This is a genomic window from Paenibacillus ihumii (assembly GCF_001403875.1).
Lineage (GTDB): Bacteria > Bacillota > Bacilli > Paenibacillales > Paenibacillaceae > Fontibacillus > Fontibacillus ihumii.
In genome coordinates, this window is sequence record NZ_LN884299.1 from 3,668,359 (window position 1) to 3,726,029 (window position 57,671).

Below are 57,671 nucleotides of genomic sequence, written 5' to 3' on the forward strand. Positions count from 1 at the left end.
GCATAGTATCGAGTTAACGCACGTTGATGTCGTTCATCCAGCTGTCGATTCTCATCCAAAGCTAGAGGATGTGCTGGTATGACAAGCCCTTCATGCAGCGCTTCCAACAATTCGGCGGAAAGTGTAGCAGCAGTCATTTAATATTTCCCCTTTCTCTCTTGGAAATGAGTCGGTTTATTCCATGTTGCTCCGTCAGCTTGGATCCATTCAACCAGCCAATCAATCATTTGAAGTAATGACACAGACGGGTATCCAAAGCGCTGATGTGACTTCGATGCGTTATTCAACAGCGCAATCTCTGATTCTGTACCTTCAAACAGGGCCTCTTTGCCCATACGCTTCGCAAATTCTTCAGCAGCCCAACGAATAGACATCGTTTCTGGCCCGGTAATATTCATAATAGTTGGTGGATTCGAACACTCTGTTAAGCAACGCAACGCCATCTTATTGGCATCTCCCTGCCAAATCACATTGGCGTGCCCCATAGTCAAGTCAATCACCCGTTGTTCATTCACAGCCTTCGCGATTTCCAATAGCACACCATAACGCATATCAATCGCATAATTCAAACGATAGAACAGCATTGGCGTCCCGTTTTTATGGGAATGATATTCAAAAATACGCTCGCGGCCTAAAGTGGATTGGGCGTACTCTCCTAACGGCTCAGGCGATACCGACTCATTTGCCCCACCACTACCAATAGGCATGAAGGGATAAATATTACCTGATGAAAATACAACAATTCGGGAATCCTTAAATTTCTCCGCCACTCTGCCTGGCAAATAAGTATTCATCCCCCATGTGAAATGCTCTCTGCCCGTTGTTCCAAATTTATTACCCGCCATATAAATGATATTGTCTGCATGAGGCAGTTGATTAAGCTCATCATCATTCAATAAGTTACAGGAAATCGTCTCGACCCCTGCATCCTCTAGCTCGCGTCTTGCTGCTTCGTCAGAAAAACGTGATACACCGATAACACGCTTATTTAATCCGCCCTCACGGATCGCATTTTTAGCAAGCCTAGCCAAGCTCGGCCCCATCTTTCCGCCTACTCCAAGAATCATGATATCTCCGTCTACTGAAGCTAAATCCCTTACTAAATCCTCAGAGGGCTCAGCTAATTTCGCTTCCAGCTCTTCAAGTGTTTTCAATGCGATTTTCCCCTTTCTAGTATGAATCTAACTCCATCATACCTATAAGGGTGATATAAAGACAAATCTTTAAATTGTCTTTAAATCGATAAATGAATTAATTTATCGTTTTATCCTTCAAAAAAGAAAATCGGTAAATTTGCCGCGGCCTTCCTTTAGGAACCTTCTCCACACCCGAAATATCAACGAGTCCATTATCGATCCAGAGTAACAGCAGCCGATGAGCACTACGTACCGTGATATCAAGCAAAGCAGCAAGCTCATGAACCATATATTCATATTTGCCGTACTTTGCTGTGTAAGATAGCAGTTTGCTTAAATAAGCGCTTGTCATACCAGCCTCTTCTGCCCTTTTGATAAGTTCCGCATGCGTTGGCGTCAATACGTTCTGGATGGGATCTGCCATTTCGAGAGGGCCGATCAGCGTCTGATCCTCACGAATAATAAAGCAAATGTTTCCCCCAGCTTCAACGGATTTGCGAAGGGCGATCCTGGCATTTGTCCCCGCTTCATTAGCCGAGGTTCCAAACCCTACTCCCAAGCTTAATGAAATCCCTAATGAATGATTGGCGTCTTTGGCTAATGGAATCGTTTTGTAGCCACCCGTCTCCCTCTCAAAAATCCCCCTAGTGGTAAAGAATAAATATTCATCTCCACCTAGCGGTGTCAAGTAGCCATCAAGCGATTCAACATAGTCCAAGACCATACGATGAATATCCAGCTTTAGCTTTTGAACCTCATGCTCATTATTCCGTTTCATCACCAACTTGCCAAAATCATCGACCTTAATCATCCCAACGACAATTTGCGATTCTTTATTGCGTCGGGATTCCGTTGATAGAAGCGCACGCTCCAACGTCACGCTCATGTCCTGATCCGAAGGAATTAGCCATTCGTTCGCAGCCTGAAGATCAGACAATTTCCGTGCTACCGATTCCACCCCTGTAATGGCGAATGAGCATACACCTGTGCTCAACAGGTTATGGTGAAATTCAAACAGCTTGTCCGGTGAAGCATGAGCAGGACCGCTATAAACAACCACCTTTGTCTGCTCAATCCCAAGGTCTTTGAGCGTACCCATAACCATGGATTTCGTAAGCGAATCTACGGATATGCCGCCGCTGAGGTGACCTGTCTGTAATGCGCGAAATAACGTCTTGTACAGCCCTGCTCCCGTTAGTGGAACATAATGCACCGGAACCGTTACATTGATGTTTTCTTTCACTTTACGATGCGATTGCGCTCCGAATAATAGAAGCACCTCTACCTCCAGCATCAACGTTTCAACGGCCGACGGGACTTTCTCCTCATCATTCACGATCCGTACAAGCGGAGTAAATGTAGGAAATGCCTTTATAACCTTTAACAGCTTATCTACGACAAGCTGCGCGCCAACGATTCCAATCTTAATTTGCATATGTATGGGTCATTCCTTTCAATATTTTGCAGGCCTCTTGTGATGATTTTTGTTTTATAACGAGATCTCTTGTCTCCGAAACTCCAACTAAATTGGTCATATTGTCATTTAGCTTAACAACCCTTATACTTGCTCGCACACCGTTTTTCCTCATACTTAGTTCATACTTCAGCTCGTGTCCACGCAGAACTATCTTATCATTTTTTGAGTAAATTCGTAATTTTAACACTCACTCCCGAAATAATCTATCCTGCGATAGGTATTATCCTTATAACCTTATCATCCGTATAATCATTCGTATATATCACAGAAGTTCAGGGTATGTGTCCAGTTCAAAAAGAAACCTTGAAAGGCATGTGCCACTCAAGGTCTACTCTATTTCACCTTAAATTATTTGTTTTAGCCCAACTTCCATCTATTACCTGAAGGCAGCGATCGTGGGTTCCAAATACCACCATTCTTCAGAAAAAATTTAAACAATACTCTTCGAGGACTTGTCAGCTATTATTAAACCGCGATACTCTGATTTTCCCCATTCCTATTTTAATGAGGAACACTTATTCATTCACCAGTATAGTAACTGCTCAAATACTCCAGTAAATCCACGCTTGCACGATTAGGAGTTATTGTATTCAGAACAGCGATCAGAGAATCATAGGAGTTCACCAACTGTTCTTTAGCTTCATCTACTAGCGCCTGGTCCTCTTCGTTCAATGCCTCAACGAAGTTCTGCTGGTAATAGTCCCGGTATTCGGATAGCTGCTGCAATCGCTTGTCAAACTCTATGCTTTGAGAGACGTGCCCCTTCTTCTCCGAGCTCTGCTGTCTTAAATAGCCATAAATAGCCGCGTCAATTGTGCTGCCTTGCCTGATGGACAGATGCGACCACATGGTTCCTCCCCCATCCGCATAATAATGCAGCTCGAACCAATACGTATTAACGTCTGAAATGCTTGTTCTCAATTCATTTGCCAGCTTCTTCAATGCGTTGTTTTCCGCTAGGAAATCGTTCAGCTTTTCCGTGTAGCATTGCCCTAATTCCTCATAAGCCACATCCATTCCAGCCTCAGAGTTATCCCCTTCACGCTCTAACAAATAAGCTTCAAAAACAGCGCCAACTTCCCCTACTTCCGTGATATCTGCGGCTTGGCAAGCCGTGGATGGCGTTCTTTCAACATTAGCCGCTTGCAAGTCCCATTTAAATGTATCCAGCATCTTATCCACCTCAGACCTCATAACACGATATTGTTCTGCTTCCTTCTTGTCAGCAGGCTCGTTAGACCCTAGTTTGGCAGTAATCAGCACATCCTCATTTTTCCAAACAACCTGAACGTCATCTGGCCGGCTCTCTGTATCACTTGGATGGAAATATTCGATTTGAACCAGGGGGTAAGCTCCCTTCTGACCCAAAAATGAAATCAGCTGCATATCGACGCTATTCTCTAATGAGATATGTCCTACCCAGTTCTCCGGAAGCTTAAACGACCCGTAATAGGATTGAACCTCCCGCGCGCTAAGCAATTTGGGCTCTTCGTCATAGTAGCCCCAGGAGCTCACCATCATCTTGGCTGATTTCTCGAAGACCTGTTCGGTTGAAAAAACCACACTTGCCTCCTTCACTGGATAGATCAAGCTGAATTCTTTGTCATCCCCTTCGCCGGAAGGTGAGGACATGATCATCGTTTCACCCGCTCGGTTCATAATCTCCACAAATGACATGCCGGCCTTAGTCTCGCCGAAGTGAATCGGGCTAAGTTCAGCAATATCCACATGACTAACGGGAATGCCCTCTTCCTCCGTCAAATGAAATACCAATCCGGCCTTCTCCAGCTTGAGCCATGCTGCTCCTTCATCATCTGCTCCCTCTACAGGCGCTTCTTGAAAATCCTGCTGCAGTGTATCGATCAGAGATGCTTTATCCAAATTCATATAATGAATAAAGCGCTCGTAGAAGTTCTGATTTTTCAAGTCATATGCGGCATCGAAATGGACTGCAGGATCAGGATTGGCCCTTGACTTTCCCTCATCTCCGCCTGACTTTAGTACTTTCCCTCCGCAAGCCGTTAACATAATGACCAGTACTGAGATAAATGCCCAGAATAATAGTTTTCTCTTCACTTGATACTTCCCACCTTTTTACCATTTTGGCTGTAGACATTGGCATCATCTTCAATACAATCTCCTTCTGTCTTGTCGCATATTGATCTGCTACATATTTCTGCTGTTCGCGGTAAATAGAGGAAATCATTCTCAATAATCACTTCTTCAATTGCGGACTGATAGGCATTCAGAAGCATTTCTAGAACGTAGTATCATCAGATTGTGCAGACAGCAAGAAATGTAAATATGACGCAAAATTTCAATCGTAAATATTCGAAATCCTAACCTCATCTATGTCCTCTAACATACGCATAACCTCTTCCGTCTCTTCACTCGTGCTGCTAGAATATGGTTGTTCGGCAATTTGAGTAGATACGATGATCAGATCACCTTTTTCTCCTACTTTCTTGAGCGGGTATCCATCATCCATTTCTATTAAATATTCTTCCCATTCCTTAAGGCTAAGTATATGAAAAGATAACAAGTTAGCTGCTTTCTCAAGCGGTAAAGTAGTATTGTGATAAATGCCGACCCAATCTTCTTGCTGCTTTACAAAGTATTTATCCTTCCATGACGAAGGTGTTTCGACAGAAAAGCTAATTTCTGTATTGTCGTATTTTAATGTGAATACATCCTGATCTGTATAATCGTTCTCGATCGCTGCCCCTTCCTCTAAGCTGATTTGTACAGGAGTTTCTCGACTTTCTGTGGTGCCGTCCCCTAATTGACCGTATGTGTTATCACCCCACGACCATAGGTTCCCTTCGGCATCAACAACAATTGTATAATCCTTTCCACCTGCAATGGATACAATATCCGACAAACCCGGAATCCTTCTGGGCTTTTCATTGCCTGTCCAGATCCACACAATACCATCTTGATCAATTGCATAACTCCATGTAATTCCTTGTTTTATAGCATTAATATTTGTTAACTCTTCCACCATGATTGGCGGACCGCCACTCCCCCAGCTCCAAACTGTGCCATCTTTCTTTAAAGCTAAGATATCCGCCCCTATTGCTGATATATCTACGACATCATTTATTCCTTCTACCTTGGCAGGTATGTCCTGCCCCACTCCTTCTACATTTAAATCCAACTGAGGACCATATCCCCATGCCCACACCGTTCCGTCTTCTTGAAGTGCAAGGCTTCCTAAATTTCCTGCAGTTACAGATACAATATCCTGTAATCCTGGCACTTGGGCAGGAACTTCTCCATTGTCACGATCAACTCCTAGTTGACCAAACATATTATCTCCCCACGTCCATACGGTCCCATCCTTCTTTAGGGCAATGGCACTAGTTACACGGGCATCGATTGCTTGAATGTCCTCTAAGCCAATAATTTGTACTGGTTTTAAACGACTAATATATGTACCATCTCCAAGCTGACCATCACGATTGTCTCCCCATCCCCAGACGGAACCATCCCTTTTTAGCACTAAGGTATATGCCCAATTGCCGACCACTGAAGAAACATCTGATATTCCACTTATTCTTCTCGGCTTAAGTTGCAAATCTGAATTAGTATCACTAGTTACCTTTCCCCATATCCATAGAATACCTTGATGGTCGACTGCCAAGGAATGGCTATTTACAGCAGCTATAGAAGGTGATTCTACTAGATTTGAATATGTTTGACCCGTATCTTCGTTCTCGTTATTAATATTAGAATTAGATTCTATTAAATGATTCTTATTGTCTACTGTTCTCCATTCCTCTGCAAAACAACCTGATATAAGAATGGAAAATATAACCAATAAACTAATCATATATTTTGTTTTTTTCAACTAGAGATCCTCCTTTGTCTCTACAACTTCGACTGTGCTGAGTTCGGCTCTTTTGAAATTTGTGATGGCATGCTGTTGTAAACAGGTATCCTAAAAACCATGGGAGCTTTTACATCTTTTAGCCCCTTAGCAAAATTTGAAGACTTAATGAATGCATCTTTAATATGTGTGGCATATTGATGGGAAATAGAACCGTTCTTCTCAAATCCTTCAACATTCCATTTCATTTTGTACAAAGTATCTTGACCCTTACTAACATATTCATCATAAATCCATTTACCTCCGCCTACGATTGCTTTATCTTGTGTACTCCAACCCATTTGTTTAGCTTTCTTTGCCCCTGCTAAACCAGCATTCCCATCAAAAGCCCCAATACCATACATGTTAAACCAACCCTCATACCCATTAACTTTACCTTTAGATAGAGGTGAATCTCCACTTCCCGTTTCGACAGTAGATTTTGCTGCAAGAAAAACGGCACTTACCTTATCTCCTCCTGCCTCCAAAAATGATGTTCCTTTATTCTTTAGATCATCCTTAAGAACACTGTTCACTGCATTTATATTCTGTGTGTTAGCATCATATTTCGCAGATAGAAATTGAAAGACCTGATTCTCATTTATAAAATTTCTAGGATCTATGAAATATGACACCGCTTCTTTAGAAGCAGCAAAGTATCCCTTGTCGTATTTAAATTTAGGATCCTTCCATTTATCACTATAACCGTACTTAATCTCTGATGTGCAAACATGACCTGATTTCATTTCTGCATCAATCAGTTTATTAAAGTCGACGTTAATATGATCTGCATAAAAACGCCACTCTGGATGCGCCGCATGTAACTTCTCCAACATCGGCCTGTAAGATTCCGGGAACTTTGCCAATTCTTTTTCAAATACATAGTCTCCCGATTTTGAAGTATCCACTTGATCAGGAACAATTTCAATTTCTTTTACAGGTAATGGAGTTTTTTTGGATGGTTGGTTTACAATAGTGTTATCATCCTGAATAATTCTTCTAAATGATATAATACGTGGATTCCAGTGTGTATTAGTTAATTTATCAATCTTCACGTTTTGTTTCTTATCGGATAAGTTCTTCGGATTCGTGTTACTCCCTGCCTCGTGTATAAACTCTCCATTTCCAATATAAATACCAACATGGCTAGGTGTGCCTTTCTTTTTACCAAAAAGAATCAGATCACCTGGCTTCAAATCTTTTAGATCTACCTCTGTTCCTCTTAAAATTTGGTCTTTTGTTGTTGGACCTATGTTAATATTTAGTACAGTTTTATATACAGAAGAAGTAAAGTCCGAGCAATCCATATAGGGTGGTGGATTATTCTTATCTAAAACTTGGGTTGTAATTTTTGTGTCCAAACAATAAGGTATTTTTCCTACCCAATATTTGGCTTCCTCAATGATTGCTTTTCTAAATTCATCTGCATTAGTAAGACTAGCAGTATGGCTATCGTCCGCCGTCTCCTGCACCCTCAAATAATTCCCCGCAGGCCCGGTTCCCGTCCACAAATGCATATAACCCACACCATCAACCATCGCTGAAGACAATCCATACTTGTCCTTCAATATCCCTCGAACCTTCTCCGCATAAGTGTGGGCCCCGCCCATTTCTTTCGTCATGCCCTTGGCCTTGTACTCATGCCACGCGACTTGGGCGCGGCCGATTTCACCTAGCTGCTTATGTATTTCATCCAATTGCTTTTGAGCCCATGCGCCTTGAGCTCCGCCCTTCATAACCAAGCCAAGCAAATATTGATACTGGTTATCTTGCGGCATAAGCACCTGCACGAACTTTCCATCCTTCACGATCTGCATCGAAGGGTCATAGGAGCATGCATCAAGTGCGCTTCCCTTATAGTATTCGCTTATGTTAACTTTCTCCCCGTAAAGCTCCTCATTGATGCCGTACCCCTTCAAAATCCCCCGCTGCTTCATCGCTTCCTTATGTGCTTGTTCCATCAAATATGTATTGCCAAACGCTTTGTATACGGAATAGGCCACCTGGGCACGAGCAATGGTGTTTCTTGCCTTGAAAATCGCATCCAGCTTCTCCTTGGCTTCCTTCTTCTCTGCTTCCGTGCCATGGAGTGCCAACTGATGCAGCTTTTGAACCACTGGATCCTGAAATAATGCATCCTGTAGATAGCTGTTGAGGTCTTTGCCCGAAAGTCCGCCATTTGCAGAATAATATGTGGATGGGGGGACAGGCTCATACTTCTTCTTGGTGCTAGTTTTAACCGCTTCCTCATCCTTGCGATAACGCGCTGCCGCGTCTGTAAGTACTTTCGCTTTATCGCGAAGATCTCCTGTAATACCCTCCGCTTGCTTCCGAATCTCCCTTAGAAGGCGCTCTATCTCATTCAGCTCACTCCTGCCGTACAGCTCCGGATACTGGCTCTGCGTCTCTCGAACGAGTTGGGAAATGGATTCATTGACATTCCACTCCACATTTCCAATGAAAGCGCCGAATCGTTTCGTTTGCGAGGATAACTCATCTACCTTTTTAGGATCGACCTTAATGCTCATCAACGGCTTCCTTTCTATAAAAATAATAATTATTGATGAATTTATTAATTGCCATGAAATCCTTCTTTACATTACAACAATACTCTCTGCCATCCTACATCCTACGTAATGTAAGGAATATCCTCATCGGTTCCCATGCCCCAATCTGGATCAGGATCTACCAGCAATTCTTCTTCATAGTTGTACAACTGATCATTATATTCCTGAGATATGTCGGTGATTAAGAAGCCGCCGTTACTTTGCCTTACAAAAGTATAGGTACCCGTGGTATCAGGAAACTCATTATTTTCGTTTATTCCTTCAAAGGTAAATGGAACTTGAATTACAGCACGTTGCTCTGTCTGCTCAAGCATTTCAAAGTTCCCCTCAGTATTAACTACATATTGACCTTCACTATCTCCATAGTTTCCGCATTCCGTTTCTGTACATACGATTTCATGAGTAATAAGAACATACTTCATTAGTTCCTGGCTAAAATATTTGGAGAGAGCATTCTCCAGCTCTTGCCTGCTGGGGGAAGCAAGACTGTACACTGGCGAAACGCCAAAATGGCCAATAAGATGACTATCACCTTCCTGCTCCTTGAGCAGCGTGAGATCTTGTTCAGCTTGAAGTATTATTCTTTTGGCCTCTTCTAGACTTAAGAGCTTATCTAATTCCGGAGCTTGTTGATTCGCATTCACAGGCTGAATTCCTTCATGTTTTGAAGAACATCCTGCTGCAAGTAAGATGAGGATTACGCCTAGCAAAACAACAAATCCGAGCTTGTACTTTGTTTTTTTAAATTACAATCTCCTTCTGTTTTTCGCTTAATCTCAAGCAAGTCATCTTTCATTGGCACTAGAATCCACCAAATGATTCGGTAGATCTGTAATTCGAGTTTCTAGCTTTAGGCAACCTGTTAGCATTACAAGCAGGACTAGAAATATCAGAATTACATATTTAGATTTTCTCACTAAGAGAGCCTCCTTCTTGTCTTTCGCATGGCCTCATGTGAGTTATCTTTTGTAGGTTAAAACACAGAATCATGGTGTCTTCCATACGATATTTTATTGATTTATAAACTCTACCTTCTCACCGCTCTTATTCCATAACCTTCACTAAATCCGCACTCATCATAATTTGTCGATAACCAATAGAATAATTAGTTATGACAAATGTTGCATTGCCGCTGGATGAAGAAAGTAATTTCTTCGCTTCTTCTGTATTACTAAGAAACAAAGTTCTTTCATCGGGAAAGTCCTCGAATAAGGGAATTCTCTGTATCGCTTCTTCATCAACAGTAATGATATAGCCAAATCCATCCCCTGTATCCTCCCATTCATACGTTCCTGTGACCGTTATTTCTCCAGAAAAGGTAATATCATTAATTTGTAGGTCTTCTCCTTTTCCTAAAGCATCTATCTCCGAAACAGTTAATTCACCTATGCTTTGACCTATTTCCACTGTAGCAGGATTTATGATTGTTCTACTCAAATTATTGCCTATTACACGATCCATTTGAAAAAAGTCTCCTTCTATACTAATTATCAAGTGCGAATTGATGATATAGAAACTACTAACGTATTCTTGCCATGGCTGCGTTTGAGTTTTATCCTGATATACTTCTACTCTTGTAATGTATTCCTCCTCAATATTCCAATCTTCATTAGATAATTTATACCCCTCAATGAATTCAGAGGTTGGTAATTGTTCATATTTGTAGTGAGGATGATGTAGGGTCTGTCCGTCATACTCGCAATATGATGGCATATATGTGACCTGCCTACCAATGTAAGCATCTGCCTCTTCTTGGGTTAATCCACTAATGTATCCTGGTAATACTTTTGTGATTTTCCAAATCCCGAAAAAGTCATTTTCTTGGATTTCAGTATTTGTGTCTCCCCCACTTCCTTCTTTGTTAGTTTCTGTTGGTTTTATTACCTCTGTTCCTTGATTTATTGCGTTGTTATCTACTGTTACAGGAGTATTCCCCTCGTTTGCAATTGTTCCAGTATTATCTTTACAGCCAGAAATCATAACCAACATGATTAACAGTATAATAAGCTTATTATTTTGGAAGAGGTCTGGCTGTATCCCTTTTGTACTCCGCATATAAAAAAACCTCCGCTTCATCAATTCGTCTATTATATAAGCCTCTTGAAGCTTTCTTTACACCATTCTCTGTAACTTTATGATACATACCGAATGCTTTCTTAAGCTCCTCATTTGAATACTTGCCTGATATTAATAATTTCTTTAACGTTGAGTCTCCTTTCCAAAAATTCTCACCAAGATTATAAGTAAAGCTTACTAGTGCATCAAATTGATTCTGAGTAAGATTTAAAGAATATTTAGTATCAAATTCATTTACCGCATCAATGAATTTTTTTATGTCTTTATTGTAAAGAGCCCTTGCTTCCTCTTCACTCATAGGCTCCTTGAACTTTTCCCCAGGTTTGATTAAATGTCCATATCCAATCGTATCTTTTCCCGCTTGATCTTTATACACATAGGCAGAAAAACCTTCAGAACCATGAAGAAATTTAACCGCATTATTACTTAGTTCCTTAATTGGGGTTCCTGATTTCTTCACATTAGTCTCTGGTATTGCAGATATCGGACTACTGCCATCTTTAACCTTAATAGGATTCGGATTTGTAAAGATCCAATACTGCTTAGCTTCTGATTTTATAACACTTTCAATCGCTTTAACTTTTCCATCATCTTTAGTGCCGACTATAATTTTCCCATCTTTTCCATAGCTAGTATTCTTACTATTAGGATCTAAGATACTAAACCATATATCATCTCCCTTTGACTCCATCCCATTTATTACAATAAAATGTCCGCCTTTAGTAAAGTGTCCTTTACCCATGGAGGAAACTACCATACTATCTCCAGTACCTAATGCTTTTTTAACTTCACTTATGCTGCTAGTTTGTATACACTCTAATCCATATTCTTTAGCGACAGCTTTGTAAAACCCCCAGCTAGTACCAGAATCCAATGTCCTATAACCATGTTTCAAAGCAAAGTCACACAACTCTACCGGTGTTATTTCTCTGCCAAGTAGAGTGGAAAGAATCATTGCCATAGAAGTAGGGCCGCAACCGGAAGTTCCTATCGTCTGACTCTTATCATTTTTCTTAGAATACATCTTATTAGCCCATCGTGAATCCACCTGACTGAAGTATGCAGGGTTAAGTAAGATATCAAGTACGGTACTTTCATAAGGTGTTTCCTTGGGTTCAAAAACCACCGTCTCCTGCACCCTCAAATAATTCCCCGCAGGCCCCGCTCCCGTCCACAAATGCTTATAAATTACGCCATCAACCATCGCCGATGACAATCCATACTTGTCCTTCAATATCCCGCGAACCTTCTCCGCATAAGTGTGGGCCCCGTCCATTTCTTTCGTCATGCCCTTGGCCTTGTACTCATGCCATGCGACTTGGGCGCGGCCGATTTCACCTAGCTGCTTATGTATTTCATCCAATTGCTTTTGAGCCCATGCGCCTTGAGCTCCGCCCTTCATAACCAAGCCAAGCAAATATTGATACTGGTTATCTTGCGGCATAAGCACCTGCACGAACTTTCCATCCTTCACGATCTGCATCGAAGGGTCATAAGAGCATGCCTCAAGTGGGCTTCCTTTATAGTATTCGCTTATGTTAACTTTCTCCCCGTAAAGTTCCTCATTGATGCCGTACCCCTTCAAAATCCCCCGCTGCTTCATCGCTTCCTTATGTGCTTGTTCCATCAAATATGTATTGCCAAACGTCTTATATACGGTATAGGCCACCTGGGCACGAGCAATGGTGTTTCTCGCCTTGAAAATCGCATCCAGCTTCTCCTTGGCTTCCTTCTTCTCTGCTTCCGTGCCATGGAGTGCCAGCTGATGCAGCTTTTGAACCACTGGATCCTGAAATAATGCATCCTGTAAATAGCTGGTGAGGTCTTTGCCGGAAAGTCCGCCATTTGCAGAATAATACGCGGATGGGGGGACAGGCTCGTACTTCTTCTTGGTGCTAGTTTTAACCGCTTCCTCGTCCTTGCGATAACGCGCAGCCGCGTCTGTAAGTACTTTCGCTTTATCGCGAAGATCTCCTGTAATACCCTCCGCTTGCTTCCGAATCTCATTGAGCAGGCGCTCTACCTCATTCAGCTCACTCCTGCCGTACAGCTCCGGATACTGATTCTGCGTATCTCGAACGAGTTGGGAAATGGATTCATTGACATTCCACTCCACATTTTCAATGAAAGCGCCGAATTTTTTCGTTTGTGCAGATAACTCATCTACTTTTTGGGGATCAACCTTAATGCTCATCCATAGCATCCTTTCAATAGAATTTTATGGCATCTGGCAATCTAGATGTACTCCCACGGGGCGGTATCCAGCTTCCACTTATCATCGATAGCCTCATATACGGCATCTATAGTAATAACTTCTGTCTCTCCATCGACATCAGGCACTTCAAACCTAATTTCACTCTTTTCCTCAAAATCCATAATGCCAATCACCCTGGCCTTTTCCCATTCACGCAAGGAACCGACTTCATACGGCAAGTACACAAGCTTGTCGTTGATAACCTTGATCGGGTAGTTATCCAGCATCTCTCTGACTACAGATTCCGTATAGCTCGTCCTAAGATAGGCCGTGATCTTCTCCCTCGTATCCAGATCACTGCAGAAGTGATAATAATACTCCTCTGCATCAGCCAACCTCTCTTCGAACGAAGAGGTACATTGTTCCCCACCCTCTGCTAGAGCCGTGTATAATTTCGTAATAGCCTCATTTCGCAGTTGAATAGCCATTTGATTATTTAATGAAATCGGTTCAATCTCTTTCGCACCCGTTACAGGCTTGCTAGAATTACAACCTGACAAAAATAGGACCAAGGTCAACCCAATTATGTATAAAAGATTAAAAAGACCCCTCACGCCATCCCTTCCTTTACCTTTCACTTTTGAGTTGGTGTATATCGAAAACAGCCTGCCATTCTCCTTACTCTAACTGGAACCTACCTTAATTATTGTAAAATATATCATATATTCCTGAGGGTGATTACTATTATTTTCATTAGCATATCCTTAGTCCTAAGCCTATTTGGTCATTTAGGAACAAGGGCTTTTTTAATTGAGTGGCAGCTTTTTCACAAATAAGAAAAAAGTCGCAATTCAGACACCTCTCGCTTATATTTTTGCACACTGCACAAATTTATTGTATTTCCATTTTTTATTTCTTTTAGAAGTATTTACTTTTATTAAATTAAATAATAGAATGTAGTTGATTGCTTATTTTGTAATAATAAAACAAAATGGAGGTGTTTATGATGGTCCTTGAGAAAAAAAGGTTATGTATTCTAACGCTATCAGTATCATTGCTAGTTATGGGTAGTAGTGTTTTTGCGGGAACAAGTTGGAGTTCAGAAGAATCCAAGTCCTTGCCTGGTTGGAATGGAAGTGCTTATTCAAGTACACAAACAAAGGCTGATATAGGACAGGCAGGGTTACAGATGAATGCAACAGAAGGTTATGAAATTGACGTTCGCACAGAGGGGACTTCTGGAAATTCAAATGGAGTAAACGGCTCATGGGTGAGAGATGTTAAAGGTGGTAATACTTATAACTTAAGCGCCCCACAATCAAAAGGAGATAACTTACGTCTTCATTTTAGTTCTAATTTAACAACTACAAAAAGCACTAACATTGTTTATAAGTGGAGAAGTAATTAAAGATTTTATTTCTGGAAGAGTATGATTATACAAATCATACTCTCCCTTTTATGTTTGATTACATATTTTATCATTTGATTGAAAGGGTGCAGGGCGATATATACCTATCGGATTGTTGACGAATTGAGGAGCGTACTTAATTTAAAGTGGATTATCAGGTGTTTAATTCTTATGGCGGTGCCAATGTTCTATTTTTTGCTCCGTTATCAGGGTTATACTTTTACAAGCGAATATGATGTGTTCACCTTCTTTTTTGATAGTTTTGTACCTATTTTATTTGTAGTATTCTCTATACTTGTGTACACAGGAGCATTTGCCCAAGAAATTAGTCATCGTTTTATAGTTTATACTAGGTTACGAATTTCTATTAAAAAAATACTAGCTATAAAGTTCACAACAAATTTTATCCTTACATTTAGTGTCTTTTTTATTTTTATCTTTAGCTACTTCGCTTTTGCCTATTATGTTGAACCTTCTATTGGTTTAGTAAAGTTTGACCAAAACTTTTTCAGTTTGAACCATACCACGGTTGAAGAATATACTTTAACCCAAAATACCTTTGGTCAGCTTTTTAAATATGGTACTTTAGTGTACGGCCTTACCTATTCTTTATGGGTGGCATTTAATGCTGCTCTTTTTGCATCATTGGCATTTTTGCTGGTATTGCTTATCGATAACAAGCTCTTAGCACTATCGATTCCTTTTGGATTATACGTAATTCAAAGCTTTTTTATGGGCATGCTTGGCATGATTCAATATCAATTTTATCAGACTCTTTTTCCTTTTAATTATATGCAGCTTCCCATATGGACTTCATTTATACCTTCTGTTTTCTTGATTTTTTTATGCTTGATATTGTTGGTCTATCTCAATATATCTAAAAGACTGGATCGCTTTCAATGAGAATCATCAAATTATTACTCGATCAATTTTTTTCATGGAAATGGATTGTTCTTATTGTTTGTTTATTTCCCTATATAGCCTCCATAAAAATGCAATTAGAGCAGTCAGCCATTCGATTGGGATTGAAAATAAATCAGTGGGATGTGATCTTTCAATCGTTCAATGACCCCATTTTCATTTTTTATTTTTTATTTCCTGTTTGGCTATTATACTGCTGCTATATATTGTATAGGGAATGGGATCAATTCGTACTATATCGAACAGGTGGCTTTAATCAGTGGGTAACATATACGACAGTCAAAGTGTTCATAACTCTCTTTTTGTTTCAAGGTCTATGGCTTATCATTATTTTATTGGTATCCTGGGGGTTACCATATGAGTTCAGTTGGAGCGAATATGCTTATAATAAAGAAACACTCGGAAATTACAGCCAAGTTTTTCAGGAAAGCGGACTGTTTCCATTATTTTTACTTATCCTTCAGCCCGCCTTACTTCATTTGTTTTTACTGGGCATTCATACTAGCATGGCTGTTTTTTACGTTTTAGTACCACGCTCGCTAAATTTAATGTTACTTGCGGTTTTCTATTTTATAGGAGGATTAGTATCATTTCGTATGGTAGCTCCATGGAACATTTGGTTTAGAATTGATAATTATATGATTCTTGCCTCTGCTATTTATGCTTGGCCGACTCTTCTAATTGCCTTTACTGTTCCCATCGGGACGATATTTTTCTTTCAATGGATTATATGGCTCATAAAAAAAGGCTATCTAAAAAAAATCTTTGGTATGATTAGGGAATGGAAGCAAATTTTCGTATACATTCTTATATGTGTTGTTGGAATCTTAGCATCCTCAGTACAGCAAGTGGAGTCGTTTGTAACGATGTGGGATTACTTCTACATACAATTTTTCGGAATATCCGAGAAAGGGTTCAACCTGACTATATATTTGTTCTATTGCCTTATTTTTTATGGATTCGCTTACTTGTTACAGTTGCAACTTTATCATATAACAAGCGGATTAATGTACTATCAGATTCTCCGTTACCGTTCTTACTACCGTTGGTTTTTAAAACTGCTATTGAAAAACATGGCTAGTATTGGGATACTATTGTTTTCTTGGGCTATAATAATTCTGTTTATTGGATTTGCAAAAGGACTATCCATAGACCTTGCACTAAATGTAGTCCCCTCAATCACAATAAACCAACTTATTTATCATTACCTAATAAATGGATTACTTCAAATGATATTCTACTTTCTTGCTGTATTCATCGTTCATTGGGTGTGGAACAATTCTTCTGGTAACCTTATTATACTCGGATTCCTTATTGTTATTGGCATGATGAATAAGAATGGTATTTTGCCATCAGCCTTGAATAGTTTTGGTTTTGTAACGGAGGATTCTATAAATCAGTTTAAAATTAGTTTGAAGTTAATTTCATACATTGCTTTTGAATGGATCATTATTACAGTATTGTTTTGGCGCAACAAAATTATCCACGATGGAGGAGATTGATTTGTCCTTAATTAAAATTGAAAAGGTAAGCAAATCGTTTAAAGGGAATATATTATTTGAACAGGCATCAGCCTCATTTGATAAGAGTAAAATTCATGGTATTATCGGTCATAATGGATCAGGAAAATCAGTATTATTTAAAATGATTTGCGGGTTTGTTAATCCTGATCAAGGAAATATAATTATTGATTCAAAATATAGAAGCAAATCATCAACATTTCCTAAACAGATTGGGTTTATTATTGATCGACCAGGTTATATCCCTGGAAAAACTGGGTTTGATAACCTTAAGAAACTGGCTGATATACAACGTTTGATAACAGATGAAGATATTAAAAATACAATGATTCGTGTTGGTCTGCAACCAGATGCAAGGCAAAAAGTAAAACACTATTCTTTAGGAATGAAGCAAAAACTTGCCCTCGCTCAAGCGATTATGGAAAACCAAGAAGTATTACTGCTTGATGAGCCATTTAACGCATTGGATCAAGAAAGTGTTCAAAATATACGCAACATGCTTATAGACTTCAAGGAGGATGGTAAAACCATCCTCCTAACCAGTCATAATAAAGAGGATATTGACCTGTTATGTGATCATGTTTATCAAATTAATCAACGACGATTAGAGCAAATTCGTTAAATTCCATTCGGACATTAATTAGCTCCCCCTCACGATCCGGCCTTTGCACTAACATGCTATAGACGGGTCGTTTGTTATTTATCGAACCACCCTCTACCTGACAAACGTATTCTTCACGCGTTTAGATTTCAGAAAATAAGGAACCCAAATGGCAAATGGGATTGCCGCTCTGAACACATCCATGATTAATAAACCGTCATCCATTTGAGAGGCTATAGGATTTAGATGGATTAGAACAAAGTCAATGATATTAAAAATTAAATGAGTGCTGTACAGAATAATCATTAAACGAGGCACTATCGACTTTTTTCGATAAAACATAACTAAAGTATATATTAGTAGACCGATGAGAAGGGTATTATACAACAATTCAAAAACGAATGTAATTCCCCACAAAGGGTGATACAGCTCGGAAGCTTTGGAGGTTAGAACTATCCAATCGTCGATTACGTCAAAGTAATATCTAGGTGTCTGAACCAACAGGGCTATTAATGACATGATCAGCCCGAACTGCACTAAAATCAACCAGCCGCCTAGCCCCGAAACGCCTAGTAATCGATCAGGATTAAACGTATGCTGTCTTTTCTTTGAATGATTCGTTGGCAGCAAATTAATCTTCATTAAAAGCACTTCCTTTACCTATTACTAATATGTATTAGCAATTTTAATCAACCCGTTTTATATGTATTTGTATGAACTTATTCATCTTCCCCCTTCAGAATATTTGCTAGTTGACAGCCCCTTCTCGGCTCCTTATCCATTTCCCCCCTTTTTTTCCTTAAATAATTATTATACGACTTTTAAAGAGCAATATCCTGTTCTATTTTGCTTATTTGTAAAAAAAGACCACAGTCACCATTTCGGTGCCATGGCCTTTTCAATTTTACAGCGGAATCGTATAAAAAATACGCTTGCCTTTTTGATCCGCGAACCAAACCAACTTGTCGTCCATAATGATCGGGTCGCATTCGGAAAGTACGAATTTAGAAATACGGTTGATTTCCCCAAGGGGATTACCGCTGCCGTCAACTTCTACATACTTCACGTCAAGCGGCGTATGTTTAGAATCAAACTCCTGCCACAGTATCATAAACCGATTATCGTTTATTTTTACTAACTTGGGGATGGAGCCAATATGATCCGTACCTGATGTATATTTCGCTATAGTTATGTTATTAACTGCACTTTCGCTCAAATTAGAACGAGGCACTACAGCAAGCATGATATCACGAACATCCTTATCCAGCCCGACCATCTCGAAATTGGTATAGGACTGCACCTTAGAATGATCAACCTTGTTATAGGCAGTTATATAATGCGTAGAGGAAATCTCGAATCCCCCGAGAGAAACTCCAGTCGCATTTGCACCAATACTGCCAGGAATAAGAAATAAATCTACTTCCCTATACTGTGATCCGTTTCCTTTATGAAGCACGATCGACCGGGGGTACGCATCCCCATGATCCACCAGGACATGTTCCTTCCCGTCATATTTAACAAACTGGTTAAAGGAATGGCTTACATGGTTCTTCTGAAATTGTCCTAAATAATTAGTTATGCTCATCTTAGACGTGTTAATAATTATAGTAAGCTGAGACTGATGATTCTTGCCATCTGATGTTAAATACCTCAATCGTGACGTATGTAATACAAGCTCATCGCCATGTTCAGCCATTCTAGGGGCTGCGGAGCGAAACGGCTGAATAGTGAAGCTCTCTCCACCCTTAATAGAGGCACTGTCGACCCGGTTGAAGCTTTTATCATAGCGAACAATTCGAATTACTTCCTTACTGTCATTCTGTTCCTCATTTTCTTGTCCATAAGCAATATAATTGTATTTCTCTCCACTATAAAAGGCTCCATAGAGCGGCAATTCAAGAGGAAGCTCTTTGCTTGAAGTTACCTCATAGTCCTTGTTGTATGTCTCGATTCGAACACGTTTCTCATCCGCGGTTATACTGCTGAACGTACCATCGCTATTCTTTATTAAATGGGATCGAATCGGCTCGCCCCTTCTTGGGAAGTAAGACTGAACAATATTATTTTCCCCTACTCCTGTTCCTGCCGCTTGATACGCATTTTCAGGCAGGTATGGATCTACAACAATACTATTGGCCGCAGAGTCAAATGAAACATCAAATTTTAATACTTTGGCCAAATCTCTGAGTTGAAAATAAGTGTTGTTATCAATATTATAAGCCTGTATCGAATGAAGCTTCCCGTCAATCACCATCTTGGCCGTTGATAGCTTGGCTTCATACCCTTTGCCAGAACTATAGTAAGGGATACGGAAAGATTCATTGGCCGAGTAAGCCTTGCCTGTAGTCAATTCAATCGCATTCTGGCTATTGTTCCAGGTAATATTAAATTGACTATTCGTTCCTGATAAATGATTTGCCAAATCACGCAAACGAAAATAATTATAATTCTGAATATTAAATCCGGAGCTGCGAACAACCTCGCCATCAATAATTACCTTACTATCGCTCACCGTTGCTGTTACAACCTCTTCTGCATAACTCGCTGATACCTCTATGAATAAAAAGAGACATAGCGCTAAAAACAAAGTACAAATCCTTCTCATCTTGGCCTCCACTTTTTTAAACGATGATTGCTTATCCCGCTTTAATAACTTCTTCTGTCATATTCGTTAAACCATTCACAAGAATTCTGCTCTCTAAATCTAACCCCCATTCCGTTTCTCCGGCCCCATAGACCTATTCAAGTTAGTTCTATCATATCACTATGCTATGGATAAATCTGCTGATTTTCACAAGAAGGAGTTCCTGATAACCAACTACTCGCTCGGCTTTTCCCTAGTAATATAAGAGGCTTTTTCCTCAGCTACTGCATACTCTCTTTCTTTATATAAAGGATATGTAATATTATGTAGCCTTGAAAGCCTTGATAGTCTTTTAATGAAATACTCCTTCAGCAAAGGATCGACACAGTAAATATAGCAGCCCTTCATCCCTCTTGTTAGAAGCGTGCGGTAAGTATTCTTAATAATTTGATCGGCTATGCGCAGAGCTTTATTCTTGTCCTTTTTGTACAAGCTTTTAAACCCGGACAAAGATTTATCCGTCTTCGCACGCTTGAATGGATCTGTTACAATATTTCCATCCATATATCGAAGATCCTCACCGATAATCACTCCCACATACTCAAACTCCAGCCCTTGAGAAGTGTGAATACAGCCGATTTGCTCCACGGATTCAGGATCAATTGCCCATGTTTGTGTATTATTCAAGTTCCAGCTTGCAGAAAACTGGTATTCCTCTATATAAATATCATGAACTTGTGGATTGTTCTTTCCATCTTTAATCCAGTCCCAACAATAGCCTGCAAGCATCCGGGCTTTATTATTGTGATTTTTCTTAAAAATCTCATGACGTAATTCATTCGGATCATCAAAAACTCTAAAATCATACTGAAAATCAAACCCATCCGAATTGGCCGTCTCTCGAAGACCTAACACATCATCCAACCAAGCTAAATATCCATCCGATCCGTTACAACGAAATTGGGATTCTAGTTCGATCTCTACAACCTCTGCATCGTATAGCTGTGCAAATTGTTTAATTTGTTCTTTATTTCCTGCGTCCTGCATAGAGACCTTTTGATATTCATCAATAAAAAAAATGGAACACTTGGCTGCCCGGATGATCTCCATCATCTGATTCTCGCCCTTGTTCTTAAATAAGCCTGATTTTTCATTTAGCCGATGAGCCTCATCTACAATCAAAACATCGAATTCATTTGGCAATGCTTCATAATAGACTCCCGAGCTTTTAAACAAATTATTAATTACAGTTTTCCTGTAACCCTGCTGAAGCCGCTTAGGAGCGCTATTCTTCGTTACGTATTGACAGACCATTTCCTGTGACGTAAGTTTTACAAGTAAATTGATCGCCAGCACTGATTTGCCTGTGCCTGGCCCGCCCTCCACGATCAGAACCTGCTTACGATCAGTTGATTGCGCTTTTTTAGCCATTAGAAGAGCCTCTTCATAGGCAACCTTCTGCTCTTCGATCATCAAGAACTCCTCATTTCCATCTAGCATCTTGAGAAGTGAATCCTGTAATGATTTAGAAGGCTTTATCTTTCCGTGTTCAATCAGATAAAGGGATTTTTTTCGATCTGATTTTTTAATGTAGGTAGAAATAAACCCCCTCAGCTTTAAAGCATCCCCTTTAGTAAATACCGGGGCCTCAGCTATCCAGCTTTCATATACAGCATCTGTAAGAGGATCATTTTCCTCCCGGATATAATTATGCAAATAAGCACAAGGATAAAGAGAGATCGACTCATTCTGAACCGTTTCATTATAATCTGATATTAATCTGGCATATGTATAAGCTTGGTACGATGGATGTGTATGCTTGCCTAATCTTTTATTTATAACCGTCTCCACAAGCCCATCTAAGCTCTCGATTTTATTTAAGGCCGTCCATTGTTTTAATTCTACTATGACAACGGAATAGCGATCCTGCTTATCCAGTCCCGTTAACATAAAATCTATCCTTCTTGAGGTAGTAGGTACCTTATATTCAATAGCAACCCCTACATCATCAGGAATAATTGGAGTATTCAGAACCTTGTACATATAATTCATGGAATTGTTCCAGGAGTTAATCTCACTGAGCGAAACCTTACCAATTCTCTGTAGAAAGGATTCGTGAATTTTGACAGCAATACTATCGTCTGTAACATCATTCATGAACTCTTCCTTGGTAGCTTCATAAATAATCAATGATGTCTCACCCCGTTACTCTGCTTCTGTATACTTTTTTGAAGTTCCCTTAAATTTCTCTATAGGATACTTCTTTTCATTCTTTTCTAATTTGTTCAAAATCGCAGATTTAATATCAATTTCTAAATCATGCGCAAGCATCAGCGAATAGATCAAAACGTCCGCCAATTCATCTCGAATATTGTCAAAGTTAGCATCGACCGCTTGATCGCTGCTCTTCCATTGAAAATTTTCAAGCAATTCGCCAGCTTCTAATGTTAAAGAAATGACCAAATCTTTGGCGTTATGAAACTGCTTCCAGTCCCTCGCGTCTCGGAATTCAATGATTTTGTTAATAATATCATCCATACAGACACCCCTTAATGGTGTTTATGTGTCTATTATAGGCTTTATATTAAAATAGACAAATACGGCTGCTTATAAATATAGAAGACTAGCACCAACGAATCAAGCCAATATTCAAGTCAATAGTCATAAGCTTTAAAACAAAAAACACAGCACCCTCCCTCAGGAAAATGCTGTGCCTTATGCTCTTTGCCCCTTAAACCAGCTTCACCAAATGGTACTTCTTTTTCCCTTTGCGGACGATGATGAAGCGGCCTTCGATGGCCAGATCGACTGTGATCTCGAACTCCAGCTCATTGACCCGCTCGCCGTTCAGAGAGATTGCACCGCTCGTAATGTCCTCCCGCGCTTGGCGCTTCGAGGGCTCGATGCCTACGTCAACAAGCCAGTCGACGATGTTCTTGGATTCCTTGGCCGCTTCGAAGGTCGGCATTTCTTTGAAGCCTTGTTCGATTTCATCGGCGGTCAGAGACTTAATATCCCCGCTGAACAGAGCGGCCGTGATTCTCTTGGCTTGAGCCAGAGCTTCCTCTCCATGCACGAAACGGGTCATCTCCTCGGCCAGCGTAATTTGCGCTTCGCGCTTATGCGGCTCGCTCTGTACCTTCTCAGCCAGCGCGTCGATCGCCTCTTTATCCAGGAAGGTGAAATACTTCAGGTATTTCACGACATCGCGGTCATCGGTATTCGCCCAGAATTGGTAGAATTCGTACGGCGTCGTTTTCTTCGGATCCAGCCAGATGGCGCCGCCCGCCGTTTTGCCGAACTTTGTACCATCGGCCTTCAGCATCAATGGAATCGTTAAGCCGAACGCCTGAGCTTCTGGGCCTTCTTTTTTGCGAATGAGATCAAGCCCGCTCGTAATATTGCCCCATTGATCGGAGCCCCCGATCTGCAGTTGCACATCCTCTTCCCGATAAAGATGCAGGTAGTCGATCGACTGCAAAATTTGGTACGAGAACTCCGTGAACGAAATTCCGCTCTCCAGCCGGCTCGCTACGACATCCTTGGCCAGCATCGCGTTGATGGTGAAGTTCTTCCCGTAATCCCGCAGAAAATCAATCACATTCAATTTATGCGTCCAGTCGTAGTTGTTCACCAGCCGCAGCTGATTATCCCCATCGGTCATGAACAGCTTTTTCATTTGCGCAGTTAGCGCCTCGACGTTCGCCTGAACCTGCTCCATCGTCTGCAGGCTGCGCTCGGATTGACGCCCGCTCGGGTCGCCGATCGTTCCAGTCGCTCCGCCAATGAGAATGACGGGCTTATGACCTGCCAGCTGAAATCTTTTCAGCATGATAAAAGGAATCAAATGCCCTATATGCATACTGTCTCCCGTCGGGTCCACCCCGCAGTACAAGGAGATCGCCTTCTCCTCGGTCAGCTTGCGGAGCCCCTCCGCATCCGTCTGTTGATTGATTGCTTCACGCCATTCCAGTTCATCGATAATGTTCAACATGCTCAGCTCCCTATATTCCTTCTTAATCTTATATGATGTATGAGTATAAAAATAAAAAATCGCCCCTTAGTCTGTGCAGACTACAGGGACGATTGAATTAACCGTGTTACCACCCAATTTGTACGATGACATGAATAGCCGGCCGACTTCTCATCATACCACTCTCAGCTCTTTATCGTGAGCCAACCCGCTTGGCATTACCCAAGTTACTCCAGAGTGTAATTCGCAAGGGATCAGTAATGCTGCCAGGTTCCATCAACCCCTGGCTTTCTGGTAAGCAGTGACTGCCCGCTACTTTGCTCCTTCATCGTAAATCACATATAAGTTTACAGAAAGTATAGTGAATTGAATTTCAATTGTCAAATGGATTTTGCTGTTTGAAATGAATCATAAATCTTTAGCTTTCATGATATCCAGTTCTTTCTGGCGACGCTTTTGGAGGGATTTTCGGCCTCTTACCCATTCTTCAATCAAAATAATCAATCCGACGAGGAGCAATACAATGTACTTCGTCATACTCTCAATTCTGCTGGTAGTAAACATCCATGTCATCACAGCTGTAAACAGGATAGGTATGATTGCACCAAGAATGATACTGTTTCTAGTAGCCATAAAATACTGAAACGCCGACATCCCAATAATAATGAAGAACACGATGAACTCAGACATCTATCCCCCTCTCCTCTCTGCATTATATTTTTCGATAATCAGCCGTGCATCCTCCAACGATATACGTTCTTCAATGGCAAGCTTCTTAACAAAACAACCAGCGGCTATTCAATAATAATGCCAATTACCTTAGAGTATTCCAAAGCCTGCTCAAACCCGGTTTTCGCGCGTGCAATCCGTATTATTTTCCTTTTTATTCCATTTATCCCCTTTAGGCGCCTGACTGTTTTCCGTCAATCGCACATAACAAGACACTTGCGGCAAGCCCCAAGCGGCGATCGAGTATACGGGCCGGGTCACTGGAGAAATCCACATTGATTTTCGTCACAAACGGGTTGAAATTCTGCGTAAAGGTACTCACCGTGCTGCCATTCATCTCTACATTGTAGGTTTGCGGAATCAAATTGCTGAGGAACCGGCGCAGAAAGGCAAGAAGTCTGCGATCCTCCTTAATCCGTCCGATCTCGGCCTCGCCCGGGTTTAGAATGATCCACTCATCCTTCAAAATAGACTTCAAACCCTTTCTCCGCAGGCTTCCGACATGTTCGCCCGTACTCGGATCATGGACATCATAGGTCGCTGAGAAATCGATCACATTACGCGCCTTAATCGTCAGCAATTCCTCACTCATACTTTCATCGCTGTACAGCCGGATATCCTCTTTTAGCTTAAAGGCCTTCATTTGCGAGAACATGACCAGCTCTTGATTGGGATTATAAATATGAAACTTGGCCCCTAATACGGAAATTATCTTCTGCCTAACCAAATATTGATCATAACCGAATTTATTATCCACTTTTCCGAAATGCCCCCTATGTATTTTAATATTTTTATATTACGGCAAGCTTGGGACACTTGTATATAGAGTCCATCACCAAATGAAAACCATATCCTAAGTTAGCCTTCTAAGTCTGAAAGTGAGTTCCAAAATTGTGTTTTGTAGCGCTATTCTCTGTAGTGTTCTGTTAATGTGTTTGCTGTGCTGTGCTGTTGAGGTGTTCTTCTGTGCTTTTTACTGTTATGCTGTTATGCCGTTATGCTGTTATGCCGTTGAGGTGTTCTACTTGGTGCTATTCTTTATGTGTTATGCTGTTGTGGTTCTACTTGGTTCCATTTTACGTTCTTCCTCGGTGGACTTTTTCGCCAAAATGTCTTTCAAATAGTGGACACTTTTCTGTAAGAGAGATACGGCTTCATCATTTAAAAAAATCTATATACAGTCTTCAAAGATCAGAAAAACACAATATGCAGTTATTTCTGTGTTTTGGTCAATAACCTCGTTGGTGTCCACCTTTAGATGGACATTTCTCAGATTTTGTCCTCGACACACGAACAAGCATCGTGCCAACCCTTCATATTGAACAAGTCTCCATCCCGAACGCTCGTGAATCAGCTCAATCTGCTAATTTTAGCGACAATGCCGTGGTTCTCTGCTGTCCCTGGGAACATTAACTTAAATATCCTCCTTTCGATGACGCTTGGTTACATCACAACTGGCCAAAGATCAAAAAAACTGACTACAACGAGCCGCCGTCCGCCGTTATAGTCAGTTCATATTTGTCTATCATAGGTTCATAACATTAACATATCCGAGCTAATTCAACGCAATATAAATGTGGATTTCTGCATTGTCCATATCCCCGCCGCTTTGGTACTCTTCAAAATCACTAGTAAATTTTCTGTCCAGCTCCATCGACCACAGCTTCGTCCAAAATTCGGCCACCGCATGCTCCACATGACCACGGATAATAAATTTTGCATATTTCCCTGCTGGGATCGTTTCGATCTGGAGCTCTGCGGAACTTTGTGAGACAGGAGTAGAAGCCGCCGCTTGTTCCGTGCCATGCGCTGTCCCTTGCACACTTCCATGTTCTGCTACTTGTTCAGTCACTTGTTCAGTCACTTGTTCAGTCACTTGTTCAGTCACTTGTTCAGTCGCTTGGTCTGTTCTTTGTTCAGTCAGATACTGCCCGGCTGGGGCTGACTGCAGAGAAGACGGCAGTTGCCCAGGACCTTCAATTTCACAGCATACCAACACATCATATGCAACACTATTCCCATCCAGCTCATAGTGGGTGTACAAGCCGATGCTTTTATCATTCCTTTTGCCAGGAATCGACGGGTAGATGCCATCCTGATAAAACCGCTGCCAGAGCCCGCCTATACTGCTGCTCATATTCGGATCACCGTTACTAGTTCTGATCCGCAGTCCTGCGACTGTTTTTTCCTCTACATGCACGATTTCATAATTCATATGCTGTACCTCTTTTCAGTGGGATATTGAGGCCAGTATAGCAGCACTAATTAGACAACAGCATGTCATATTATAAAAGCAAGTTTTATAAATTTATAAATACTTCCGCAAGCTCGCCTCCAGCCTTTCCCGTATGATGTCCCGCACATGCTTGGGCTCTATAATCTCTGCGTCCTGACCATAGGACATGATGTACCCGTACACCCACTCATCCTCGACATAATTCACCTTTACTATAAAGCTTCCGTCTGGATTCTTGGTTATGCCCTCCTGATCGAATTCGTCATAAACCCTGTAAGCCATTCTAGACTCGATCCTTAGAACAAGCTCCACCTTCCTATGGTTCATACTCGAAGGATAGTCCCAAATATCCTTTGGCACCTCTCTTGCAAAGGTCTCTTTGGAGCAAGCTGCGTTCTTAATTCGGCTAACCTTAAACATTCTAAAGTCATTTTTTAACCTGCAAAATCCATAGATGTACCAGCCCTGCCCTTTAAAAATCAGCTTTAAAGGCTCTACGCGCCTCTCGGTTTTTTCACCATTGGAACTATAGTAGTTAAAGGTCACTATATTTCTACTTAAAATCGCTGTTTTCAGCAGGTTGAACCTCTCCTGCTCCGCAGCATCAGAGCCCCATCTGGAGAAATGAACATCTATCCAGCTCGTGGAATTTTTGTTGAAGATCGCAGCGAGCTTATTCAGCACAGGCTCTACGTCTGGCACATTTAAAGCATTCAAGCCTTGGAGCGATGAGAGGATATCTACCTGCTCCTTGTCTGACAGCATCGATTTGCCCAGCACAAACTGATCCAGCAGACGAATGCCGCCCCCTTTTCCCTTATTCGTATACACGGGAATGCCTGCCGCGCTCAGTGTGTCTATATCCCGATAAATCGTCCGCTGAGATACTTCGAACTGCTCCGCTAACTGCTTGGCGGTTACCTGCTTTTTCTCTAATAAAATATACACAATTTCAAGCAGCCTGTTTATTTGCATATGTACTCCCCCTGCTTATTTTAACAAAACGTAAATGGGAATATATTGCTCCTTGTCACGAAGCTGTAACCTCAAAAATAATTTTACGTATAAAGATGTAAACATACTTTGTCAATCAACCATAGAAATTGAGGGAATCCTACGATGAATGAGGTAATTGCGGTTCAAGCCGATACATGGTATCAGAAAGCGGAGCAACTGGCGGCCCGGTATTTGGCATCCCTTCAGCAGCGGGTAATGGATCACAGTGATCTGCAAGCCCTGACGGCCGATATCCATTTGTGGAAAAAGAGACATGTCCCTCCCCCCTGGCATGCCAGGCTTTCACTTGGCAGCAAGCTCCCTGATGCTCCGGGCTATCACAAGTATATCGGTTGGCTGAACCGAACTGGTAAGCTGGACGATTATCTGGATCGAAGCATCTCCTATATTTATTTGCGCGATCTGGGCAAAGCTCTGGATTCTCCCGACACCCGGGCCCGTATCGAACGAACAACAGCAGATGTGAAAAAATATCTGCTTAAATCCCCCGGTACCCATCATGATCAGCCTGAATTTATGAGTCTGGCCGGGCTGTACCGCTGGGCGCAGAAGGAGGACATTGAGGACGCCGCAATCTGGCTGATCCACAAGCTGAACAGCGTCTCCTCCCATCTTCCTGAGAAAATGGACGCAGAGCATGTCCAGCGAAAATTGATGAAGATCATTCTCGGGGTAGTCCTTCATGCCATAGAAGAGATGGACGACACGCTACCGGCTGACGAGCGCTCCAGACAGCTGGATGAAGCGGTCCGGCTCGGCTACTCCTATGGCCTGACCTATCCTTTTATTGACGATCTCTTGGATTCCGATATTTTGAATACCGCGGAGAAGCAGCAGTATTCGCGTATGATCAGAACCGCATTGCTGACCGGCTCTGTTCCAGAGCCCGGAGAGTGGAGCGGTGAGCACGGGGATTTCATCCATTACGTATATTCGGAGCTTCGGGAAGCTTTTGAATATATTAAGGGCTGCCAGCGGCCCGAAGCCATCCATGTTTTTTTTGAGCAATCCTATGTGTTTTTTCATGCTCAGGAGCTGGATCGCAGCAAGGTGCTCGCGAATTCCGCATACACCAACGAGGAGCTGTACCTCCCTGTAATTTTGAAATCCTCATCCTCCCGGTTAATCGTACGTTCCGTCATTGGCGCTTCCGAGGATGAAGGCTTTGAGCAGCGAACATTCTATTACGGGATCTACAACCAGCTCGCGGATGATTTTGCGGATATGTTCGAGGATATGGAGGCTGGAGCGGTGACGCCTTATACGTATTTTCTAAAATACCGCGGGCTGCGCCCGGACCTGATTAATCCCTATGAGCTATACTGGACAGTTATTTCCTACCTGATCCATGATGTGTACCATTCGGATGCGAAGACCCGCGAGGTCATCCTGGACCGTGCCATTAACGGGTTAAAACGCTGCAAGAAGCGCCTCGGGACAGAAAAGTACAACGAGATCATGAACATCTTTGCCTCGGGAAACCCGGAATTCAACCGGCTCGTCCAGCAAATGGTTCAGCAAGCGGAAGACGTAGACTTTCTTGATAAGCTGCTTCGGGATCAGGTGGTCACCGTCCTAAGAAACAGCCGTACAGAGAAAGAAGGCTTCATCAACACGATCCATACCGTTCGCCAGCAGATTAATCAGCAATTGCAGATTGCCAAAGCCAGCGGAATTTCCGGCGGGATGGCCTCCGCTGCAGAAGCGCTGATCGATGCTGCAAATTACAGCCTTCAGGGCGATGGCAAGCGCCTGAGGCCCATCCTGACCTGGGTTATGGGCGTGAACGAATATGGGCTGCAGGCTTCGGCGATTATGCCGCTGCTGAAATCATTGGAATATATGCATACGGCCTCTTTGATTTTCGATGATCTGCCTTCACAGGATAATGCCTCTACCCGGCGCGGACGGCCGACTCTGCACCAGATCCATAACAGTGCCACTGCAGAGCTAACCGGCCTGTACCTCATTCAAAAAGCGGTTGAAGAGCAATCATCCCTAAGCGGATTCGATCCCGCAGCCGTTCTTGCCTTGATTCGATATTCCTCGCAAAAAGCAGGGGAAATCTGTATGGGGCAGGCGATGGATTTGGATTCCAGAGGAAAAGCGTTAACGCTGGAGCAGCTGAACACGATTTGCTTCTACAAAACAGGGATCGCTTTTGAGGCTTGTCTTGTGATGCCAGCGATTCTCGCTCAGGCCAAGGAATCGGAAATTGCATCTTTAAAGAAATATGCCTATCATGCAGGGATTGCCTTTCAGATTAAGGACGATTTGCTGGACTCGGAAGGCGAAATGAGCCTATTGGGCAAGCCAGTCCGCCAGGATGTTGATAACAACAATTCAACCTTTGTAACTCTGCTCGGCCAGGATGGGGCCCGGAGGGCGATGTGGGATCACTACTGCCTGGCCATGGAGAGCTTGCACGAAATGCCGCGAAGCAGCGTCTTCCTAAAGCATTTATTGAATTATATGATTAGCAGGGATAAATGAGCGAAAACCTCCGAGACCGGAGGTTTTTTCTTTTAGTATGACAATTCATAACATGGCTAGATTCATGAACTTGGCTTTCTCTGAATGTTAATTCTCTCTATATTGCCAACAGTGGCAAGCTTTCTTAGTTCAATGTAATGAAGCCAGGTTTTGAATTGTACTCATCTTCAACCGTCACGCAAAATCAGCTGAACAAACATCCTGTCCGCCTCAGCAAACTCAAAAGACTCCAGCTCCTTTTTCTCCGCCCAGCGGTATTCATCATGGTCGGCTAAAATAATGGTCCCCGCCGCATATCTTGCTCTCCACGCGAACAGCCGGATGTGCAGCTCTCCGTACCAATGATCATTGACGCCGACATAGGCATAAGGCTCAATTTCAATGTTCATTTCCTCTTTAAGCTCCCGGCGGAGGCAATCTTCGCCGGATTCGCCTTCCTCGATCTTTCCGCCTGGAAATTCCCACAGCCCTGCTTGAGATTTCCCTTTTTTTCTCCGTGCTATCAGCAGTTGCCCTAGTTCATTCTCGATGATCGCCGCCGCTACTTGGATCATGACGTCCCTTCACCTCACAGAAATTCTGGAATAATTCAAATCAATACAGCAGTACTACTCATAGTGTCGCTTTTCCGGGCTTTCCATGCAAATTTTCGGGTTTTTGGTTCAAATTTCGGGGGTTCAAAATAAAATATGCCGCCATACCCAAAAGCACACCTCCTCTAATCAGACCAGCTGATCAGCAGAAGGTGTGCCGTAGGGGACTAGAAACACGAAGTCTAAGTCAAACGCCCCGCCGCTCTTGCTCTCATCTTATAGAGCTCTGGCAGCATAACTCCGAAAAGAACGATGACTACGCCGCACCATTGCAGCATCGTCACATGCTCGTGAAGGACGAAGGAGGAGAGCAGGACGGCAACCGGCAGCTCTGCGGCACCTAGTATTCCCGCCATGCCCTCGCCGATATGAGGGACGCCGACCGCAAACAGCACCGGAGGTATGAAGGCTCCAAACAAGCCTAGCAGGAAGCCGAACAGCAGCAGCTGGCTCCACAGCAAGCCATTAAACAAGAAATACGGCGGAAACAGGATGAATACCAGCACCAGTCCGCCTGTGATCATCCAGGCGCTGCGATAGGCCGGGTGAACCGTCGGCATCGCTTTGCCGCTGAATAGAATAAACAGGGTGTAGCTGACAGCAGCTAGCAATCCCAGCGCAATGCCGATCGCGGGGAAATCACCCGTTTTTTGCTCTATAAGGCCAGCCGCGAACAGTGTGCCTCCCAGAAGCAATGCGAGCGTTAACAGCGTAATCCCGTTAGGACGCTGCCGTTTGCTGACAGCTTGAATCAGGACGCTGATCCACGTAAATTGAAACAGCAGCACAATTGCCAGCGAAGCCGGAATATAACGCAGCGACTGATAGTAGAGCAGTCCCGTGATCGCCGTCGGCGTACCGGCCAGCATCAGCAGCAGCCGATGCTTCCAGGACAGCTTGGACGAACGGCCAGCTGAATTCTCCGGCTTTGCAGAACCTGCTGCAGCCCCCTCCGCTGTTCGTCGCGGACTGCCCTGCCCCGGCATGTTACGCCGTTCCTTCCATGCGGTATATATCGCCAGCAGCCAGGCGAGAATGCATCCCGTCAACAGCTGCGTCCCGACCACCTCGCCAAGCTGATATCCTTGACCATAAGCGAGTACAACGATGGTCGATAACACGCCATAGCTGCTCGCTCCAATGAATACAGATAGAAAGTACTTCATTTTCATTTTTTGCACATCCTCCTCACATCGCCGACTGAAATAAATAAGCCCGGAAACGCAAAAAATCCCAGCTCCGAAATAAGAATCCATTAAAGCATTCTCATTCTCGTAGCTAGGAAGTTACGGCTTCCAGTAGAAACCCTCGCTCCGATCTTCCAGCTTATTTAGCGAGGTTATACGAAAATCTATGCGATTGTCACGCTCGTTCCTGGCGCTGCAGCAAACCACAACGAAATAACCAAAACACATCTTACACGACAAGCTCAATACTGTCAATACTTTGAATACATCCCGCACACTCTGATCATCCTTATCGGTAATATAGTATGAATCCAAAAGTTATGAATCCGATAAAAATCCCCCAAGCCGTGCACGGGTTCCAGGAACCTAATGCCTTGCTTGGGGGATTGCAATTGGCTTGCCGGAATAATTCCCTTCATGTATGGCCTAGGCCTAAGGAAACGTTCATTTAGCCTGGACCTGCTGAATCTGAATCAGGTTGGTCGTGCCTGCCTGACCCAGCGGCAAACCAGCAGACAATACAACGGTGTCGCCCGCGTTCACATAGCCTGTCTTCAGCGCAAGCTGAATCGCTGTGTCGAACATTTCGTCCGTGGTCGCTACATGCTCACCCAGGAAGGGAAAGACGCCCGATAACAGGCAGACCGCAGGCAGCACATGAGGATTATAGGTTATCGCGAGGATCGGTGCCTTGGGGCGATACTTGGATACCATCCGGGCCGTAAAGCCGCTCTCGGTCGAGGTGATGACCGCTTTGGCATCAAGCTCCAGCGAGGCGCTTACAGCGCCCTGGCTGATCACTTCCGTAATGTTGGTGGCATGCTGGGCTCTTTTCCGGTTAAATTGCTCCCGATAGTCGATCGTGGCTTCCGCCTGGCGAGCCACCCTGGCCATCGTCTGCACGGACTGAACCGGATATTTTCCCGCCGCCGACTCTCCCGAGAGCATGACTACATCCGCCCCCTGCATTACAGCGTTATAGACGTCACTGACCTCTGCCCGTGTCGGACGCGGATTGACCTGCATCGATTCCAGCATATGTGTCGCAACGATGACCGGTTTGCCGGCCCTATTGCATTTGTCGATCATTTCCTTCTGCATCGCCGGAACGTTCTCCACGGGAACCTCTACGCCGAGATCGCCCCGCGCTACCATAATGCCGTCGGAAGCCTCAATAATATCGTCCAGCTCCAGGACGCCCTCCTCGTTCTCGATCTTGGATATAATCTGCACATGCCCGGCGCCGCGCTCCTCCAGAATCCTCCGCACCTCGCGGATATCATCGCCCTTCCGGACGAAGGATACCGCGATCATCTCGACCTTCTGCTCCAGGCCAAAGCCGATATGACGGATATCCCTTTCCGTCACGCCCGGCAGAGTCGTATGAATTCCGGGAAGGTTCACGCCTTTACGCGGCTTAAGCTGGCCTCCGCTCTTGATGAGGCAGCGAATTTCCGTGCCTGCAGCCTCGATAACGCTCAGCTCGATGAGGCCATCATCGATCAGAATGCGGTCATTCTTCCGTACGACCGAGGGCATCTCCGCGTAATTGACTGAAATTCGGCACGAATCGCCTTCTATTTCCTCGGTTGTCAGAATCAACTCCTCGCCGGCCGTTAAGCGGCAGGACGCTTCCTTCAGCTTGCCGATGCGTACCTCCGGCCCCTTGATATCCATCATAACCGGGATATACGCGTTCAACTCCTTCGCTGCCTCGCGAAGGCGCCGAATCCGGCCTGCATGCTCATCCGGATCCCCATGCGCCATATTCAAGCGGGCCACGGTCATGCCGGCCTGAATCATCTCCTTCAGAGTCTCTGCCGTATCGCAGGCCGGTCCAAGCGTGCAAATGATTTTTGTCCGCAGCATGATCTTCCTCCTTCTTCTGAACTTGCCATATTATATTCATTACCCTAAAACTCGATTTTGGCCGCTAACAGGCTTTAATTTCGCCTCCACACCGGTTCGGAGTGCCGGAACGGCAAGCTCTGCTATGCGCCCGCGCCCTAAATCAAAATGAACTAAACATTAGTATCCCGCCGCGAAGGATTTTCATGAATCGGTCTGTCAATCCCAAAGCCTGAGCTTCCTAAACTTTACGACCAAAGAATGAGAAGGCAGCCCTGCGCAAACAGAACAGTGCATATCCATTAGAACGATGTATACTTTGAAGCAGCCAGAAAAATATTTTTCATAAGAAATGAACTTTTCGCCGGGGTCATGACTCTTATAGGGGAGCGAGGTGAAGCAATGAATGCGGTTCGATATGTAAAGAAAGCAAAAAAGGGGAATAAGGAGGCGCTGCTCCAATTAATTATGGCCGAGAAGGACGACTATTACCGGCTTGCGCTCACCTATATGGGAAATTCGCATGACGCCATGGACGCCATGGAGGAGATGATCGTCAGATTATACGAGAACATCGGCCAGCTTAAGAAAGCGGAATCCTTCTACAGCTGGAGCAGAACGATTCTGGTGAACAGCTGCAAAGCCTTGCTTCGCAAGCGGCAGCAGCTGGTGCTGCTGGATGATGCGGGGGCGGACGGCCGATCTGCAGCGGAGCATGCACCGCCAGGCGATCCTTATCGGTACACCGATCAGCAAATGGATATCCGGCAAATGCTGCTTCATTTGAACGAGCAGCAGCAGGAAGCGATCCAATTGAAATATTGGCATGATCTTGATTACCAGACGATCGCGGAGATGACGAACGTGCCGGTGGGAACTGTGAAATCCCGGATTTTTCAAGGGCTTAAGAAACTGAGAGAGCTCTATGGAGGTGAAGCTGATGAATCACGTTGAGGAACAATTATTGAAGGAAAAGAAGCGCATTGACTCCATAACCGCGCCAGAGGAGATGGAAGCGAGATTAAGGAATGCCCTGAACGGAGCAGCCCGGTCAAGAACCAGATGGATGTCTCCCGTATGGAGAATCGCGGCAGTCGCCTTATTTCTGCTTGTTATCTTCGGTTATCATTACAATGCCTTTGCATACTATGGCAAGAAGCTGCTCGGATTCGACGAGCTAATCAGCGGTACAAGGCTGCAGGAGCTCAATGAGCAGGGCATGGGACAGCCCGTTGGCAAGCAGGCGACCCTGACCGACGGGACGGAGCTTACCATTGACGGCATTATGGCTGATGCGAACCAATTGGTGATGTATTACACCTTAAGGAATCCCAAGGGAATCAAGGAGGACGGCAGCAGATTGTTCTGGCCTTCCAAATTCAGCGGTTTCTTAACGAGCTCTAATCTCGAGAGCAGCGTATCCCTGCCGAATGAGGAGCATACGGAAATTAAAGGAACGATGTTCTTCGAGCCTGTGAGTCCTTTTGCTAAAAAGCTGACCCTGCATTATTACGAAACGGACGCGAATAATCAACTTATTGAACACAGCATTTCCTTTCCCTATGACCCGAACCAGGCCATATTAACTCAGATCAAGTATCCGATTCATAGAAAGATAAAGGTCGACCAAGGAGTATTAAACTTCCAGTCGATCACCGCCACGCCATCGATGACTATGATTAAGGGAACGCTAAACGTGGATAACTTTGACCGGCTTCCCTTAGGATTAAGCGGAATCGAGTTAATCGCCAACGGAGAATCTGTGGAAATGATAGGCAGCGGCCATAGTTCAGCACCGGGAGGCAGAAAATTCGACCTTCGCTACGATGCCTTGCCTAAGCCGCTGGAGTCTCTGGAGCTCGTCATTCAGGAGTTTATCGGCTACAGGCAGCTGGATCAGAGGCTGCCCCTCGCTTCAGCTGGCGAAGAGCCCTTCTTTTTGGCAGATAAAGAGCTATGGGTGAAAAAGGTGGCCGTTACCTCACAAGGCGTGGAAATAATGATCGCCACCGGGGATGACATCCTGCTGGACGGCGTCTCGGTCGAAGCCTTGGGCGAGGCAACCTCTCTAAGAACGACGGTCGGCCAAATTGAAACTGAGCTGGACGACGGAACCGTTCTGAAGGAGCGCACCCTGTTGTTCGATACGCGGGTCAAGCCTGAATATCTGTACATCAAAGGAATGCATTATATAAAAGCATACAATGAAGCTATCGAGATCCCTGTGGATTAACCGCCGCTTTAAACTGCACCTCCAAGACTCAATTTACACCTGACTCTGGAGGTGCAGTTCATTCTGGGCGGTTATGGCTTTGTCTACGGGAAAAGGCTCCGACAGCTGACTTATCCCAGCATCACCTTCTGCCCGCTCTTCGCGCTCTCGATCGCTCCAAGCACCATGGCCATGCTGTGGATATTATCGCGGCTGTCCGTTTCCGCCGGACGGCCCTCCTTCAGGGCCAGGAACATTTCGTCCACTCCCCCCGCATGCCCTGGCCTGCCGTTCCAGCGCATCGGCGCCTCCACGCGCACCGTATCGCGCATGAACTTCGGCTCCGCCGATTCGCCCGCCGATACGACCTCCGCATACGGCGCATGGACACCGTCCCAAATCGCCGTTCCCTTCTCGCCGATGATCCGCCAATCAGCTTCCCAGGACGTAGGAGAGCCTTCCGCACACCAAGAGCCGCGATAGCAGAATACAGACCCGTCCGACATTTCATAAATGCAGACGGCGGAAGCATTCCCCTTGTACCATGAACCTGGAGGATTGAATTCATGGCAGTATACCGACACCGGGTCTGCCCCAATAATGAACCGGGCCTGGTCGAAGGTATGGATCGCCATATCCAGTATCAGCGGACTGTCCATAACATCGCGGAACCCGCCAAAATGCGGACCGAGGAAGAAATCAGCATTGATCATGCCGGTCCTGCCGATCGTGCCGGAGGAAATCAGCTCCCGCAGCGCGCGGATATTAGCATCGTACCGGCGGTTCTGCATGACCGACACCGTTCTGCCCGTGGCATCGGCTGTTGCGATAATCTCCCTGGCCTGCTCCATTGTGGCCGCCATCGGCTTCTCGCCAAAGACATGGCAGCCGTACTTCATCGCGGTTGTGCTGATTTCAAAATGGCTGTCCGGGATCGTCACGTCAATAACCAAATCCGCATTTGTATCCGCGATGGCCTGCTCCAGCCTGGTGTATACGCCGGAATCCAGCCCGTAGGCGTCCCGGATCTTCTCTGCCTGGCTTAAATACACATCGACAAGCCCGACGATAACGGCATCGTCCCGCTTCAGCAGCTCCTGGATCCATACATTCGACATCCCGCCGCAGCCGGCAATCACAATGCGATGCTGCTTATTCATTTTTCACACCACCTATATTCAGCTCGTATACTCTGGAGTCATTTCATTCCCTTGTCGGGCTTATCGGGCATCCGTTGCTAAGCTCAACTTCACGGAGAATGCCTGCGTCATTCATAAGGAGCTTGGTGAATGGATGACCGCCGCAATCCTCCTCCTACACCGGATTCGGCACGAACGCTCCGCCCCGGCACTGCTTCAAGTAATTCAATGCGTGCACCTGGCCGGTCATCTCCAATTCATCGCGATAGACCGGGTCATGCCAGCCCTCGATATCGATCGTCCCTTGATACCCGGCTTGACGCAGAATCGTAATAATATCCGTCCAGTTCGTATCACCGAATCCCGGCGTACGGTGCCAGACGAACTCCTTCGGGCCGTGAATGCCATATTCCTTGACAATATCCCAGGCGATCGTCGCGTCTTTGCCATGAACATGGAAAACCTTATCTGCCCATTTCCGGAGCTGCGGTATCGGGTCGATCAGGCTGACCATTTGGTGGCACGGCTCCCATTCCAGGCCGAGATTGTCGGCGGGAACCTCGTTGAACATCAACTCCCAGGCCTGGGGGTTATGCGCGATGTTCCAGTCGCCCTTCCACCAGGTGCCGCCCATGTCGCAATTCTCGAAGGCGATCCGCACGCCTCGATCGGCTGCACGCTTGGCCAGCTCCCCGAACACTTCCTTGAAACGCGGCAGCGACTCATCGATCGGGCAATCCGTCAGCCGTCCGGTAAAGCCGCTGACGATATCCGCTCCAAACAATTGGGCATGATCGATCGCCCGCTCCCAGCTGGCCAGCGTATCGGCATTATCCCCTTCGCCAGTCAGCGGATTGCCGAACACTCCGATGCTGGAAATGACCACATCATGCTCATCCACGATTTCACGAACCTGCTTGGCGAGCTCCGCCAAATCGATGCCGCCTGTTGTTTGCCAGAAGGTCAGGCTGAAGGACTCAAAGCCATGCGGCAAAATTTGCGGGATAACCCGCACCGCATCCTGCCCGTTAACCAGCGTGCCTATACGTAAATGATGATTGCCGCCTTGCATTTGCCAACCACTCCTATATTGAGTATATTGTGAAGCATAAGCCCATTGTATAGCGCTTGCTTGAATATATCTCTATATAATCTTGTGCTTTTTTGGTTCTAAATTGCGATAGAGGAGCTGCTGCCTGATATGACGCACCCGCTGGAATTGCGTGAGCATACGTATTTGACTGATCCCGCTTATCCATTTAATATATTTCGCCTCCGGATGGAGCTGCTGCTGAAAGGTACTCCTTCGCTCTACATGCACTGGCACGAGCATTTCGAAATACTGCTTATGGTGGAGGGAGAGGCCCTATTCTATATCGATAGCAAGCCCTATGAGGCCCAGGCCGGCGATATCATCATCGTCCCCTCCGGCGCCCTGCATGCAGGCTAGGCCGCCCGGGAGGGACCGCTCGAATACTATGCTGTAGTATTTAACGCTGCGCTGCTTGAGCACAGCAAATCTCCCGATCCCAGGCATACGCTGTATATTTCGCCATACCTGAGTGGAGATTTGCTGTTCCCAATTAAATTAAGTCACCTGGATGCTGAAAACCAGCAGTTCAGGCATATTTTAGAAGAGGTCATACAGGAGTATGAAGCCAAGCAGCCCGGCTACGAATTAATGGTCAGAAGCCGACTGTACATCCTCTTCACGCTGCTATCCCGCCGTTTCCTGCCAGGCGAGCCGCACGGGCGCGCGGCTCTGGCCCGTACGCGAAATGCAGATCGCTTTAAGAAGCTGCTGCTGTATATCGATGTACACTATGCAGAACCGATCACCGTATCCATGGCGGCGGAGATGATGAATCTCAACCCGTATCATTTTTGCAAAGCATTCAAGAAAACGACCGGCTCCACGCTCATTGAATACGTTAATTATATTCGCATCAACGAAGCTGCGAGACTGCTAAGCGGCAGCGGCCTCACGGTGACGGAAATCGCCGAGCGGATCGGCTGCGGCAATCCGAACTATTTCACCAAGCTGTTCAAGCAGTATAAAGGCCTCTCGCCATCCCAGTGGCGGAAAGAGACTGCCGGATTATCAACCCTATGAAAAATTAGAAAAAGAGGGGCCCATCGAAAGTAACTTTACGACGGGTTGACCTTGGTATGAGCAAATACGCTCTCGGCCTTCGGTCGGCCATGATGTGACCAGACACGCTCTCCAAATCCGGACGCTCTTAATGTGACTATACACGCTCTCCAAATCCGGACGCTCTTGATGTAACGAAGCACGCCCCTCCCCCGCTTTACGCCGAGCATCAATCGTGGATTTCTCGTTCTAGCGAACATGGTTCCGCGGACTTCGCGATTTAAATGGATTTATAGTAGCTAGTTTTTGCCGCAAAGCAAGGAAAGCAGATTTTAATGGATTGCATGTCGTTAAAAGAAGGGAGATTGCCTGCAGGGGCGGGGTTTCTTGATTTTAAATGCATGAAATCCATCTACTCCCCTGAAACCTTCGTTTAGAGCATAATTAGATACATGAATTCCATTTACACCTCCGATTGCAAATAATGTGGCCAGACACGCTCTCCAAATCCGGACGCTCTTGATGTGACTATACACGCTCTCCAACCTACGCCGAGCATGAATCATGGGTTTCTCGTTCTAGCGAACATGGTTCCGCGGACTTCGCGATTTAAATGGATTTATAGTAGCTAGTTTTTGCCGCAAAGCAAGGAAAGCAGATTTTAATGGATTGCATGTCGTTAAAAGAAGGTAGATCACCTGCGGGAGCGGGGTTTCTTGATTTTAAATGCATGAAATCCATCTACTCCCCTGAAACCTTCGTTTAGAGCATAATTAGATACATGAATTCCATTTAGTGTTCGATTTCGGCAGCTTTTAATTGAGTTCAATAGGTATGTTCGAGTTCAGTAGGTATGTTCGAGTTCAGTAGGTATGTTCGAGTTCAGTAGGTATGTTCGAGTTCAGTAGGTATGTTCGAGTTCAGTAGGTATGTTCGAGTATAAAACCCGATAGCCTTATATAAGATGAGCCAAAGAATGAGTTGCAGGCAAAGAAAAAATGGATTCCGGTAGAAATGGATTCCACAGAAACGGATTCCCAGAAACGAGTAGCTTTCGAAAAGAAAGGGGCGCCCCTCAGTCATCTAGGATGACTTCTGGGACAACCCCCTACTCCTTTCGCTCCTTAATCAACTCTAGGAACTCTAGTATAATATCTGAAACGGCATCTTCCTCCGACGAGTGAATATACTTGCTTACCCTGAGAATATCCCCTTTATAGAGCTCGATGAGCTTAAGAGTTGATTCTACGTCGTTTTGCCTTGCCTTTTGCAGCAGGTTCAGGAACTCACCATCCGGGACAATTCTTTGATCATCTTTCGCTTCCATTTGTTCACCCCTTGCTGACTCATGTTCAATTCACGGGCAACCTCCTGCTCTGTCTTGTCTTGGATATACAGCTTGAAGATAACCGATCTGCCCGTGTCAGACGGGAGGGCATTGATCAACTGTCTTACGACGATTTTGTTATCAGAAGATGAGGTGAAACTGGTTGTGGCAGGTTCCATTCCGCCAAATGAACACTCCCGCTTCCGCACGACCTTTGCCCGATACTGAATCCGCCAGGCGATCCGATACACTTCTCTGCGATATTGCTCGTACACGGTTTGTTGTTCTTCCAAAGCTACCTCCCCCTTTCAAAATCATCTTCTACCTATAGGGAAAAATGATTATAATTTCTACAACTGTTAAATCAACTTATTTATTGAAATTATAACATTTATTTCTAAATGAATGGTTGTAAATCTCTCCTTTTCTTTTCTCTATATTAGTGAAAGGACATTTAGAAGAAAGGAGAGAGCGGTGATGCAGGTTGCTGATATGGTGACGCTGATTACAAACGTTGGTTTTCCCGTTACCCTGAGCTTTATTCTCATCAAATACTTGCTGCAAACGATGGGCGAGAAGCTGGACAAAATGGATGACACTATCCAACTCTTAACCCAGCAGGTCAAAAGCATTGAGGCGTATACAGAAGCTTCAAAAACTGCGGATCATGCTGACACGAAGGCTAAATGACGAGAAGCTGCAACGGACACGGGATCAGGCTCATCAAGCTGCTGCTCGGGAGGTCATCCTCTCTAAGCATCGCTCCAGCCGGGTTGCTTCCTTTCCTATCATCTTGTTCTTCAACTTCCTATTCTTCATAAAACTTCATAGGATGCGGGATGGTTTGTACCGAAAAAGGGGCATCTGTTTATACAGCTTATGAGCATTAGGATAAAATTATGACTTCGTGAGCTGAAGAGTTCTTGAATGCTGGTTTTTGGGGATCTGTATCCCCCCTGATACGACCTGGTAATCATTAGACGTTAATTTCCAGATTTTGTTTCTGAGACTAAATTCCCGAATCCCGCTAAGACAGATGGCGGCAATAGAGCTGTGATCCCCAAAATTCAAATAAACAAGGCTTATAGTCCCCAATCTGACAAGGATATGAAATTGATCTGTTCCGGCCGTCTGGCCAAAATCAAAATAAAGGCTCCCACAGCAAGCAGGCCGCAGATTCGTATCGGAATCTGCGGCCTGCTTCGCGTCTACGTATGCTAGACTGTTTGCACCTGCTAATCTGCCTGCGCCTGCTAGTGTATCTGCTCATGCTAGCCTGCCTACATCTACTGGTATATCTGCTCCTGTTGGTGTGTCTGCACCTGCTGGTATGCCTACACCTACTAGTGTACCTGCACCTGCTTGTATACCTGCTCCTGCAGGTCTGACTGCAGTTGCTGGTGGGCCTACACCTACTGGTATACTTGCTCCTGCTGGTATTTCTGCGCCGCTAATCTGCCCTGCGTGCTACTTGATCTACCTGTATCTGCTAACCTGTCTTCACCCGGATCGCTGAGCTTTGCAGCGATGTTTATCAAAGAGCCGCCTCAGTCACCTGCTTCAACAGCTCTGCGGTAGCTGTCCGCACATTCTCCGCCTGGGTCACCGCGGAGATAACGGCAACGCCGTCCGCGCCCGCGCGCACCACCTCGCCGGCGCGCTCTGCCGTAATTCCCCCGATGCCGACGATCGGCAGCCTAATCCCTTGGGACCGCATCTCCTCGATTACCCGCATCCCCTGTACCGGACGCGCATCCTCCTTGGAGATCGTCGGGTAAATCGGGCCCACGCCGATGTAGTCGGCGCCATGCAAGAGCGCAGTCCGCGCCTCCTTCACCGTATGCGCGGACACGCCAAGGATGCGGTTGCCAATCCGGGCGCGAACAGCACCCGCTGACTCATCGTCCTGCCCGACGTGAATGCCGTCCGCTCCGATACGGGCGGCCAGCTCCACATCGTCGTTGACGATGAACGGCACTCCGGCGCGGCGGCAGGCCGCTTGCAGCTCCAAAGCAAGCGCCAGCTTGGCCTCCCCGGTCAGTGCGCCCGGACCCTTCTCGCGGAACTGGATCATCGTGGCGCCTCCGTTCAACGCTTCCTCCACGACACGCAGCGGACTCTCCCGGCAGTTCACGCTGCCGACAACCAGGTACATCCGCAAGTATCGCCGCATTTGCTCGGGCGAGATGCTGCCGCCGCTCATCGCTGCTGCTCCCTTCTACGGCGGTAAGCCCAGTGGTTCGTCGGGCCATGCCCCTGTCCCAGCTCCAGGCTGTCCTCGATCGCCGCCTGGATATAATCGCGGGCCGTCTGCACCGCCTCCAGTACCGGCAGCCCCTTCGCCAGTCCGGCAGCGATTGCGGCGGAATAAGTGCAGCCTGTGCCATGCGTATGCACGGTTTGAATCCGCCGGCCCTCCAGCTCTATGAATGAAGCCCCGTCATAGAGCAGGTCGATCACCTGCTCGCCGCCTTCATCATGCCCGCCCTTGATCACGGCGACGGCAGGGCCGAAAGCGCAAATGCGCTTGGCCGCCTCCCGGCGATCCTCCATCGAGCGGATGCTCATGCCGGACAATGCCTCAGCCTCCGGAATGTTCGGCGTAACGATCAGCGCCAGCGGCAGAAGCTTCTGCTTCATTGCCCGCACAGCCTCCGGCAGCAGCAATTCCGCTCCGCCCTTGGCGATCATCACCGGGTCGACGACAACATTGCGCCAGCCGTGTTCTCGAATGCAGCCAGCCACCGCCTCAATCATATCGGCGCTGAACAGCATTCCCGTCTTCAGGGCATCGACGCCCAGATCGGTGCTTACCGCATCGATTTGCTGCGCGGCGGCCTCCGGCGGAAGCGGATATACACCCTGAACGCCCAGCGTATTCTGCACTGTAATCGCCGTAATGGCCGACATGCCAAAAACATCCAGCTCCTGGAACGTCTTGAGGTCGGCCTGGATTCCTGCTCCGCCGCCGCTGTCCGAGCCCGCAATCGTAAGCGCTCTGGCTATGCTCATATCCACGCCTCCCCAGTGGCCGAGGCCTGATATTCGCGAACCGCAGCATACCCCTTCAACGAATGCGGATGCAGCTTGGCCAGCTCGTCGAGGAAGGCGGTTTGGAAGCTGCCGGGACCGATGCCGGACGTTCGCTCGGCCGCCCGGGAGGCAGCCGCGCCATAGAAGGCCAGCCCGGCTGTGCCCGCCAGCAGCAGATCCTTCTCCACCGCGGCGAAGGCGCCCAGCACCGATGTCAGCAGGCAGCCCGTTCCCGTCACCTGGGTCAGCAGCGCATCCCCGCCGCTGATCACTCGGCATAAGCTGCCGTCCGTAATGACATCCTCCTGGCCCGTAATCGCTACAACTGCGTTCAGCTTCCGGGCTGCCCGCAGCCCCAGCTGGGCGTTCTCGTTATCGGCTCCGGCCCCGGCATCCACGCCCTTGATCTCGCGGGTCTCGCCAATAAGATTGGCAATCTCCGCTGCATTTCCCCGCACGAGGGAGACCCTCACCTCGCGGAGAATCCGCAGCGCCGATTCCGTGCGGAACGGCGTGGCTCCAGCTCCGACCGGATCCAGCAGCACTGGAACGCCATGCTCGTTCGCAGATTTTCCCGCGATGATCATCGCCTTGACCTGCTCCGCCGTTAGAGTGCCGATGTTCAGTACAAGCGCTCCGGCGATTTTGGCCATATCGGCAACCTCCTCTGGAGCGTAGGCCATAACGGGCGATGCCCCGAGGGCGTACAGCCCGTTTGCGGTAATATTGGTGACCACCACGTTGGTCATATTATGAATGAGCGGCTTGGTTCTCTGAACCTTCGTAAGAAGTGCTGAAATCTCGTTTTCCAGTGTACTCATTATGATCTGCCTCACTTCTTTATGAATAAATGATAGAATAGCTGCCTTCGAACTCTGCTTCGATCTCTGCCTTAGAGGGCGTATTCCGCCGTATTCATCGGAGCCGGCCAATCCTGAACGTTATAGGCCATATCCCAGAACATGTACTCGAGCTGGCAGCTCAGCAGATAGTGCTCGGTCATTTTTTTACGCTCAAGCTCGGTCGTAGTCTCTGCCCACTTGTCTAGACGCTCGCAGAATTTAGCCGTCGTATTCGTCCGCGTTGCATAGAAATGGATCCATTCATAGAATGGATGAGCCTCGGTCGGGCGAACCTCCTTCATCAGCTTCTCGCCGATCTCCAGATAAGTCCACGGACACGGCAGCAGCACAGCCATAATTTCGGCCAGGCTTCCTTCGTGCGCTACGGTCAGCATGTGGCGGATATAATGATGTGCCCCCGGGGCCAGTGCATAGCCCTGCATCTGTTCATAAGTCACTCCGGCAACTGCACAGAAATTATTATGCGGATGAACTTCGCTATTCAGGATAAAAGAGATTTGCTGATTGAACATTTCGATTTCTTCCCGGGTAGAGCATTTGGATATGGCAATGCCGTAAATCCGCATAAACGCCGTTAAATATTCATGGTCCTGCTTGACGTAATGAACCAGCTGCTCTTTCTTTAAATCTCCGTTAGCGATTCCTCTCACAAAAGGGTGTTCAAAAATAGCTTGAAAAATACCGTCCGCCTTCTGACGGAGCTCCTGTGTAAAACTCATCGTTCTCCACCTCCGGATATAATGTGAACATGATCAGGAAGCCATTAGGGATGACGCCGCACATTCACCATTCGGATATTCCAGGACGATTCTGGACTCTTCACAGACCATTCATGGACTATTCATATACTATCCGGACAGGCCCTTTGCTCCGGCAAATTATCCGGGAATATAAAAAAAGGCCGCTCCGAGGTGGAGCGGCCTTATCAGAGTCACCTTAACACGGTCAGCATGCAAACCATCCGTGCAAGCACTTTGAATTTCCGACTCCACTTTCCTACGCTAGTACGAACTAGATCAGGTTCAAAGGGTCCAAGATACCTCTCTTGTCTCAGCCGCTGACGGCTCCCCTAGTGGACTTCCTATTCATAATCACTATTACTGTATCTGTCTTTACAAGTGTTGTCAAATTTTTGGTATTTCAAATTATTTGCCGCAGCATTTTTTGTACTTGAATCCGCTGTTGCATGGGCATGGCTCGTTACGGCCGATTTTAGTGACGGATACCTGGCTTTTGCTCAACGGACTTAGCTGGCGATGCGCAGATCTCAGCTCTACGTTGCCGGCAATCCGGTTCATTTCGAACGGAGTATGGCCCCTGTAAATCCATAGTCTCGTATGATTGTAGACATCGTTCATCAGCGCCACAACGATATCCGCCTGCTCCATGCTCTGAAATTTCAATCCTCTTCTCTCAAATTCATGAATGAGGTCGCCCGGCGCCGCCTGCATCGTACAAGCGAGCTGGATGTCATCGATAAGGTACTCGACCATTTCCGCGTCCCGGCAGATTTCCTTCTGAATATATGCTCTCAGCTTTGTCAGCTGTGGCGTCATCTCGAAATAGTCATCATCGGCGTATTTCAGCAGGTCCTCGCGCTTCGGAACGTATTGCGGCTTATCGTTGATTTGCGACAGCAGCTCCTCCAGCTCTTCCCGCGATTCCTCGGCAGACAAATAGCCATCCACGATATAACCGCCGGCCATAGTATAATTCTGCTCTCTGCTCGCCAGCATTTCGAACAGCTCCTTGAACCGTTCCTGCTCGAGCGGCTCGCTGTTCTGCCCGTTATAAATTTCAATGAACTTGTCCGGCTCGATCACGCCATACAAGTGCGTCATAGCTAATATATATTCATGAACGAGCTGAATGCCCGTCCGCTTGTTATGAAAATCTGCATGATCCAGCTGAGCGTAAGCATCGCGAATCTCATCCGGCATGACGATGTAAAGCTGGCCCTCGCTGAAGTAAGTAAACACAAGCCCATGGTTCATCAAATACCAGTAGTGCTCGATCAGAATCAGATTGTTCTGCAGAACAGGCTGACGAAGAAGCGACTCGAATAATTGCCACTCCAGTGCATCCGTAATCAGCAGAGCGGATTGCAAATGCTCCGCATCGGTCATGTAGGCCGTCAGCGCTTCTATTAATTCCTGCTTTTTCATCTTGGAACGTCCAGGCAAATTGCATGCGGAAGCAAGCGAAGATAAACGAACCTTCGTCAAGTCTTGAAGAATGTCAGGTAGGCTTGTCGTAACATCCCCGATAATCGCATGCTGGATATTCATTTGTTCAAGCATTTCATTGTAATCTTCCAAGTTCAGTTCTCCTCTTTCAATTCCTTGTTTCCTTTGTACTTCCCTTTGGATCGCATGATCATTTTAGCACCGGATATTACCCCAATTTCGGGCTCAACTACATATACTACCACACAAATGGCCTGTAGGAGAGAGTTTCTCCGCAAATTTCATAAATTTCATATAGCAGAGTGATTCTTTGGTGCCTTTAGTACGCCTTTAATGATAAAATCTATCTATATGAAAATAAAAAAATAATAGGCGGTGCGCACCATGAACATGCTCGATACACTCATTGCAGCAGTTCCCTACATCAAGCAATTGTTACAGCAAGACACTATGATCGGGATTACCGATCGGGACAAATTTCTATTCTATGAACCTTCGGCAAGCATCGACCTTGGCCTTAAGCCCGGAGACCCGATCCCTGCTTCAGACGAAAATCTCCGCAAGGCGCTAAGCGGCCATTACTCCAGCCTGTTGATCCCGGAGCATATTTACGGCGTGCCGATCAACGCTGCCGCTATCCCTGTCAAGGATGAGACAGGAGAAGTCATCGGAGCTATCGCTACGGCACAATCGCTGGAGAATCAGCAGGAGCTGGAGGCCAAAATGCACAGCTTTGACCAGATCACAAATCGCCTCGTAGATATGGTTCAGACCGTAGCAGCCCATTCGGAGGAGCTGTCGGCTACCAGCGAGAATATTCTGGCCAATACGAAACACGCCGTAGACAACTCTGCGAACATTAATAAAACGATCGAATTCATTCAAGAAATCTCTAACCAGACGAATCTGCTTGGCCTTAACGCGGCGATTGAAGCTGCTAGAGTCGGCGAACTCGGGGCCGGGTTCGGTGTCGTAGCGAAAGAGGTACGCAAGCTGTCAGAGCATACGAAGGAAGCTACGGCAGCTATAGCAGAGACACTAACCAGCGTGCAGCAGTCGATCCGTCAGCTGGAGTCTGATTTTGCCCAAATCGTTCAATCCTCCCAAGAGCAAGCTGTTCTGGTAACCGATTTCATGGAGACCATCGAGCTGCTGAACGAGACGAACAAGCAGATGAACGCCTTCGCGGAGAAATTGCTGCATCAATCCACCTAAAAATTGTAGCATCCTGAAGTTCTACCAGACTAGGCCTAGACAGTACGATATAGCGTTAGGCCCTTGACTTTGGTCAGGGCTTGGTCAGGGCTTCAGGATGTTTTCCAGAATACATTTTCTCCATTTGGAGCACATTCGCTCATCCTGAATTCCAGCCTACGCAACCATCTACATAACCCATATGGAGCCTACATATACCCTTCCAAAATATGGACTTGAAGGATTGTTTAGTATCCGCTATTGTCAATTGTTGATCAGGTATTCTGTGAAGCGTAAAACATTTTAATATGCAGAGGTGATATGAACTTGGAAAAAGACAAAAAGATCAAAGAACTGGAGGCAGAGTTAAGAAGGCTAACCGAAAAATTAACTGAGCTAAAAAGCGATCAAAGTTCTGCGCCGGAGGCCTCGGGCCCGCCTCCATCGGAGAAGGAGGCTATTCACGAGCCTGCTCTTGAACCGCCGCTCGGCGCACAGCAGCAAGGGCAGCAATCCGGGCCTCCGCCGTGGAATCCTCAGGGTGGGCCAGGGCAAGAGCATTACCCTCACCAAGAGCTGCCGCAGCAGCAGGAGCTGCACCATGGCGGGCAAAACCCTGAGCAGTACAGCCAGCAGTTTAATCCGCAGGGATACTTCCATGGCCAGAGCTCGTTCCAGGATGCTCAACCCCAAAGTCAGACTCATCCGGGAGCGCCGGCTTGGAATCCACAAGCCCATGCGGGACAGCACCAGCAACACGATGCCAACACCGGAGCTCAACAGCAGAACCAGGCTTATCCGGGAGCGCCGGCTTGGAATCCACAAGCCCATGCGGGACAGCACCAGCAACACGATGCCAACACCGGAGCTCAACAGCAGAACCAGACTCATCCGGGAGCGCCGGCTTGGAATCCACAAGCCCAAGCGGGGCAGCACCAGCAACACGATGCCAACACCGGAGCTCAACAGCAGAACCAGACTTATCCGGGAGCGCCGGCTTGGAATCCACAAGCCCAACCGGGACAGTACCAGCAACACGATGCCAACACCGGAGCTCAACCGCAGAACCAGGCTCATCCGGGAGCGCCGGCTTGGAATCGACAAGCCCAAGCGGGGCAATACCAGCAATACGAAGCCAACACGGGGGCTCAACCGCAGAACCAGACTCATCCGGGAGCGCCGGCTTGGAATCGACAAGCCCAAGCGGGGCAGCATCTGCCGCAACAGGAGCAGCAGTACCCAGGTTCCAGTCCTGACGGACGGCACATGAACTATTCGCATGACCAACAGCACTACCAACATGCCCAGCCTCTACAGCAGGAACGCTCCACAGAGGCCGCTTATCAGGGGCAGCAGCCGGCATACGGGCAATTCCCCAATATGCAGCAGCCGGCAAATGCACCGCGCACTTCTTCTAAAGATTGGGAATATGCCATCTCTAGGGTATGGCTGCCGCGGGTGTTCATCGTCGTTCTATTGCTTGGTGTATTATGGCTGTTTATGGCAGCCGTGAACGCCGGATATTTAAGCGAGCCGGTCCGCTGCCTGCTTGGAGCCGTTCTGGCCGCAGCTATGTACTGGTTCGGAGACAGACAGGTTCGCCAGGAGCGCGAAGCTTTGGGGCAGGTCGTTCTCGGCGGCGCGAACGCCGTATTGGTACTCACTCTTTTTGCCGCGCACATGCTTTATGACTTGATCCCGCTTGGCATCGCTTTTGTCCTGTACATAATGTCCATCGCCTTTGGCGTATTTATAGCGGTTCATCACCGTTCTCAAACGCTGGTCATTATAGCCTTGCTGTCGGGCTATCTGATACCGTTTCTGGCTAAGTCCCCGGCTAATCCGTGGATGTTTATCCTGTATACGGCTGTTTTCTCCATCGCGATGATGCTTGTATCGGTCCGTTTTGATTTCCGGGCAGCCTATATCGTTGCAATTACCGTCCTGCATGTACCGCTCTTGATCTTGTATGCGCAAGGATACTACGATAACAGCAAGCATCTGTTCCTGATCGCCATACTTCTGCAGCATTTTGTACTGTACGGGATTACGGCGGCACATCGATACCGCCACAAGCTGGATCAGATGATTTTGCTGCCGATCAGTTTTTTCCTTCTCTCTTTATGGATGATAGGACTTTATGGCAGTGATGAAGGCTATACCTTTAGTATTCTGACGGCATTATTGTCCATTCTGTATAGCGTTACCGCCGTGGTGTCTCTAAAGCACAAGCAAATGTCGCAGCTGTTCGCCTCCATCGCTACGTACGGCTGGGTCGTATTCATCGTCGACAGTGTAGGCCGCGACTACAAGGCCAGCGTGCTGCTAATCTTAGGCATGCTGTCCTTTATCCTTGGCATTAAGCTAAGAAGCTTGCTGCAGCAAATCGTCGGCTTGACGCTGTATTTGTTCAGCGCCTTGCTGATCTTCTTCAATTTCATGCCTGAATTTTTCTCTCCGGAGACGCTGGCCTGGTTCCTGCTGGTAGCCAGCATGCCGATTCCGTATTTTGTGGCAAGAAAGCAGCAGGAGCCAGCCTGGGTGCTCTCCCTGTGGAATGTCTTCAACTGGGTAGAGGCTGCGCTAGGCCTTATTTTCCTGACTCAGATCGCCTATGTTCTGACTAAAGCCTTCAGCAATGATATTATGCATTTGAGCATGTCTGGCGTATGGATCCTGTACTCGGCTGCCTTGATTGTCTTTGGACTGAACACAAATCGATCCCGTGTCCGGCTGGCGGGCGTGATTTTCTTGTTCGTGATTTTGCTCAAGGTCATCATCATTGATCTGCCTTGGGTGTCGATTGCCGTACGAGCGGTTCTCTTCATCGCCCTGGGACTCGCAGGAATAGCTACCTCGAGATTGCTTTATAAGAAAAAGCAGGAGGGGGATCAGCCAATGTCCCCGGATGCATAAAGAGTTTTAGCAGATCCACACCTCTTCACGTTTACATCACCGACACAAGCTAAGAAACCGTCCTTCAGGCGGTTTCTTTGTTATTTCGGCGGGATCGGCCCGGCATATAAATGGCCGGACGGATTATGATATAATCACGGCACAATGAAATTTCGTAAATTTTAGGGAGGCTATACATGCTTACATTCCAACAGAAAATCCAAATTCTCGAATCCTTCCCCCAGCTTGAACGCCGGGACGTATCGCTGGGTCGCGTCAACTTCCATTATGAAGACAGCGCTTATGATAAAAAAACCGTCGGTTACCATCTGCATCCAAACGGCAATGGATTTGTCTATGCCGGGCTGCTGAATCACCCCGATGTGAATGACAAAGGCTTCATCAATATCCGCGACTTCACCGAAACCGAGCTTCGCCAATTGGTTCAGCAATCGATCGATTCGTTGTCGGCTCCCCATAGGAGAGACTCTGGCTCCCGGTCCGACCACTCCATATCCAAAGCCTCACAACACAGCCTTAAAAACTCGCCAGCTGCAAATTCAGCCAACCCTCCCAGTGATGAGCTCTGGCATGATCAAGATGGAACCAGCCTGCTCCTGAAGCCCGCAGACGATCTATGGTACGTTTACGCCGGATCCACCATTGAGATGGTCTTCGAGACTCGAGAGGAGGCGGAGGAGTATTTGCGTGAGGAGGGCTTTGCACCTTAAGAGCAGATCACTATTTTTCTTTCATCCTTAAAAATATACTATCCCGAACAAGCTTAATCACAGCCGTACCTGCATGGTCCGCGCTGTGTTTTTTTGTGCAGAAACAACAATTGTCAAGATACATCAAAAAAAGTGTTTGAATTTAGACACAAAATGTTTAATAATATGTAATAAGGGAGACACACTTTGTTCACAAATTATGATTTCAGCATTCACAAGGGAGCTGATCCGTATGCAAAAACCAAAAACGGAGTATAAAAATGAAAGCAATCTCTTTGCCTGGATTATCGCATTAGGTACGTTCTATACATTGTTCTATACGACCTTTACCATCTTATCGATCCACGGATAATAGTCAGAGACGGCCTGTACGCTCTCGCACGGCTTGCTTGTGCCCTATTTGTGCAGGCTGCGTGAATTCGGCGGGTATTTTTAAAAGCAAACGGCTAAAGGCCTTTCTGCGGCAGAGAGGCCTATTTCATGTGATGCTTGTACGCTGGCTGGTGCAACTGAGAGTTAAGAAGGGTTGATGCTAGGCTTGCCCCACACCCCATTCATTCAACGTGATGTAACTTACCAAAGCCGACTTGCAGTGTAGAACTGCAAGCCCGAGGCGCTGCCTGGTGTACCATTGTCCAGCCGCAGTTACGAAAAGAAGACCGCTGAACCTTAAGTTCGGCGGTCTTCTTGTTGCTCACTGGCGATTAGCCTTGAACTGCGCTGTCGATAACTTCTTGCGGAATTTTGATTTCTTCCACTTCATTTTGCTTCGAAATCGTGGACTTCATAATCATAGTCATGGATACGGATTGCCCTTCTACATCCATGTCCATTTCCATTTCAACGTCGGATCTCGTTGGAAGATACGTTTCTTTGTTCATGGCGTTGCTCAATTTGATGTTCTTGATTGTCATCATTTCCAGCATTGCTGCTGCGTCTTCATTACCGCTGCCGGTTTGGCTCATCAAGTTTTTAGCCAGTTCTTTCAGCCCGTCTCCAGACAGTTCAGCAGACAGAACATATTCGTCGCCTTCTTCAGTAACCTTGCTTTCGTTAGCGATCGATTTAAATTGCTCCAATTGAGATTCCAGGTTAGCCGCCGATTCCATTTGGGCAACCAGATCTGCTTTCATCTCTTCAGGCAGCTTCACCCAAGTACCTTCTACTAGTGAATAAATACCATCATTCGTGATGTATTGCTCAATATCAGTTTTGCCCTCTGCTCCCATATCCATCGACATCACTTGATATATAGCGATTGGATCCTTTTGATAATCCAAGGTCATAGCGATTTTAATGTCCTGGTTCATCTCTTGGTCGCCTTGCTTGATCGTCATTTTTTGATCAATATCCGCTTCCATCTTAAAGCTCTTTAGCTCTTTGCTGGCTTCGGAAGATTTCGTAATCAGCTCATCCACAGTAGGCAGTGCGTCTTTAGAAGAATCTTTCGACGCTGCATTTGCACTGGCATTAGTGTTTGTCGGCACGTTAGCATTACCAGCTTCCTTTTCCTTTCCGCAAGCTGTGATGCCTACTAATAGAATTGCCCCCAATAATAATGCTGTAAGTTTTTTCAAGATGTTTGTCCTCCTAGTTTTATGTAAAAGTCTCCTTAAACATATTAACCAAATTCCCCCATTAGTCAACAAGGAATATAGACCTATCCACTTTCTTTTTCAGTCTTAATTGCCCAGGAAAATAGAACCACAAACCCTGTAGGGTAGCTATCTGGCAAAGGGTAATCTATGATTATATTAATGTTAAAAATTTTATAATCTATAAGGAGTCCAACAATTGAAGAACTTATTTGTAACCGGTTATCGGGCTCATGAGCTTGGTATTTACAACAATAAGCATAAAGGAATCCCCTATATTCAACAGGCGATCCGGAACAAGCTGATCCCCCTCCTGGAGGAAGGCTTGGAATGGGTGATTACCCCGGGACAATACGGCGTCGATCTTTGGGCATGCGAGGCTGCCATTTCGCTCAAGGCGCAATATCCGCAGTTGAAATGCTCCATTATTACGGCCTTCAGCAACCCGGAGGAGAAATGGAGTGACGAGAAAAAAGTGTATTACGAGCAGCTGCTGCGGCAAATCGATCATTATGCCGCCGTGAGCAAGGAGCCTTATCAGGGCAAATGGCAATTCATTGCGAGGGACGAGCTGCTCCTGCGAAAGACGGACGGCATCCTGCTTGTATATGACGAAGAGCTCGGCGAGGCTAGTCCAAAATTTATCAAGCAGCGGGCGCTGCGCAAACAGACGGAGGAGGGATATTCGGTTCTTACCATAAGCGCTGAAGAAATTCAGTCCGTTGCTGATGATGAAGCGGAAACTCAGTTTGATGATGTGCAAGCTTATGAATTGCTTGACCCTGGGGAGGGATCGTCAACATAAAGGGATGTCGCGGCTCTAGCAATGAGTAAACTTTGCTCAATCAGCGAGAAAATTTAATATTCTTGGTCTGAAGCCATTACACGGCGAGTGAGAGCCACTGCTCCTTCAACGCGAATTTAACCTTCGACCCGAGCAGGGACTCGCATTACTTCTTCAATGCGAACTTGGCCGTCGACTCGAGCGGGGGCTCGCATTACTCCTTCAATGCGAACTTGGCCTTCAACTCTAGCAGGGGCTGGCGTTACTCCTTCAATGCGAACCTGGCCTTCAACTCTAGCAGGGGCTGGCGTTACTCCTTCAATGCGAACCTGGCCTTCAACTCTAGCAGGGGCTGGCGTTACTCCTTCAATGCGAACTTGGCCTTCAACTCTAGCAGGGGCTGGCGCTACTCCTTCAATGCGATCTATAGTTTGACTTAATGCCCATTTCTCTGACTATTCTGACTATACTATTTAATTGGATTTCGTGTGTTTATTCTGTTTTGAACAGCCAACAAAGAGAAAATGGATGGATATTGTGTATCTAAAAACGCTATCTTCCTCTGATTCGCTTTCTTTCTTCACTATTAATGACACGAAATCCAGTTAACTGCGCGCATTATGCCCGCCTGTATTTTTTAAATACCAAAAATCCATCCATTATTCATTTTTCATCCCTCTAACCTGGCTTGAGCCGAGATGCAAGAAACCTCTAGTCCGTCTCTTGCCGAACTAAAGGTTTCTCAAAATGACGGCACTTGCCAACTCCGACTGTACGATGTTCCAAGTGGTCTCCCCTTCATATGCCTCGTTAATTTCCATTTGGAGCATTTCCATTTGGGATCGCAGTTTGTGGATAACTGTCGACAGTGGTCTAACTTGGCTAACCTCATCGTCAACAATGAATAGCTTCAGCAAAACAATCTCCCCCTGTTCATATGCCGTACAAGCTCCACTGTTGCATCAATTCCACTGCTGCAGCAACTCCAAAAAAAGAAGGGCTACCAAAAGACTCGAGAAGGCAGCAGCCTGGCAATATCATTTTGTTTAGATAGAAAGTATCACTATTTGTGCAGACTTGCCGCGATTCGCTGCTGGCTTAACATGACCATCGCCCGCCGACCATAATCGTCTTGTAAGCCCAGAGGACTCAAATTTTTTCGCAAAAAAACGCCCCCAGCCCAATCCAGTCACCGCCGTCATGCAGCTAATCCCGAGTACTGAGAGCTGCATGCTGGGAGCCGCGTGCTGGAACTGCCTATTGGGAACTGCGTATTGGGTACCGCGTGTTGGGTACCGCGTGATGGGAGCCGCGTCGAGGCGAAAAACAGTAAGACGGCATCCATGCTAAAGATTTAACTCGAGCGCTGCTGCAGTTCCTTCCATACTTTCTTGTTGCTGTATTCCTTATTCGTGCTAATGTCCAGACCGAACCAGTCCGGCGGCGTGAACCCGGTCGCTTCCTCTTCGGACGCAAACTCCACCTCGAGCACCATCAAATCAATTTGATCATACAGGTCGATCTCAATGATTCGTCCGTTCCAAATTGCCGTTACCCGGTTCTTCGTTAAAGGAACTGCTTGGTGTATCCCTGTAATCTGTTCGTAGATCCCTTCCGATATTTCGTACTCTACTTCCTCCCGAAGCAGACCATGCCCCTTCTTAAAGGTATGCGTATATGTAACCTCGCCTGTAGTCAAGTCCTTGATTTTGCGCACGCGCAACTCCTGATCGCCAGCCAGCGCCAAGTAGGTCTGCTCAATTCGATGCTCAGACTCCAGTTGCAGATGCCCTGCTTCAATTAAAGACTGGGGAATTTCCCCAAGCAGAAATTTACGCTCAATTTCAAATGACATTTGCCAACACATCTCCTTCTCTAGGATGACATTCCCTTGCAAGTTAGCGTGCAGAAAGCTTTTCGCTAGAACAGCTACCAGCTAGACTCGTAGACCTTCTACCAGCCCTCCGGCACCTGAAGGACTTTTCGCTAAAGCTATCAGCTAGACACACAACTTAACATACAACTTATCTTACAACTTACACTTACTTGCAACTTATCTTATACCTGCCTTATACTTACCTTATTTTACCTTACACTTACTTTGCAACTAGCAGCAATAACACTAGAAGCTAGGCTTACCAAGCAACTACGCTAACTAAACTGGCCAGCTTACCAAGCTTATCATACTCACTATACTTGCCATACTTACCATACTTGCCATACCTGCCATACCTGCCATACCTGCCATACTAACCTTATCCTACCATACTTACCAAGCTTACCAAGCTTACCGTACACCAAACTCACCGAACTTACCGAACTCACCGAGCTCACTTAAACCATCCCTTCTCCTTAAAACGGGTAATGGCCTCGATTCGATTGCTTACTCCCAGCTTATCTAGGATAACGGAAATATAATTGCGGACCGTCCCTGTGGTAATAAACAGCTCGCTAGCAATTTCCTTGGTATTCTTCCCGTCGGCGACAAGCCCCAGCACTTCTTTCTCCCGCTCGGTTAACGGATTCGCTTCCCCATAGGCCTCATCGACAAGCTCTGATGCGTAAATTCTGCGCCCCGCCATAATGCTGCGAATAGAAGTCGCCAATTCCTCGCTTGGACTATCCTTCAGCAAATACCCGCTTGCCCCGGCTTTAATCGCCCGCTCAAAATACCCCGAACGAGCGAAGGTTGTCAGAATCATTACTTTACAGCCGGAGCCTTTCAGCTCTTCCGCCGCGTCCAGACCATTCTTCACGGGCATTTCAATATCCATAATGCAAATGTCCGGCTTATGCTGGTGAACCAGCCGGACGGCATCTTCCCCATTGCTAGCCCTGCCGACAACTTTCATATCCTCCTCTAAATCAAGGATTGAAGCAAGTGCCCCGAGCAGCATGCGCTGATCTTCGGCAATCACAATTCGGATCATATCGGTGCCTCCTCTACGGGTTGTTTTAGTGAACTAGGAACTTTAATCGTCAGCATCGTTCCTTCATTTGAAGTAATTTCCATGCTTCCATTAACAAATTCGAGGCGTTCCTTCATTCCCTTCAGACCATTTCCCTTGAAGTAGAACGAGTTGACGGCTATGCCTACACCATTATCCTGTATTGTAACAATGAATTCACCGCGGGACGGCTTGATTACTATAGAGCAGGCTGTAGCGCTGCTATGCTTGACGATATTCGTTA

50 protein-coding genes, 2 riboswitches and 1 other annotated feature (2 of these 53 only partly in view) are annotated in these 57,671 nt (G+C 46.0%); of the genes, 15 read left to right on the forward strand and 35 right to left on the reverse strand.

The genetic code is table 11. The features are described 5' to 3' along the window. From BN2762_RS23695 to BN2762_RS23740, 10 genes are all read right to left on the reverse strand, one after another. Positions 1-137, reverse strand: partial view of a dihydrodipicolinate synthase family protein gene (locus tag BN2762_RS23695; protein ID WP_055109275.1) — the 5' portion only. 931 nt of this gene lie to the left of the window's left edge; 137 of the gene's 1,068 nt are visible here — the first part of the coding sequence; its start codon is at positions 135-137; its stop codon lies off the left edge, out of view. After that, the gene (locus tag BN2762_RS23700) at positions 138-1,154 is read right to left on the reverse strand and encodes an NAD-dependent epimerase/dehydratase family protein (protein WP_055109276.1); all 1,017 of its coding nucleotides are present in this window, start codon (positions 1,152-1,154) and stop codon (positions 138-140) included. It lies immediately after the preceding gene. A gap of 97 nt (positions 1,155-1,251) precedes the next feature. Beyond that, the gene (locus tag BN2762_RS23705) at positions 1,252-2,571 is read right to left on the reverse strand and encodes a hypothetical protein (RefSeq protein WP_055109277.1); all 1,320 of its coding nucleotides are present in this window, start codon (positions 2,569-2,571) and stop codon (positions 1,252-1,254) included. A gap of 561 nt (positions 2,572-3,132) precedes the next feature. Beyond that, positions 3,133-4,689 (reverse strand): hypothetical protein, encoded by a 1,557-nt coding sequence (locus BN2762_RS23710; RefSeq protein WP_055109278.1) that lies wholly within the window; start codon positions 4,687-4,689, stop codon positions 3,133-3,135. A gap of 241 nt (positions 4,690-4,930) precedes the next feature. Continuing rightward, positions 4,931-6,463: an RCC1 domain-containing protein gene (locus BN2762_RS23715; protein ID WP_055109279.1), complete on the reverse strand. Its 1,533-nt coding sequence runs from the start codon at positions 6,461-6,463 to the stop codon at positions 4,931-4,933. Positions 6,464-6,483: 20 nt separating this feature from the next. Then, complete coding sequence (locus tag BN2762_RS27915) at positions 6,484-9,009, reverse strand: NlpC/P60 family protein (protein WP_055109280.1); 2,526 nt, start codon at positions 9,007-9,009, stop codon at positions 6,484-6,486. Positions 9,010-9,110: 101 nt separating this feature from the next. Beyond that, positions 9,111-9,692 carry a hypothetical protein gene (locus tag BN2762_RS23725; RefSeq protein ID WP_055109281.1) on the reverse strand — a complete coding sequence of 194 codons (582 nt, stop codon included), beginning with the start codon at positions 9,690-9,692 and terminating at the stop codon, positions 9,111-9,113. A 400-nt stretch (positions 9,693-10,092) separates the two neighbouring features. Beyond that, positions 10,093-11,103 (reverse strand): hypothetical protein, encoded by a 1,011-nt coding sequence (locus tag BN2762_RS23730; RefSeq protein ID WP_055109282.1) that lies wholly within the window; start codon positions 11,101-11,103, stop codon positions 10,093-10,095. After that, entirely contained in the window at positions 11,060-13,318 is a 2,259-nt protein-coding gene (locus BN2762_RS26600; protein ID WP_055109283.1) for a glycoside hydrolase family protein, read from the reverse strand. Before BN2762_RS26600 ends, BN2762_RS23730 begins: the two co-directional genes overlap by 44 nt. Positions 13,319-13,359: 41 nt before the next feature. Then, positions 13,360-13,956 (reverse strand): DL-endopeptidase inhibitor IseA family protein, encoded by a 597-nt coding sequence (locus BN2762_RS23740; RefSeq protein WP_316246823.1) that lies wholly within the window; start codon positions 13,954-13,956, stop codon positions 13,360-13,362. A 365-nt stretch (positions 13,957-14,321) separates the two neighbouring features. On the opposite strand from BN2762_RS23740, the gene BN2762_RS27095 reads away from it, so the two are divergent. The 4 genes from BN2762_RS27095 (at position 14,322) to BN2762_RS23755 (ending at position 17,789) form a co-directional block, all read left to right on the forward strand. Further along, positions 14,322-14,726 (forward strand): hypothetical protein, encoded by a 405-nt coding sequence (locus BN2762_RS27095; RefSeq protein ID WP_148499999.1) that lies wholly within the window; start codon positions 14,322-14,324, stop codon positions 14,724-14,726. A gap of 171 nt (positions 14,727-14,897) precedes the next feature. Then, on the forward strand, positions 14,898-15,629 hold the full coding sequence (locus tag BN2762_RS23745; RefSeq protein ID WP_055109285.1) for a hypothetical protein: 732 nt from the start codon (positions 14,898-14,900) through the stop codon (positions 15,627-15,629). Beyond that, positions 15,626-17,149 carry a hypothetical protein gene (locus BN2762_RS23750; protein ID WP_055109286.1) on the forward strand — a complete coding sequence of 508 codons (1,524 nt, stop codon included), beginning with the start codon at positions 15,626-15,628 and terminating at the stop codon, positions 17,147-17,149. Before BN2762_RS23745 ends, BN2762_RS23750 begins: the two co-directional genes overlap by 4 nt. A gap of 1 nt (position 17,150) precedes the next feature. Then, the gene (locus BN2762_RS23755; protein ID WP_148500000.1) at positions 17,151-17,789 is read left to right on the forward strand and encodes an ABC transporter ATP-binding protein; all 639 of its coding nucleotides are present in this window, start codon (positions 17,151-17,153) and stop codon (positions 17,787-17,789) included. Between the two features lie 93 nt (positions 17,790-17,882). Here BN2762_RS23755 and BN2762_RS23760 read toward each other — a convergent pair whose 3' ends face one another. From BN2762_RS23760 to BN2762_RS23800, 10 genes are all read right to left on the reverse strand, one after another. Continuing rightward, positions 17,883-18,410 (reverse strand): DUF2569 domain-containing protein, encoded by a 528-nt coding sequence (locus BN2762_RS23760; RefSeq protein ID WP_055109288.1) that lies wholly within the window; start codon positions 18,408-18,410, stop codon positions 17,883-17,885. A 262-nt stretch (positions 18,411-18,672) separates the two neighbouring features. Next, the gene (locus BN2762_RS23765; protein ID WP_055109289.1) at positions 18,673-20,373 is read right to left on the reverse strand and encodes a hypothetical protein; all 1,701 of its coding nucleotides are present in this window, start codon (positions 20,371-20,373) and stop codon (positions 18,673-18,675) included. 213 nt (positions 20,374-20,586) lie between these two features. Continuing rightward, positions 20,587-22,542, reverse strand: coding sequence for a DUF2075 domain-containing protein (locus BN2762_RS23770; RefSeq protein WP_055109290.1), 1,956 nt, complete (start codon positions 22,540-22,542; stop codon positions 20,587-20,589). 15 nt (positions 22,543-22,557) lie between these two features. Further along, positions 22,558-22,890 carry a nucleotide pyrophosphohydrolase gene (locus tag BN2762_RS23775; RefSeq protein ID WP_055109291.1) on the reverse strand — a complete coding sequence of 111 codons (333 nt, stop codon included), beginning with the start codon at positions 22,888-22,890 and terminating at the stop codon, positions 22,558-22,560. A gap of 193 nt (positions 22,891-23,083) precedes the next feature. Further along, the gene (gene tyrS, locus BN2762_RS23780) at positions 23,084-24,343 is read right to left on the reverse strand and encodes a tyrosine--tRNA ligase (protein ID WP_055110374.1); all 1,260 of its coding nucleotides are present in this window, start codon (positions 24,341-24,343) and stop codon (positions 23,084-23,086) included. Positions 24,344-24,427: 84 nt separating this feature from the next. Next, positions 24,428-24,663, reverse strand: a binding site (T-box leader). A gap of 70 nt (positions 24,664-24,733) precedes the next feature. Continuing rightward, positions 24,734-25,015, reverse strand: coding sequence for a hypothetical protein (locus BN2762_RS23785; RefSeq protein ID WP_055109292.1), 282 nt, complete (start codon positions 25,013-25,015; stop codon positions 24,734-24,736). Next, positions 25,016-25,123 carry an SHOCT-like domain-containing protein gene (locus BN2762_RS28365; protein ID WP_392391605.1) on the reverse strand — a complete coding sequence of 36 codons (108 nt, stop codon included), beginning with the start codon at positions 25,121-25,123 and terminating at the stop codon, positions 25,016-25,018. Positions 25,124-25,226: 103 nt separating this feature from the next. Further along, positions 25,227-25,811: an LURP-one-related family protein gene (locus BN2762_RS23790; RefSeq protein ID WP_055109293.1), complete on the reverse strand. Its 585-nt coding sequence runs from the start codon at positions 25,809-25,811 to the stop codon at positions 25,227-25,229. A 798-nt stretch (positions 25,812-26,609) separates the two neighbouring features. Next, positions 26,610-27,269, reverse strand: coding sequence for a GyrI-like domain-containing protein (locus BN2762_RS27920; RefSeq protein ID WP_222861111.1), 660 nt, complete (start codon positions 27,267-27,269; stop codon positions 26,610-26,612). 93 nt (positions 27,270-27,362) lie between these two features. Further along, entirely contained in the window at positions 27,363-28,265 is a 903-nt protein-coding gene (locus BN2762_RS23800) for a helix-turn-helix transcriptional regulator (RefSeq protein ID WP_055109294.1), read from the reverse strand. Between the two features lie 144 nt (positions 28,266-28,409). On the opposite strand from BN2762_RS23800, the gene BN2762_RS23805 reads away from it, so the two are divergent. Further along, complete coding sequence (locus tag BN2762_RS23805; RefSeq protein WP_055109295.1) at positions 28,410-30,800, forward strand: polyprenyl synthetase family protein; 2,391 nt, start codon at positions 28,410-28,412, stop codon at positions 30,798-30,800. Positions 30,801-30,967: 167 nt separating this feature from the next. On the opposite strand, the gene BN2762_RS23810 is transcribed toward BN2762_RS23805, so the two are convergent. The 3 genes from BN2762_RS23810 to pyk all read right to left on the reverse strand — a co-directional run bounded on the left by BN2762_RS23810 (position 30,968) and on the right by pyk (position 34,449). Continuing rightward, entirely contained in the window at positions 30,968-31,354 is a 387-nt protein-coding gene (locus BN2762_RS23810) for a (deoxy)nucleoside triphosphate pyrophosphohydrolase (protein WP_055109296.1), read from the reverse strand. 221 nt (positions 31,355-31,575) lie between these two features. Beyond that, positions 31,576-32,559: an EamA family transporter gene (locus BN2762_RS23815; protein WP_392391606.1), complete on the reverse strand. Its 984-nt coding sequence runs from the start codon at positions 32,557-32,559 to the stop codon at positions 31,576-31,578. Between the two features lie 89 nt (positions 32,560-32,648). Then, positions 32,649-32,760: riboswitch (purine riboswitch) on the reverse strand. Positions 32,761-33,024: 264 nt separating this feature from the next. Continuing rightward, on the reverse strand, positions 33,025-34,449 hold the full coding sequence (gene pyk / locus BN2762_RS23820; RefSeq protein WP_055109297.1) for a pyruvate kinase: 1,425 nt from the start codon (positions 34,447-34,449) through the stop codon (positions 33,025-33,027). 381 nt (positions 34,450-34,830) lie between these two features. Between pyk and BN2762_RS23825 the strand changes: the two genes are divergently transcribed. Continuing rightward, a complete protein-coding gene (locus tag BN2762_RS23825; protein WP_055109298.1) occupies positions 34,831-35,382 on the forward strand; it encodes a sigma-70 family RNA polymerase sigma factor in 552 nt (183 codons plus the stop codon). After that, the gene (locus tag BN2762_RS23830; RefSeq protein ID WP_055109299.1) at positions 35,369-36,661 is read left to right on the forward strand and encodes a DUF4179 domain-containing protein; all 1,293 of its coding nucleotides are present in this window, start codon (positions 35,369-35,371) and stop codon (positions 36,659-36,661) included. The genes BN2762_RS23825 and BN2762_RS23830 overlap by 14 nt, the downstream gene beginning before the upstream one ends. Positions 36,662-36,771: 110 nt before the next feature. Here BN2762_RS23830 and BN2762_RS23835 read toward each other — a convergent pair whose 3' ends face one another. Both BN2762_RS23835 and BN2762_RS23840 read right to left on the reverse strand, forming a co-directional pair. After that, the gene (locus BN2762_RS23835; RefSeq protein ID WP_055109300.1) at positions 36,772-37,800 is read right to left on the reverse strand and encodes a Gfo/Idh/MocA family protein; all 1,029 of its coding nucleotides are present in this window, start codon (positions 37,798-37,800) and stop codon (positions 36,772-36,774) included. A gap of 154 nt (positions 37,801-37,954) precedes the next feature. Next, entirely contained in the window at positions 37,955-38,851 is an 897-nt protein-coding gene (locus BN2762_RS23840; RefSeq protein ID WP_055109301.1) for a sugar phosphate isomerase/epimerase family protein, read from the reverse strand. Positions 38,852-38,980: 129 nt separating this feature from the next. Between BN2762_RS23840 and BN2762_RS27925 the strand changes: the two genes are divergently transcribed. Next, positions 38,981-39,229 (forward strand): cupin domain-containing protein, encoded by a 249-nt coding sequence (locus BN2762_RS27925; protein ID WP_230202585.1) that lies wholly within the window; start codon positions 38,981-38,983, stop codon positions 39,227-39,229. A gap of 120 nt (positions 39,230-39,349) precedes the next feature. Further along, a complete protein-coding gene (locus BN2762_RS27930; protein ID WP_230202586.1) occupies positions 39,350-39,892 on the forward strand; it encodes a helix-turn-helix transcriptional regulator in 543 nt (180 codons plus the stop codon). 1,257 nt (positions 39,893-41,149) lie between these two features. Here BN2762_RS27930 and BN2762_RS23855 read toward each other — a convergent pair. Beyond that, complete coding sequence (locus BN2762_RS23855; protein WP_055109303.1) at positions 41,150-41,491, reverse strand: DUF1492 domain-containing protein; 342 nt, start codon at positions 41,489-41,491, stop codon at positions 41,150-41,152. A 184-nt stretch (positions 41,492-41,675) separates the two neighbouring features. Between BN2762_RS23855 and BN2762_RS23860 the strand changes: the two genes are divergently transcribed. Further along, positions 41,676-41,888 carry a hypothetical protein gene (locus tag BN2762_RS23860; RefSeq protein ID WP_055109304.1) on the forward strand — a complete coding sequence of 71 codons (213 nt, stop codon included), beginning with the start codon at positions 41,676-41,678 and terminating at the stop codon, positions 41,886-41,888. 844 nt (positions 41,889-42,732) lie between these two features. Here the strand turns inward: BN2762_RS23860 and thiE are convergent. The 5 genes from thiE to BN2762_RS26610 form a co-directional block, all read right to left on the reverse strand. Further along, positions 42,733-43,371: a thiamine phosphate synthase gene (gene thiE / locus BN2762_RS23865; protein ID WP_392391587.1), complete on the reverse strand. Its 639-nt coding sequence runs from the start codon at positions 43,369-43,371 to the stop codon at positions 42,733-42,735. 26 nt (positions 43,372-43,397) lie between these two features. Continuing rightward, complete coding sequence (gene thiD / locus BN2762_RS23870; RefSeq protein WP_055109306.1) at positions 43,398-44,210, reverse strand: bifunctional hydroxymethylpyrimidine kinase/phosphomethylpyrimidine kinase; 813 nt, start codon at positions 44,208-44,210, stop codon at positions 43,398-43,400. Beyond that, positions 44,207-45,052 (reverse strand): hydroxyethylthiazole kinase, encoded by an 846-nt coding sequence (gene thiM, locus BN2762_RS23875; RefSeq protein WP_148500001.1) that lies wholly within the window; start codon positions 45,050-45,052, stop codon positions 44,207-44,209. The genes thiD and thiM overlap by 4 nt, the downstream gene beginning before the upstream one ends. Before the next feature lie 71 nt (positions 45,053-45,123). Then, a complete protein-coding gene (tenA, locus tag BN2762_RS23880) occupies positions 45,124-45,813 on the reverse strand; it encodes a thiaminase II (protein ID WP_055109307.1) in 690 nt (229 codons plus the stop codon). Positions 45,814-46,070: 257 nt separating this feature from the next. Continuing rightward, a riboswitch (TPP riboswitch) is annotated at positions 46,071-46,175 on the reverse strand. A gap of 64 nt (positions 46,176-46,239) precedes the next feature. Further along, entirely contained in the window at positions 46,240-47,412 is a 1,173-nt protein-coding gene (locus tag BN2762_RS26610; RefSeq protein ID WP_055109308.1) for a Rho termination factor N-terminal domain-containing protein, read from the reverse strand. 252 nt (positions 47,413-47,664) lie between these two features. On the opposite strand from BN2762_RS26610, the gene BN2762_RS28230 reads away from it, so the two are divergent. From BN2762_RS28230 to BN2762_RS23900, 3 genes are all read left to right on the forward strand, one after another. Further along, positions 47,665-48,495 (forward strand): methyl-accepting chemotaxis protein, encoded by an 831-nt coding sequence (locus tag BN2762_RS28230; RefSeq protein ID WP_055109309.1) that lies wholly within the window; start codon positions 47,665-47,667, stop codon positions 48,493-48,495. Positions 48,496-48,801: 306 nt separating this feature from the next. Continuing rightward, positions 48,802-51,390 (forward strand): DUF2339 domain-containing protein, encoded by a 2,589-nt coding sequence (locus BN2762_RS23895; RefSeq protein ID WP_055109310.1) that lies wholly within the window; start codon positions 48,802-48,804, stop codon positions 51,388-51,390. 176 nt (positions 51,391-51,566) lie between these two features. Continuing rightward, positions 51,567-52,100 (forward strand): hypothetical protein, encoded by a 534-nt coding sequence (locus BN2762_RS23900; RefSeq protein WP_055109311.1) that lies wholly within the window; start codon positions 51,567-51,569, stop codon positions 52,098-52,100. Between the two features lie 704 nt (positions 52,101-52,804). On the opposite strand, the gene BN2762_RS23905 is transcribed toward BN2762_RS23900, so the two are convergent. Continuing rightward, positions 52,805-53,677 (reverse strand): DUF6612 family protein, encoded by an 873-nt coding sequence (locus BN2762_RS23905; RefSeq protein ID WP_055109312.1) that lies wholly within the window; start codon positions 53,675-53,677, stop codon positions 52,805-52,807. Between the two features lie 217 nt (positions 53,678-53,894). Here BN2762_RS23905 and BN2762_RS23910 point away from each other — a divergent pair, with 217 nt between their 5' ends. After that, positions 53,895-54,500, forward strand: a complete 606-nt coding sequence (locus tag BN2762_RS23910; protein WP_055109313.1) for an SLOG family protein — start codon at positions 53,895-53,897, stop codon at positions 54,498-54,500. 164 nt (positions 54,501-54,664) lie between these two features. Beyond that, positions 54,665-54,919, forward strand: coding sequence for a hypothetical protein (locus BN2762_RS27940; RefSeq protein ID WP_222861112.1), 255 nt, complete (start codon positions 54,665-54,667; stop codon positions 54,917-54,919). Between the two features lie 914 nt (positions 54,920-55,833). Here BN2762_RS27940 and BN2762_RS23920 read toward each other — a convergent pair. The 3 genes from BN2762_RS23920 to BN2762_RS23930 all read right to left on the reverse strand — a co-directional run. Then, a complete protein-coding gene (locus BN2762_RS23920) occupies positions 55,834-56,334 on the reverse strand; it encodes a CYTH domain-containing protein (protein ID WP_055109315.1) in 501 nt (166 codons plus the stop codon). A gap of 475 nt (positions 56,335-56,809) precedes the next feature. Further along, the gene (locus tag BN2762_RS23925) at positions 56,810-57,409 is read right to left on the reverse strand and encodes a response regulator transcription factor (RefSeq protein WP_055109316.1); all 600 of its coding nucleotides are present in this window, start codon (positions 57,407-57,409) and stop codon (positions 56,810-56,812) included. Next, positions 57,406-57,671, reverse strand: partial view of a sensor histidine kinase gene (locus tag BN2762_RS23930; RefSeq protein WP_055109317.1) — the 3' portion only. It continues 871 nt past the right edge of the window; only the last 266 of its 1,137 coding nucleotides appear in the window; the start codon falls outside the window, past its right edge — the gene reads right to left on this strand; its stop codon occupies positions 57,406-57,408. Before BN2762_RS23930 ends, BN2762_RS23925 begins: the two co-directional genes overlap by 4 nt.

Excerpts from the sequence above, each read along its gene's own strand:
- BN2762_RS27925 (WP_230202585.1), top strand. The coding sequence starts at position 38,981 with ATGACGCACCCGCTGGAATTGCGTGAGCATACGTATTTGACTGATCCC.
- BN2762_RS23750 (WP_055109286.1), top strand. The coding sequence starts at position 15,626 with ATGAGAATCATCAAATTATTACTCGATCAATTTTTTTCATGGAAATGG.
- BN2762_RS23830 (WP_055109299.1), top strand. The coding sequence starts at position 35,369 with ATGAATCACGTTGAGGAACAATTATTGAAGGAAAAGAAGCGCATTGAC.
- thiM (WP_148500001.1), bottom strand. The coding sequence starts at position 45,052 with ATGAGTACACTGGAAAACGAGATTTCAGCACTTCTTACGAAGGTTCAG.
- BN2762_RS23920 (WP_055109315.1), bottom strand. The coding sequence starts at position 56,334 with ATGTCATTTGAAATTGAGCGTAAATTTCTGCTTGGGGAAATTCCCCAG.
- BN2762_RS23840 (WP_055109301.1), bottom strand. The coding sequence starts at position 38,851 with ATGCAAGGCGGCAATCATCATTTACGTATAGGCACGCTGGTTAACGGG.
- BN2762_RS27095 (WP_148499999.1), top strand. The coding sequence starts at position 14,322 with ATGATGGTCCTTGAGAAAAAAAGGTTATGTATTCTAACGCTATCAGTA.
- BN2762_RS23760 (WP_055109288.1), bottom strand. The coding sequence starts at position 18,410 with ATGAAGATTAATTTGCTGCCAACGAATCATTCAAAGAAAAGACAGCAT.
- BN2762_RS23730 (WP_055109282.1), bottom strand. The coding sequence starts at position 11,103 with ATGCGGAGTACAAAAGGGATACAGCCAGACCTCTTCCAAAATAATAAG.
- pyk (WP_055109297.1), bottom strand. The coding sequence starts at position 34,449 with ATGCTGCGGACAAAAATCATTTGCACGCTTGGACCGGCCTGCGATACG.
- tenA (WP_055109307.1), bottom strand. The coding sequence starts at position 45,813 with ATGAGTTTTACACAGGAGCTCCGTCAGAAGGCGGACGGTATTTTTCAA.
- BN2762_RS23800 (WP_055109294.1), bottom strand. The coding sequence starts at position 28,265 with ATGCAAATAAACAGGCTGCTTGAAATTGTGTATATTTTATTAGAGAAA.
- BN2762_RS23835 (WP_055109300.1), bottom strand. The coding sequence starts at position 37,800 with ATGAATAAGCAGCATCGCATTGTGATTGCCGGCTGCGGCGGGATGTCG.
- BN2762_RS23900 (WP_055109311.1), top strand. The coding sequence starts at position 51,567 with ATGCTTACATTCCAACAGAAAATCCAAATTCTCGAATCCTTCCCCCAG.
- thiE (WP_392391587.1), bottom strand. The coding sequence starts at position 43,371 with ATGCGGCGATACTTGCGGATGTACCTGGTTGTCGGCAGCGTGAACTGC.
- BN2762_RS23705 (WP_055109277.1), bottom strand. The coding sequence starts at position 2,571 with ATGCAAATTAAGATTGGAATCGTTGGCGCGCAGCTTGTCGTAGATAAG.
- BN2762_RS23765 (WP_055109289.1), bottom strand. The coding sequence starts at position 20,373 with ATGAGAAGGATTTGTACTTTGTTTTTAGCGCTATGTCTCTTTTTATTC.
- BN2762_RS23815 (WP_392391606.1), bottom strand. The coding sequence starts at position 32,559 with ATGAAGTACTTTCTATCTGTATTCATTGGAGCGAGCAGCTATGGCGTG.
- BN2762_RS28230 (WP_055109309.1), top strand. The coding sequence starts at position 47,665 with ATGAACATGCTCGATACACTCATTGCAGCAGTTCCCTACATCAAGCAA.
- BN2762_RS23925 (WP_055109316.1), bottom strand. The coding sequence starts at position 57,409 with ATGATCCGAATTGTGATTGCCGAAGATCAGCGCATGCTGCTCGGGGCA.
- BN2762_RS23805 (WP_055109295.1), top strand. The coding sequence starts at position 28,410 with ATGAATGAGGTAATTGCGGTTCAAGCCGATACATGGTATCAGAAAGCG.
- BN2762_RS27920 (WP_222861111.1), bottom strand. The coding sequence starts at position 27,269 with ATGAATTATGAAATCGTGCATGTAGAGGAAAAAACAGTCGCAGGACTG.
- thiD (WP_055109306.1), bottom strand. The coding sequence starts at position 44,210 with ATGAGCATAGCCAGAGCGCTTACGATTGCGGGCTCGGACAGCGGCGGC.
- BN2762_RS23775 (WP_055109291.1), bottom strand. The coding sequence starts at position 22,890 with ATGGATGATATTATTAACAAAATCATTGAATTCCGAGACGCGAGGGAC.
- BN2762_RS23810 (WP_055109296.1), bottom strand. The coding sequence starts at position 31,354 with ATGATCCAAGTAGCGGCGGCGATCATCGAGAATGAACTAGGGCAACTG.
- BN2762_RS23745 (WP_055109285.1), top strand. The coding sequence starts at position 14,898 with ATGGCGGTGCCAATGTTCTATTTTTTGCTCCGTTATCAGGGTTATACT.
- BN2762_RS23785 (WP_055109292.1), bottom strand. The coding sequence starts at position 25,015 with ATGTCTGAGTTCATCGTGTTCTTCATTATTATTGGGATGTCGGCGTTT.
- BN2762_RS23860 (WP_055109304.1), top strand. The coding sequence starts at position 41,676 with ATGCAGGTTGCTGATATGGTGACGCTGATTACAAACGTTGGTTTTCCC.
- BN2762_RS27915 (WP_055109280.1), bottom strand. The coding sequence starts at position 9,009 with ATGAGCATTAAGGTCGATCCTAAAAAGGTAGATGAGTTATCCTCGCAA.
- BN2762_RS26600 (WP_055109283.1), bottom strand. The coding sequence starts at position 13,318 with ATGAGCATTAAGGTTGATCCCCAAAAAGTAGATGAGTTATCTGCACAA.
- BN2762_RS23825 (WP_055109298.1), top strand. The coding sequence starts at position 34,831 with ATGAATGCGGTTCGATATGTAAAGAAAGCAAAAAAGGGGAATAAGGAG.